58 protein-coding genes, 3 tRNA genes and 3 other annotated features (1 of these 64 running past the window's edge) are annotated in these 57,671 nt (G+C 29.0%); of the genes, 5 read left to right on the top strand and 56 right to left on the bottom strand.

Features of this window, described 5'->3' with window-relative positions; genetic code table 11:
* The 6 genes from BET03_RS06265 to BET03_RS06240 all read right to left on the bottom strand — a co-directional run.
* Nucleotides 1-788 carry the 5' portion of a tetratricopeptide repeat protein gene (locus tag BET03_RS06265; protein ID WP_120168435.1) on the bottom strand. 340 nt of this gene lie to the left of the window's left edge, so 788 of the gene's 1,128 nt are visible here — the first part of the coding sequence; it begins with the start codon at nt 786-788; its stop codon lies beyond the left edge, outside the window.
* 32 nt (nt 789-820) lie between these two features.
* On the bottom strand, nt 821-1,588 hold the full coding sequence (locus tag BET03_RS06260; RefSeq protein WP_120168433.1) for a hypothetical protein: 768 nt from the start codon (nt 1,586-1,588) through the stop codon (nt 821-823).
* Between the two features lie 4 nt (nt 1,589-1,592).
* Entirely contained in the window at nt 1,593-3,368 is a 1,776-nt protein-coding gene (locus BET03_RS06255; protein WP_120168469.1) for a B12-binding domain-containing radical SAM protein, read from the bottom strand.
* A gap of 32 nt (nt 3,369-3,400) precedes the next feature.
* A complete protein-coding gene (locus tag BET03_RS06250; RefSeq protein ID WP_120168431.1) occupies nt 3,401-4,132 on the bottom strand; it encodes a GNAT family N-acetyltransferase in 732 nt (243 codons plus the stop codon).
* 45 nt (nt 4,133-4,177) lie between these two features.
* Nucleotides 4,178-4,702: an amidase domain-containing protein gene (locus BET03_RS06245; RefSeq protein ID WP_120168429.1), complete on the bottom strand. Its 525-nt coding sequence runs from the start codon at nt 4,700-4,702 to the stop codon at nt 4,178-4,180.
* A 78-nt stretch (nt 4,703-4,780) separates the two neighbouring features.
* The gene (locus tag BET03_RS06240; RefSeq protein ID WP_120168427.1) at nt 4,781-6,133 is read right to left on the bottom strand and encodes an MATE family efflux transporter; all 1,353 of its coding nucleotides are present in this window, start codon (nt 6,131-6,133) and stop codon (nt 4,781-4,783) included.
* Nucleotides 6,134-6,274: 141 nt separating this feature from the next.
* Between BET03_RS06240 and BET03_RS06235 the strand changes: the two genes are divergently transcribed.
* Together BET03_RS06235 and BET03_RS06230 are read left to right on the top strand one after the other, a co-directional pair.
* Entirely contained in the window at nt 6,275-6,760 is a 486-nt protein-coding gene (locus tag BET03_RS06235) for a hypothetical protein (protein WP_120168425.1), read from the top strand.
* A 199-nt stretch (nt 6,761-6,959) separates the two neighbouring features.
* Entirely contained in the window at nt 6,960-7,178 is a 219-nt protein-coding gene (locus BET03_RS06230; RefSeq protein ID WP_120168423.1) for a hypothetical protein, read from the top strand.
* An 83-nt stretch (nt 7,179-7,261) separates the two neighbouring features.
* Here BET03_RS06230 and BET03_RS06225 read toward each other — a convergent pair whose 3' ends face one another.
* The 9 genes from BET03_RS06225 to argB form a co-directional block, all read right to left on the bottom strand.
* Nucleotides 7,262-8,308 carry a hypothetical protein gene (locus BET03_RS06225; RefSeq protein WP_120168421.1) on the bottom strand — a complete coding sequence of 349 codons (1,047 nt, stop codon included), beginning with the start codon at nt 8,306-8,308 and terminating at the stop codon, nt 7,262-7,264.
* 86 nt (nt 8,309-8,394) lie between these two features.
* Complete coding sequence (locus tag BET03_RS06220) at nt 8,395-8,943, bottom strand: hypothetical protein (protein WP_120168419.1); 549 nt, start codon at nt 8,941-8,943, stop codon at nt 8,395-8,397.
* Between the two features lie 16 nt (nt 8,944-8,959).
* Nucleotides 8,960-9,388: a zf-HC2 domain-containing protein gene (locus BET03_RS06215; RefSeq protein WP_120168417.1), complete on the bottom strand. Its 429-nt coding sequence runs from the start codon at nt 9,386-9,388 to the stop codon at nt 8,960-8,962.
* Nucleotides 9,370-9,975: an RNA polymerase sigma factor gene (locus tag BET03_RS06210; protein ID WP_243096874.1), complete on the bottom strand. Its 606-nt coding sequence runs from the start codon at nt 9,973-9,975 to the stop codon at nt 9,370-9,372. The genes BET03_RS06215 and BET03_RS06210 overlap by 19 nt, the downstream gene beginning before the upstream one ends.
* A gap of 15 nt (nt 9,976-9,990) precedes the next feature.
* Nucleotides 9,991-11,388, bottom strand: a complete 1,398-nt coding sequence (locus tag BET03_RS06205) for a DUF4097 family beta strand repeat protein (protein ID WP_120168413.1) — start codon at nt 11,386-11,388, stop codon at nt 9,991-9,993.
* A gap of 139 nt (nt 11,389-11,527) precedes the next feature.
* Nucleotides 11,528-12,205 carry a lytic transglycosylase domain-containing protein gene (locus BET03_RS06200; protein WP_120168411.1) on the bottom strand — a complete coding sequence of 226 codons (678 nt, stop codon included), beginning with the start codon at nt 12,203-12,205 and terminating at the stop codon, nt 11,528-11,530.
* Between the two features lie 333 nt (nt 12,206-12,538).
* A complete protein-coding gene (locus BET03_RS06195; RefSeq protein ID WP_120168409.1) occupies nt 12,539-13,033 on the bottom strand; it encodes a glutamine amidotransferase-related protein in 495 nt (164 codons plus the stop codon).
* Between the two features lie 17 nt (nt 13,034-13,050).
* Entirely contained in the window at nt 13,051-14,229 is a 1,179-nt protein-coding gene (locus BET03_RS06190; protein ID WP_120168407.1) for an aspartate aminotransferase family protein, read from the bottom strand.
* A complete protein-coding gene (gene argB / locus BET03_RS06185; protein ID WP_120168405.1) occupies nt 14,222-15,103 on the bottom strand; it encodes an acetylglutamate kinase in 882 nt (293 codons plus the stop codon). Before argB ends, BET03_RS06190 begins: the two co-directional genes overlap by 8 nt.
* 155 nt (nt 15,104-15,258) lie before the next feature.
* On the opposite strand from argB, the gene argC reads away from it, so the two are divergent.
* Nucleotides 15,259-16,296: an N-acetyl-gamma-glutamyl-phosphate reductase gene (argC, locus tag BET03_RS06180; protein ID WP_120168403.1), complete on the top strand. Its 1,038-nt coding sequence runs from the start codon at nt 15,259-15,261 to the stop codon at nt 16,294-16,296.
* Nucleotides 16,297-16,337: 41 nt separating this feature from the next.
* Nucleotides 16,338-17,561, top strand: a complete 1,224-nt coding sequence (gene argJ, locus BET03_RS06175; RefSeq protein ID WP_120168401.1) for a bifunctional ornithine acetyltransferase/N-acetylglutamate synthase — start codon at nt 16,338-16,340, stop codon at nt 17,559-17,561.
* A 53-nt stretch (nt 17,562-17,614) separates the two neighbouring features.
* Here the strand turns inward: argJ and argS are convergent, their stop codons facing one another.
* The 34 genes from argS to pepV form a co-directional block, all read right to left on the bottom strand.
* The gene (argS, locus tag BET03_RS06170; RefSeq protein WP_120168399.1) at nt 17,615-19,315 is read right to left on the bottom strand and encodes an arginine--tRNA ligase; all 1,701 of its coding nucleotides are present in this window, start codon (nt 19,313-19,315) and stop codon (nt 17,615-17,617) included.
* Between the two features lie 159 nt (nt 19,316-19,474).
* Nucleotides 19,475-19,688, bottom strand: a binding site (T-box leader).
* A gap of 59 nt (nt 19,689-19,747) precedes the next feature.
* Nucleotides 19,748-20,767: an alpha-hydroxy-acid oxidizing protein gene (locus BET03_RS06165; protein WP_120168397.1), complete on the bottom strand. Its 1,020-nt coding sequence runs from the start codon at nt 20,765-20,767 to the stop codon at nt 19,748-19,750.
* An 86-nt stretch (nt 20,768-20,853) separates the two neighbouring features.
* The gene (locus BET03_RS13930) at nt 20,854-22,230 is read right to left on the bottom strand and encodes a sigma-54 interaction domain-containing protein (protein WP_120168395.1); all 1,377 of its coding nucleotides are present in this window, start codon (nt 22,228-22,230) and stop codon (nt 20,854-20,856) included.
* 14 nt (nt 22,231-22,244) lie between these two features.
* Nucleotides 22,245-22,610 (bottom strand): DUF1667 domain-containing protein, encoded by a 366-nt coding sequence (locus tag BET03_RS06155; RefSeq protein ID WP_120168393.1) that lies wholly within the window; start codon nt 22,608-22,610, stop codon nt 22,245-22,247.
* A gap of 1 nt (nt 22,611) precedes the next feature.
* The gene (locus BET03_RS06150) at nt 22,612-23,874 is read right to left on the bottom strand and encodes an NAD(P)/FAD-dependent oxidoreductase (protein WP_120168391.1); all 1,263 of its coding nucleotides are present in this window, start codon (nt 23,872-23,874) and stop codon (nt 22,612-22,614) included.
* 16 nt (nt 23,875-23,890) lie between these two features.
* On the bottom strand, nt 23,891-25,381 hold the full coding sequence (locus tag BET03_RS06145; RefSeq protein ID WP_120168389.1) for an NAD(P)/FAD-dependent oxidoreductase: 1,491 nt from the start codon (nt 25,379-25,381) through the stop codon (nt 23,891-23,893).
* A 181-nt stretch (nt 25,382-25,562) separates the two neighbouring features.
* On the bottom strand, nt 25,563-27,110 hold the full coding sequence (gene glpK / locus BET03_RS06140) for a glycerol kinase GlpK (protein ID WP_120168388.1): 1,548 nt from the start codon (nt 27,108-27,110) through the stop codon (nt 25,563-25,565).
* A gap of 67 nt (nt 27,111-27,177) precedes the next feature.
* Nucleotides 27,178-27,513 carry a Lin0368 family putative glycerol transporter subunit gene (locus BET03_RS06135; protein ID WP_120168386.1) on the bottom strand — a complete coding sequence of 112 codons (336 nt, stop codon included), beginning with the start codon at nt 27,511-27,513 and terminating at the stop codon, nt 27,178-27,180.
* Between the two features lie 33 nt (nt 27,514-27,546).
* Entirely contained in the window at nt 27,547-27,927 is a 381-nt protein-coding gene (locus BET03_RS06130) for a Lin0368 family putative glycerol transporter subunit (protein WP_120168384.1), read from the bottom strand.
* A 188-nt stretch (nt 27,928-28,115) separates the two neighbouring features.
* Nucleotides 28,116-28,514, bottom strand: coding sequence for a dihydroxyacetone kinase phosphoryl donor subunit DhaM (gene dhaM / locus BET03_RS06125; protein ID WP_120168382.1), 399 nt, complete (start codon nt 28,512-28,514; stop codon nt 28,116-28,118).
* 1 nt (nt 28,515) lies between these two features.
* Entirely contained in the window at nt 28,516-29,046 is a 531-nt protein-coding gene (locus tag BET03_RS06120; RefSeq protein WP_120168380.1) for a type 1 glutamine amidotransferase domain-containing protein, read from the bottom strand.
* A gap of 2 nt (nt 29,047-29,048) precedes the next feature.
* The gene (gene dhaL, locus BET03_RS06115; protein WP_279230356.1) at nt 29,049-29,684 is read right to left on the bottom strand and encodes a dihydroxyacetone kinase subunit DhaL; all 636 of its coding nucleotides are present in this window, start codon (nt 29,682-29,684) and stop codon (nt 29,049-29,051) included.
* A gap of 49 nt (nt 29,685-29,733) precedes the next feature.
* Nucleotides 29,734-30,738: a dihydroxyacetone kinase subunit DhaK gene (gene dhaK, locus BET03_RS06110; protein ID WP_120168378.1), complete on the bottom strand. Its 1,005-nt coding sequence runs from the start codon at nt 30,736-30,738 to the stop codon at nt 29,734-29,736.
* A gap of 359 nt (nt 30,739-31,097) precedes the next feature.
* On the bottom strand, nt 31,098-31,499 hold the full coding sequence (locus BET03_RS06105) for an arsenate reductase ArsC (protein ID WP_120168376.1): 402 nt from the start codon (nt 31,497-31,499) through the stop codon (nt 31,098-31,100).
* 28 nt (nt 31,500-31,527) lie between these two features.
* Nucleotides 31,528-31,833, bottom strand: a complete 306-nt coding sequence (locus BET03_RS06100) for an ArsR/SmtB family transcription factor (protein WP_120168374.1) — start codon at nt 31,831-31,833, stop codon at nt 31,528-31,530.
* A gap of 93 nt (nt 31,834-31,926) precedes the next feature.
* Nucleotides 31,927-32,493 (bottom strand): glycerol-3-phosphate responsive antiterminator, encoded by a 567-nt coding sequence (locus BET03_RS06095; protein ID WP_243096870.1) that lies wholly within the window; start codon nt 32,491-32,493, stop codon nt 31,927-31,929.
* A 130-nt stretch (nt 32,494-32,623) separates the two neighbouring features.
* Nucleotides 32,624-32,809 carry a hypothetical protein gene (locus BET03_RS06090; protein ID WP_120168372.1) on the bottom strand — a complete coding sequence of 62 codons (186 nt, stop codon included), beginning with the start codon at nt 32,807-32,809 and terminating at the stop codon, nt 32,624-32,626.
* A gap of 26 nt (nt 32,810-32,835) precedes the next feature.
* Nucleotides 32,836-33,438 (bottom strand): GerMN domain-containing protein, encoded by a 603-nt coding sequence (locus BET03_RS06085; RefSeq protein ID WP_183108749.1) that lies wholly within the window; start codon nt 33,436-33,438, stop codon nt 32,836-32,838.
* Between the two features lies 1 nt (nt 33,439).
* Entirely contained in the window at nt 33,440-33,895 is a 456-nt protein-coding gene (locus tag BET03_RS06080; protein ID WP_120168368.1) for a 2-thiouracil desulfurase family protein, read from the bottom strand.
* A gap of 9 nt (nt 33,896-33,904) precedes the next feature.
* Nucleotides 33,905-36,283, bottom strand: a complete 2,379-nt coding sequence (locus BET03_RS06075; protein WP_120168366.1) for an endonuclease MutS2 — start codon at nt 36,281-36,283, stop codon at nt 33,905-33,907.
* A 38-nt stretch (nt 36,284-36,321) separates the two neighbouring features.
* Entirely contained in the window at nt 36,322-38,781 is a 2,460-nt protein-coding gene (locus tag BET03_RS06070; RefSeq protein WP_120168364.1) for a U32 family peptidase, read from the bottom strand.
* Between the two features lie 60 nt (nt 38,782-38,841).
* A complete protein-coding gene (locus tag BET03_RS06065) occupies nt 38,842-39,468 on the bottom strand; it encodes a DUF421 domain-containing protein (RefSeq protein ID WP_120168362.1) in 627 nt (208 codons plus the stop codon).
* Between the two features lie 66 nt (nt 39,469-39,534).
* Nucleotides 39,535-40,071 carry a cell division protein ZapA gene (locus BET03_RS06060; protein ID WP_120168360.1) on the bottom strand — a complete coding sequence of 179 codons (537 nt, stop codon included), beginning with the start codon at nt 40,069-40,071 and terminating at the stop codon, nt 39,535-39,537.
* Nucleotides 40,072-40,237: 166 nt separating this feature from the next.
* Nucleotides 40,238-42,631 carry a phenylalanine--tRNA ligase subunit beta gene (pheT, locus tag BET03_RS06055; RefSeq protein WP_120168358.1) on the bottom strand — a complete coding sequence of 798 codons (2,394 nt, stop codon included), beginning with the start codon at nt 42,629-42,631 and terminating at the stop codon, nt 40,238-40,240.
* A gap of 39 nt (nt 42,632-42,670) precedes the next feature.
* A complete protein-coding gene (gene pheS, locus BET03_RS06050; protein ID WP_120168356.1) occupies nt 42,671-43,693 on the bottom strand; it encodes a phenylalanine--tRNA ligase subunit alpha in 1,023 nt (340 codons plus the stop codon).
* A 19-nt stretch (nt 43,694-43,712) separates the two neighbouring features.
* Entirely contained in the window at nt 43,713-43,895 is a 183-nt protein-coding gene (locus tag BET03_RS06045; protein ID WP_120168354.1) for a hypothetical protein, read from the bottom strand.
* Nucleotides 43,896-43,931: 36 nt separating this feature from the next.
* Nucleotides 43,932-44,161 (bottom strand) — a binding site (T-box leader).
* Between the two features lie 3 nt (nt 44,162-44,164).
* Nucleotides 44,165-44,254 carry a YqzL family protein gene (locus BET03_RS14050; RefSeq protein WP_120168352.1) on the bottom strand — a complete coding sequence of 30 codons (90 nt, stop codon included), beginning with the start codon at nt 44,252-44,254 and terminating at the stop codon, nt 44,165-44,167.
* Between the two features lie 92 nt (nt 44,255-44,346).
* A complete protein-coding gene (locus BET03_RS06035) occupies nt 44,347-45,150 on the bottom strand; it encodes a TrmH family RNA methyltransferase (protein ID WP_120168350.1) in 804 nt (267 codons plus the stop codon).
* 10 nt (nt 45,151-45,160) lie between these two features.
* Nucleotides 45,161-45,814 carry a potassium channel family protein gene (locus tag BET03_RS06030; protein ID WP_120168348.1) on the bottom strand — a complete coding sequence of 218 codons (654 nt, stop codon included), beginning with the start codon at nt 45,812-45,814 and terminating at the stop codon, nt 45,161-45,163.
* Between the two features lie 12 nt (nt 45,815-45,826).
* Entirely contained in the window at nt 45,827-47,146 is a 1,320-nt protein-coding gene (locus BET03_RS06025) for a TrkH family potassium uptake protein (RefSeq protein ID WP_279230355.1), read from the bottom strand.
* 161 nt (nt 47,147-47,307) lie between these two features.
* Nucleotides 47,308-47,664 (bottom strand): 50S ribosomal protein L20, encoded by a 357-nt coding sequence (gene rplT / locus BET03_RS06020; RefSeq protein WP_120168344.1) that lies wholly within the window; start codon nt 47,662-47,664, stop codon nt 47,308-47,310.
* A 34-nt stretch (nt 47,665-47,698) separates the two neighbouring features.
* The gene (rpmI, locus tag BET03_RS06015; RefSeq protein ID WP_120168342.1) at nt 47,699-47,893 is read right to left on the bottom strand and encodes a 50S ribosomal protein L35; all 195 of its coding nucleotides are present in this window, start codon (nt 47,891-47,893) and stop codon (nt 47,699-47,701) included.
* 19 nt (nt 47,894-47,912) lie between these two features.
* Nucleotides 47,913-48,422: a translation initiation factor IF-3 gene (gene infC / locus BET03_RS06010; protein WP_120168340.1), complete on the bottom strand. Its 510-nt coding sequence runs from the start codon at nt 48,420-48,422 to the stop codon at nt 47,913-47,915.
* Nucleotides 48,423-48,662: 240 nt separating this feature from the next.
* Nucleotides 48,663-50,063: a dipeptidase PepV gene (gene pepV, locus BET03_RS06005; RefSeq protein WP_120168338.1), complete on the bottom strand. Its 1,401-nt coding sequence runs from the start codon at nt 50,061-50,063 to the stop codon at nt 48,663-48,665.
* A 165-nt stretch (nt 50,064-50,228) separates the two neighbouring features.
* Between pepV and ftsH the strand changes: the two genes are divergently transcribed.
* The gene (gene ftsH, locus BET03_RS06000) at nt 50,229-51,785 is read left to right on the top strand and encodes an ATP-dependent zinc metalloprotease FtsH (RefSeq protein WP_183108748.1); all 1,557 of its coding nucleotides are present in this window, start codon (nt 50,229-50,231) and stop codon (nt 51,783-51,785) included.
* 463 nt (nt 51,786-52,248) lie between these two features.
* Here ftsH and thrS read toward each other — a convergent pair whose 3' ends face one another.
* From thrS to BET03_RS05965, 7 genes are all read right to left on the bottom strand, one after another.
* Complete coding sequence (gene thrS / locus BET03_RS05995; RefSeq protein WP_120168336.1) at nt 52,249-54,159, bottom strand: threonine--tRNA ligase; 1,911 nt, start codon at nt 54,157-54,159, stop codon at nt 52,249-52,251.
* A gap of 88 nt (nt 54,160-54,247) precedes the next feature.
* Nucleotides 54,248-54,466: a binding site (T-box leader), on the bottom strand.
* Nucleotides 54,467-54,537: 71 nt separating this feature from the next.
* Nucleotides 54,538-55,140 carry a DUF445 domain-containing protein gene (locus BET03_RS05990; protein WP_120168334.1) on the bottom strand — a complete coding sequence of 201 codons (603 nt, stop codon included), beginning with the start codon at nt 55,138-55,140 and terminating at the stop codon, nt 54,538-54,540.
* A 199-nt stretch (nt 55,141-55,339) separates the two neighbouring features.
* Entirely contained in the window at nt 55,340-56,257 is a 918-nt protein-coding gene (gene ytxC / locus BET03_RS05985) for a putative sporulation protein YtxC (RefSeq protein WP_120168332.1), read from the bottom strand.
* 71 nt (nt 56,258-56,328) lie between these two features.
* The gene (locus BET03_RS05980) at nt 56,329-57,129 is read right to left on the bottom strand and encodes a DUF6873 family GME fold protein (protein ID WP_243096869.1); all 801 of its coding nucleotides are present in this window, start codon (nt 57,127-57,129) and stop codon (nt 56,329-56,331) included.
* 219 nt (nt 57,130-57,348) lie between these two features.
* Nucleotides 57,349-57,422 (bottom strand) — tRNA-Cys (locus tag BET03_RS05975).
* 6 nt (nt 57,423-57,428) lie between these two features.
* A tRNA-Gly gene (locus BET03_RS05970) sits at nt 57,429-57,503 on the bottom strand.
* Between the two features lie 4 nt (nt 57,504-57,507).
* Nucleotides 57,508-57,583 (bottom strand) — tRNA-Phe (locus BET03_RS05965).
* Nucleotides 57,584-57,671 lie beyond the last annotated feature (88 nt).

The following is a 57,671-nucleotide window of genomic DNA, read 5'->3' as shown; positions in this document are numbered from 1 at the left end:
AATAAGTTCCACCAATCAGAGTATTTATCTTTTAGAGGTAAAAGCTTTTTTATTCCAGCTTTAGGATTTCCCCTTAGTATTTCATTGTATCCTTCTTCATATATTACATCATCTTTAATATCTAATAGATTTGCCTCTATCTCTTCTTTTATATCTTCACTTATATCAAATTCTAAGGATTTTTCCCACATTATTTGTGATTTTTTAAACTGTTTCATATTTTTGTAATGAAATCCTAATTTATAATATGCCATTGGAAAGTTCGGATTAATATCTAAAATAGTTTCAAATGTTCTAATTGCTTCTATTAAAAACTCTTTTCCTTTTTTAGGTTGTTTTAGTTTATAAAAGCTCTCTGCTTTTTTTTCAATGGCTACTCCATAGTTATAAAGTCCATTGACATTTTCACTATTTAAAAATGTCAATGCCCTTAAAAAGATAATACCTTCATCAAAAGAGCCTTCTTTTATTAAATCAATTCCTCTATATAGTATGTAATGCTCTATTCTATTATCATATTTATAAAGTATTTTCTTATAGTCATCAAAATACTTAAATTTTGGGTCTACTCCTATAGTATATATCATCCCCCTTATCATCGAGGAAACCTTTAGCTCATCCTGTGCTCTTCTTTCTTTAATTTCAGTAATCAATTCATCAATCACTATTGGTAAAGGTATTTCATCTGTAATCTTGTATCCATTTATATCTATAAAAGAACCTGGTTTAAGTTCAATAAAAGATAAATTTTCTGTTTTTTCCTTAAAATACTCATTAACACTTTTCATATTGAATCACCTTTTTCTATTTTAGTTGTTTATTAATTATAGAAATCTCTCATAAACAACCTTTTTCTTCTAGTACTTGTACTTAAAGTCTCAAACAATTTACCTCTATAAATCATAGTAAATGAGAAAAGTATTTGTCCAAGTAAATATAATAATATACCTTTTAGTGAAAAGTCAAATCCCATAAAGACTTGAGTTGGAAATAAAGTTGTCATTGTTGTACCTGTAGTTAAATAAATAAGATATATTAATACAATATTTGGGATAAACCATTCAAGCCAGTTTTCTTTAATAAATTCAAATGAATAGACAATAGTTTCCCAAGGTGAATAAAATTTTTGATATATAGTCTCAGGCAATGGATTTAAAAATACAAAAACTAGTAAACTTATAATTAAACTTAAAATACCTGATGGTATTATTCTGTATAATATAGGTGCCAATGCCATTTGAAACAATAGTCCAGCTATCCATCCTATTACTAACACTCCATAAACCTTCCATAGGAAAGCTTTAAACCCTAGCTTAAAATCATGCAAAGTAAATTTATCATATTTAATTATATTTGATAATAAATATAAATAGTTTGAAACTAATGAACTAGTAGCTAATGCTATAACAATTCCTGCCAAAAGCCTTAGAACTCCCGTAAATAAAAAAGAAATTACACTAAAAAGTATTATATTTATGATTGTATATACAAAACCAGTAAAAATAATTGGCCAATTAGCTAAAAACAGTTTATATGTTTTCTTAGCTGTAAGTCTATTTGTATAATATAAATCTCTAAGTATTTCCATTTTATCACTCCTGCTTAATAAACTCTTTAGTTATATCATATGCTCTACATTTATCAAATACCTTTTTATTTTCGTCATATACAAATAATACTACCTTATCTTCCCTTTGAAGCTTTTTAAGATTATATCCACTATTAATAAAATCTATTATATTAATAGGGAATTTTTCAAAATGCACCTTATTAATTATTTTCTTTGCAGGTAATTCTTTAAATTCAGGTATATATTTTAATAGATTTTCTCTATTTTGTAAAAATACGTGCTTTTTATTTTTGGGAATATCTTTATATGTTTCAATAAAGGGTGGAATATTGGACTTATTATTATAAATAAAATCAAACTTTAAAATTTCATTAAATATATCTATATCATTTTTTACGTAATCTATATAAAACATTTTTAGTATTTTATACAGTCTTGTTTTACTGTGAGATATTCTATGAAACCCTTTATTTGTCCAATATTTAGCAAATTTCTCATAAAAATCAAATGGTGTTTCGAAATATTTTTTAATAATATATTCTAAACAATTTTTAAAACTTCTACTATTTGGATATTTTTCTACCAAATCTTCAATAATTTTCAATGTTAACATTTCACTATAATTTATATAGTCATTTTCTAAAACCTCATAAGGAGGTTTATCTAAGAATTTAAAGCCATACTTCTCTTTGTTTTGTCTTAATCCTGAGCCCTTAAGAAGCTTTAAAAATCCCAATTGTAACTTATCAGGCTCTAATTTATATACATCATTAAATGACTTTTTAAAACTTTTATAATTCTCATATGGTAGCCCAGCTATTAAATCTAGATGTTGATGTATATTTTTATAGCTTTTTACTGTTTTTACAACATAACTTAATCTTTCAAAATTAGTATTTCTATCTATGGCTTTAAGTGTTTTTGAATTAGTAGACTGTACACCTATCTCAAACTGAAATAAACCTTCAGGCACATCTTTTAAAAATTCTAAAATTTCTTCATCCAAAATATGTGCTGTTACTTCAAAATGAAAATTGATATTTTTTACATTTTGTTCCATTATGAATTTCATTATTTCTAATGCATACTCTTTTTTTGCATTAAAGGTTCTATCAACAAATTTTACCTGTTTTACCCCTGCATCAATTAAACATTTAAGATCTTTTTTTACTCTATCTAATGAAAAAAAGCGTAAGCCTGGTATGGTAGAAGATAAACAAAACTGACAATTAAAAGGGCATCCCCTTGAACTTTCAAAATACACAATTTTATTTTTAAAATCTTTTAAATCTCCTCTAAAGGGCGAAGGTATACTATCAAGATTTTTTATAAGTGGTCTTGGCTCTGTTCTAATTATTTCATTTTCTTTTCTATATACTAAACCCTTTACATCCTTAAAATTATTATCTTTATTGGAAAGTTTATAGAGCAACTGACGAAAGGTTACTTCCCCTTCTCCATAAACTATAAAATCTATAAAAGTATTTTTCTTTAATATTTCCTTTCCATTAAAGGATACTTCTGGACCACCGAGAATAATTTTTAGGTTGGGGTTTACTATTTTTAGTCTTTCAGCAATTTCTAATGTTTTTTCTATATTCCATATATAGCACGAAAAAGCTACTGCATCTGGTTCTTTTCTATAAATTTCTCCTGTTACATATTCGGTATTTTGATTAATAGTATATTCTTCAATTTCAATATTAGGTATTATATCTTCACAGTAACTTTTGATATATCTAATAGATAATGAAGAATGTATATACTTAGAATTAAGTGTTGTAAGCAGTACCTTCATAATCTTTGTATTCATCCTTTCCTTTCTTAATTTTAGTCTTTTACTCCAAACCAAACAACTTCACCATATTTTTTAAATCCTGCAGATTCTACCAAGGCTAAAGAAGGAGTATTATCCACAACTATATGTACGTAAGGAATGAAATTACTCTGAATTACTTTCTTTGCTAGATCCAATGTTATTGAAAGAGCTAATCCTTTTCCCCTGTGTTCTTTTTTAGTATACATTATTCCCATAGAACCATCTTCTCTTACTACAGCCCAAGAAATGGGATTACCGTTTTCATCGTATATAGCTGAAGTAGGTCTTTCTTCTATACATCTTTTTATATATTCAAGGGAATGTTCGCTTTTATATGTGTAATATTTATTTACTATTTCCGCATCTTCTAATTTTAATTCTTTTACATCATGCTTGATTCTAGAAGTATCAATATTTTTTTCATCTAGATAATAAAGAAAACAATGTTCTTCCCACTCTATATTCTTATATTTTTTTATAATTTGGTAATATTTTTTTAGTATACCAGAAAAGCCTTGTTCTCCTCTTAAGTTTTTCGCCATTTCAACTATTGTTTCTTTGTCATTTGAAAATAAAGTATTCCAATAATTATGTTTTATCAAAAATGAACTAGGCTTTTTCTTATCATCTACAAATAATTCCCAATCATTATTATATTTTAATCTTCCTAAAGAATTTAAGGTTGCTATCCTATTTTGTTTAAACAAATCATTCAATATTTTTTCATTATTAGTTTTAAACATTTAAAAATTCCCCCTTAAAGAATTTATCAACATTATAACATAGTTTTAATATTTATATCCTAATATGTGTATAAACCTAATATCACTATAAGTGTAATTACTTAAGGGATAATTAAATCTATCATAAGTATGTGTTGAGATAAAAATGTTGTCTAAACTTATAGGTTTATTAATTTTTACTACTACAAGAGAATGTTCAAAACTTCCATCACCATCAAAATCAAGTTGAATAATATCTCCTATTTGCAATTTATTTATATCACCTTTTTCTGCTATAGGACCTCTTTCACTATTATTAATTAGGAATTCATATAAAAAATTTACTCCTGTCCAGGATGGTGACCGTTCATTTAGATTTTTATAATACCATCCTGTCCATTTTTTATAATTCATTGGACAGCCACCTGCATGTAATACTTGGGAAATAAAATTAGTGCAATCTCCTCCTAAATGTTCAAAATCATAATACTTGGGGTTTCTGTCAAAGGACCACCTTTTAGCATAATTATAAGCTTTATTTCTGTCGTATGGATATAATTTAGTAAATGTTTTGTTAAATTGGCCTTTCATTTTATACCTCCTCTTTTAAATATAATATGTAATTTAAAATTATAAGTACTTATAATATTAGAGGAGGTATTTATATGTTTATACTTCCTTACATTTCCATTTACCTTTTTTGAACCAAACTGTAACAATTATAGCCTCAAATATTACGGATAAGCTTATAGCTAACCACACACCATTTGCACCAATCCCTAAAATCTCACTAAAAATATATGCAAAGGGAATTTTAAAAATCCAATTTGCTACTAATGAAGCAACCATAGGTGGAGCTGTATCTCCAGCCCCTACAAAAGCACCTCCATATACTATTGGAAAAATAACAAATACTATACCTACATAAGTTATTCTTAAGTAATTAACACCAATATTTATAACACTAATATCTGAAGTAAAAAACATCATAAGCTGTTTTGCAAATAAAAAATATGGTATTAAAAAGACTATCATATTAGCTAATGCAAGTTTTAATCCGTCTTTGACAACTTCTTCAACAGTATTTAAGTCCTTTTTCCCTAAATTTTGTCCAGTTAAAACTGATATTGACATATTTAATCCTGTTAAAAAAATAAATACTAAATTAAACATTTTTACTCCTATTGTAAAAGCTGCTACAGCATTTGTACCTGCATAATTAGCAATTTTGTACATGACTAATCCTGTAATAGGTCTTGATATTGCTTGAATGGCAGAATAAAAACCTATCTTTAAAATCCTAAACATTATATGTATATTTATTTGTAAATTCCTTATTATATTAGTTAATCCTATATTAAATACTTTTTTATTTATGACATATAGCATAAAAAAAGAAGCAATTATATTAGATGTTGCCGTAGCTATAGCAGCACCACTGTACCCTATTTTAGGAATTATTAAAAATCCATAAATTAAAGCAGGGTCTAAAATGATATTAAGTATATTCATCAAAGCAAATATTATCATTGGAGTTTTTGCATCACCTTGTGCCTGTAAAACTGCTCTTCCTGTAAGATTCAAAAAAATAAAAGGTATACTTAGCAGTACTATTTTTAAATATATAAGGGCATATTTTTCAACATTTTTATCAACTTTAAAAATATTGATTATATTTTGAGAATATATATAGATTAATACAGATAATATTAATCCTATTATAAAAGCTAAAATTAATGCTTGTTTAGATATATTTAAAACTCCATCTATATCATTTTCTCCCGTTTTTCTAGAAATCAATGCAATAGTCCCAGTGGCAATTAATTGTGAAAAAACTATTAAAACCCCTATTATTGAAGTACTAATTCCCGTTGCAGCCACAGCCTCTATAATTCCTATATTAGAAATGAAATACATATCAGCTATTTCAAAGAGAGTCTGTAAAATTTGACTTAACATTACAGGCCAAGCTAATTTCCAAATTAAATGTATTCTCTTTTTACTAATTACTTCATTTAACACAATAATCACCCTTAGTTTATAAGTAGAAAGTAAAATTAATATTGCTATAATGCTATAATATCATATTTTATTTGTAAACATTATAAAATTTTGTACATTTTATGATATAATTAAATCTAAATAGTATGTGGAGGTTATAATATGCCATATTTAACTATTAGACAGATTAGGCATGAAATGTGTATGAATAAGCTCAAAGAGCTTGGTTGTAAGGTTGTATCGGTTCATGATGTTATGTTTATCGTTCAATATTCACTAGATGATTACAAAATAGAATATTTATATCATATAACTCCTGATAATAAATATTATTTAGAAAGAATTAGACCTTATGTTGTTTCTGCTGGAGTTTTTGATTCTGAAGAGGAAGTTGTAAAAATTATTGAAATAGATATAAAACAATTTAGAAATGCCAAAAATAGTAGAAACTTTGAGTCATTTATTGAGGTTGATAAAGAAATTTCTAAGGCAGTTAGAGCTTTTGAAGATTTATTCCTTTATTATAATATATCATCAGAAGATACTAAATTAATTAAAAAGCAAATAGATAATTTCTTAAAGTTATTAAATGATGTAAAAAATAAGAGTAAGAGGGTATTTTTCGAAAAAGACCCTGAAAGTTTTTAAGACCTGCTATATTCAGGTCTTTTTTTATTGTATAGAAAAATATATTTATGGAGAACTAGGTTTCCCTAGTGAAACGGGCTTTGCTCGCTTTTTATTGAATAATTTTGTTGAAATTTATATTTTTTTGAAGGTATTTTTTAGGTTATGTAGAAAATATAATTTAAGAAATAATCGTACTATTTTAGAAAGGAGATGGACCATGCAAGAGTTTGATAAAATATCTATTGCTGAAATATCTAAAAAAGACATGTTGATGATAATAGAAGCCCTTGAATATACTGGGAAAAAGACTAATATAGATTCTTTCTTAGCACTTAAACAAAATATACTTAAAGAATTAAGTCAATTAGCAGATACAAGTGAGGAGGAATTTTTAAAATATCTTGAAGAAGAACATAGCCTTTGTTTAAATGACTAAAAAATATTCCTTTTAGCTTTATTAAAGAAGTTACAATTTGTTCATAGAATGATAAAGTATAAAACCCCCAGTTATCTGGGGATTTATTTTATCTTAATAAACCTATACATACCTGTTTTAGATGATATTAAACTTTTAATATATGTATTTGTTTTTTCCTTTTTTATAACTTTACATTTATTTAAAAGAGAGTGGAAAAAAAACTCTCCTTCATTAAACTTAAAAATATCAGGAAGATGATAATCTTTTATATAGAGATTTTCTGGAGGTATCCTACCATTTCTTAATTTACTTAAATATATTGCTAAATTTTCTATAAGTTTTATATTATCATAATCAATTTTTTTAGTCCTTGGCATAAATAAGCTCATTAATCCATATAAGAAGAAATCATATTCTATGTTATCAAAATAGATTATATTTCCTTGTAATATATCTAAGGAAATTTTTAGTCTTTTAAACCTCTTTTCTTTGATACCGTTAAGTAAATTTAATATTGATATTCTTAATTTTTCAAAGACAATTGTATAATTATTAGGATAAGTTTTAATATCAAATCTAAAATGTTTTCTATATTTTTCCACAATATCTTTTTGAGATAAATGTATTATTTCTTCCTTCAATAAGTCCTTTATGTTTCTATTATTTTCATTAATTAATAGATGTAATAATTTTGATAATACTATTCCTTCAAGGAGATTTTCAATATTACCTGTAGTGTATAGTATATTTTTAATAACTTCATCCTTTACTTCACTAAACTCCTTATTAGAAGCAGTTATTAGAAATATTCTACTGTAAACACTATCATCTTCATCAATCCAATAATTTCTTTTATGTAATTTTCCTTTTGCTGACTTTAATAATATTTCATTATAACCATGTCTATAGTAATACCACAAATTAAGTTCTTCCCTAAATCTATTATAATCTATTTGTGTTTTTACACTTTTAGTTGAAGGGATTAAAGATTTTAAAGTTAATATTAATAATTCAGTTATATAAGACCACTGCCATTTATTATATGATTTCCAAGGCTCTTTTTCTGTTGTTAATATATCATTTTTATATTTTAAAATATCTCCATACACACCATAAATCATAAATTTTTTTATTTTTTCTTTTGTCATATCAACACCCCTAATTTAAACTACATATAGTAGTATATCAAATTTCAAAAAATAATTTAAGGTTAAGCCAATTAATTGGCTTAACCTTAAATTTGTGATTCTTTTACCTTCTTTCCCTTCTTTAATAAGGTAATTCCTATAATTATCAACGCAAGTGGGAATAAAGAATCTCTTAAGAATCTCAACACATTAGAACCAATAACAAAATTATAAACGGAAGGTCCTAGTATTATTGATAGTTCCGATAAAATTTCTTCAAGTAAAATTAACCCTCCAAAACCTACAAGTCCTATACCTATATAAGAATAATTTAATTTTTTAGAACTAATATCTAATATTAATTCATCTTTAACATTTTCCTGTGCTTCAAGTCTTTTTCTTAGATGGTAACAATCAAAAAAGCTATAAACCCATACAATAATTGAAAAAAAGTTTAAAAATTCTGCTGAATGAAATATATTAGGTATACTTATTATAATAAAGAATGCTGTGATAAGCTGTAATCCTCTATTCATAAAACCTAAATACATATGCCCTGCACCAGGTATAAATGAAAATAATGTTGCCCAAAACTTACTTACGCGATATGTTTTGTTATAATCAGTATTTTTACTTTCAACATTTTTATTTTCCATATGATTTAACCTCCCTTTATTTAATAAACCCTTTCAAATTTTTTATACTATTACTTATCTCAATAACCGGTTGTGAAACTTTTTCAGTTATTGTAAGAGAACTCTTATAAGCATATAAGGATATTTCATCAACTATATTTCCTATTGAAGCAAAATTTAATAGGGCTAAAATTATTCCGGCTGCTATAAGACTTTTTCCCCATTTTTCTAAGCTTATTGATTGATTTTTCTTCTTTATTATATTTATAACTTTATCTGTAAAGTCTATAGGTGGATATACAGTTTCGTGATTTGAAAGAATATCAAATAGGATTTCCATTTCCTTAAATTCCAATCTACAATTTTCACATATTTTAATATGTTCCTTTACGTATTTAACATCCAATTCACTAAGCCTTTCCTCAAAGTACATACTAATTTTCCTTTTTATTTCTTCACATTCCATTCAAAATCACCTCCACCTACGTTCTTTACTAATTCCTCTTTTAGTTTCTTTCTTCCCCTGTATAGTCTTGTTTCAACAGTCTTTACTGAAACCTCTAAGGCTTTAGCTATCTCATTATATGACATATTGTAAAAGTGATACATAACTATAACTGTTTTATATATATTTGGTAAGTTAAAAATTGCTTGATGGATTTTGTATTGGTCATATTTACACATCACTTTTTCTTCTGTTAAAGGTTCTTTATCTTTTATATTTAATATAAGATTATTCTTTCTACTATCATTTAAACTATTATAGCCAACAAAATTCCTTTTTTTATGGCGTTTTTTCCAATCTATACACATATTAGTTGCTATTTTATATATCCAAGTAGAAAGTTTGCAATCATATCTAAATTTATCTATTTCATTATAGATTTTTAGGAAAATTTCTTGAGCTAAATCTTGGGTATCAGTATAATTGTTTGTAAATTTATATGCTACAGCAAAAATTCTATTTTTATAAATATCTACTAATTGTGAAAATACATTCATATTACCTTTTTTTAATTCTTCTACTATCTTTTCCTCATCCAAATAAATCACCATCCAATATAGTGACTAATCAATAGTCTCTATACTAATATCTCCTCTCTCATTATGAATATAAAATTCAGATTTATTATTTCCTATCTTATCATCTACTGACTCTTCATTAAAATCCTTTTTTATTGTAAAAGGTAGGTCTGTATCTACTTTTCCAGAATCAGTAAATATTTTAAAATATCCTCCTTGATTTTTGGAAAGTTCTAATTTAATATTGCCAAATTCATTTTCAATATCTACTTTACCCTCAATATTTTCATTATTACTTAGAGTTATTTCACCATTATTGTTTTTTATCTTTATGTTTTTGTTAACTCCTTCTACTTCTATGTCGCCAAATTTATTGAATACCATAACATTTTCCATTGCTTTACTAATAATTATATCTCTATGCTCCCCTTTTATGTCTAAATCTCCACCAACATTAGACACTTCAACCTCAGAAAACTTGCTATCGATTTCTGTTTTCCCCTTTACATTTTTTACATTAATTTTATCATGTGAATTAGTAATGTTAGCATTTCCTTCTACTTGATTAATTTCTATAGATCCAAATTGATTTTTTACAATTAAATCCTGACTAACTTTATCTACCTCTATATTCCCATGCTCATTTTCTACTTTTACATTGCCATTTATATTTTCAATTTTTATATCTCCATGTGCATTGATTATATTAACATTATTCTCTATTAACTTAGTTTTAATTTCTCCATGTTCATTTACTACATTGACTGGTCCTTTTATTCCTTCTACTATTACATTTCCATGCCTATTTTTAACATCTATTTCTAAATCTTTTGGAACTAAAATGGATAAATTCACTCTAATATTAGCAACTTTATCTCTTTTATCTAAATAATTTCTAGTTTTTGTTATTATTTTAATTTCATTTTTTAATTCTAAAATTTCTATAATTTCATTAGCTACCTTTTGAGCATATTCTTCATCATTATGATCCATTTCTACTGTAGTATTTATCTTTATATTTTCTATCTTACTTTTTTTTATGTCAATATTCCCCAAAGTATTATCTATAGATAATTTTGCTTTTTTGTCTATTTCATAATCCTTACTAAATTCTGAATTATATCTATAGTTGTAATTAATAAATTCTCCAATTTCTAAATTAGGAAAATAAATATAGATATTAGAAATAGCTGAAGTTATAAAGATAATTATGATGAGCAAAAGTATACTTAATCCATGAAATTTTATCCCATTTTCCCCATTTTTCAACATGAAGTACTTAATAATTAACTCCAATCCAAATAAAACAATTATTATTGGCCATAATATTGATAAACTTCTAATAACATCTATATCTATAAAATTATCCAATAATAAAATGACACCTATAGCTATAAGTGTAAAAGCCAAGGATAAAATACCAACTTTATTTTTCCTGTCCATCCATTTTCCTCCTTTTTATTTTCTATTATTATAGACTGTAAAAATAAGATAAACACTTCAAATAAAATATTACATTTTTATAACATCTTTTTCATTTGAAGCATAATAAAAAAGCACCCATAATAAATACGGATGCTTTTTACTTCCATTTTTTAAATTCATTTTGATACTTAACTGCATATTCTAAAACCTTATCTGAGTATACACTTTTTGCAGGATTTTTTCTATCACTTCTTGATGCCATATATCTTTTTAGACCATATTGTCCTCTATTATAGGCTGTTAAAACTTTATGCATATCGTTATCAAACAACTTTTTTAGGTATTTCAGTTGGGTAGTAAATAAGAGTATGTTATATTTAGGCTCAAATAATTTATCAGGATCATACTCTATCCCCAAATTATAAGCTAAAGGCTTTGCTGTATTTTCCATTAATTGACCTAATCCTCTTTCTCCAAGGGACCCTACACAATACTTATTAAAGTTACTTTCAACCTTCATCAATCCTAGGACTACAAAAATGTTTAAGTCCTTTTTTTTACACTGTCCTAAAAGATATAGAACCTCTTCATGGGTTAATCCAGTTATATTTTTAGTATAATCTATCATCTTTTCATCAAAATTATTTTTAGATTTAATAGTCATTTTTTCTTCATTTTCAGTTATTTTTTTTAACTTGCTCACTACTTTTTTATCACTAATTGTATGTAAATTTAAAGTCTTTTCTTCCCTTTCATTTACTGATACTCCATACACTATACTGCTAATTAAAACTATCCCTACTATTATTAGCTTCATGAGTGACTTTTTCTGCATATCTATACCTCCTTCCTTTCACCTACCATTTTGACAACAAGAAGTATTATATAAATAATTCCTTTGTAAGTCAATATTAGTATTATAACTTTTATAATCCTAACAAGGTAATTGTATGAAAAAAACTATCATATTATTATTACACATTTGAATAAATTTTAAACATATTAATAACAGAATAAATATTTTTTACTCTTAAATTAAAAAAGTTATTTTAAAAGAATGTAAAAAAACATAAAAAAAGAACTTCCTTATTTTAATAAAAATTTTCAAAAAGGAAGTTCTTTTAGTTTCTTAAAATTATTAATATATAATTAAAATGTAAATACTTAATCATGCTATTTTGCTTAACTTTAATAGTTTTTTCAAGCTATCATCTGAATTATTATCAGAACAGTATATACCATATCTTTCATTCTTTAATATTCCATTATTTTGGTCCCATTGATTATCACCTTGTTTTTTGCAAATTGCCATCTCTATTACATCTTTTCCTAATCCAACCCCTAAAATAGTTTTTACACCAATATATTTCTTTATTTTTTCTACTAAAACTTCTAATTCCTCAAAGTGAAGTTTACCATCAGAAATAAAAATTGCATCAAAAGATAGATTTTTTAATTGATTTAAACTGAAATTTTTACCAAATACATATATATTACATTTATTGTTTATAAAATGAGTTAATTCCTTTTTACTCATTCCAAGATTTACTACTAAGATGTTTTTTATATTTGGGGTAATGTTAATATATCCATTCTTACAATTATTTAATATTTCATCTATATCTATTAAATTCAATATCTCAGGAATAAATACATATTGCATAATAAATCATCCCCTCTTTAATTTTTAGTTGATATTTCTTTAAAAGTTTTATCAATAATATCTACCGCTATATCTATATCTCCTTTATTAATATTTAAAGGAGGTAAAATTCTTACTGTGTTTTTTCCTGCTGATACTAAAAGTAATCCATTTTTAAAACACTTTTGTATAAATTTTTTAGCATCACACGTAATACTAACCCCTAGCATTAAGCCTTTTCCTCTGATTTCATTAATATATTCATATTTTTTAGATAAATACTTTAGTTTATTAATTATATATTCACTTTTATCTTTTACTTTTTTTATAACTCCTCCATCAATAAGTTCTTTTAAAATAACCATAGAAACCCTACAAGCCAAAGAGTTACCGCCAAAGGTACATCCATGGTCACCAGGTACTAAAACATTAGCTGCCTTCTCTACTGCTAAAACAGCACCAATAGGAAATCCACCACCTAGCCCCTTAGCCATACATACTACATCAGGTACTATTTCATAGTTTTGGTAAGCAAAAAATTTACCTGTTCTCCCTACTCCACATTGTACTTCATCAAATATTAAAAGTGCATCATACATATCACATAGTTTTCTAGCTTCTTTTAAAAAATTTTTATTAGCAACATGTATTCCACCTTCCCCCTGAATAGGTTCTATAATTACTCCGCAAGTATTTTCACCTATTTTATCCTTTAAATCCTTTATATTATTAAACTGTGCTGACTTTATACCTTCCATAAGGGGAGTAAAATCTTTTTTGTATTTTTCTTGTCCAGTTACAGTAAGAGCACCTAGAGTTCTTCCATGGAAGGAATTTGTCATATATATAATTTCTTTTTTTGCATTTCCTCCTCTTTTCTTTCCATATTTTCTGGCTATCTTTAAGGCTGTCTCTACAGACTCTGTTCCACTATTACAGAAAAATATCTTATTATGATTACTGATTTTTATCAACATTTCTGCTAACTTGTTTTGTTCTCTTGTCCAATACAAATTTGACACATTCATAAGTTTTTTACTTTGTTCTGCAATAGCTTTTACAATAGATGGATGACTATGCCCTAAACAATTTACTGCTATACCTGAAACAAAATCTATATACTCTTTTCCATTAATATCATAAAGTTTTGACCCAATTCCTTTTTCAAAGGTTACATTAAATCTATTATAAGTATTCATAATATAATTTTTACCCATTATTTACTCCTCCTTTTATCATTGTTCCAATGCCCTTATCTGTAAATATTTCTAATAACAGGCTATGTTCTAATCTACCATCAATAAGATGAACATCTTTTGTTCCACCTTTTATGGCTTTTATACAACACTCCATCTTAGGAAGCATCCCCCCATTGATTACACCTGTTCTTATATATTCATTAATTTCATCTATAGTTATGGAAGAAATAAAGCTATTAGAATCCTCTATATCTTTATATAATCCCTTTACATCAGTTAAATAAATCAATTTTTCACACTTTAGAGATGAACTTATTGCTGCCGCTGCATAATCTGCATTTACGTTATATACATTACCTTCATTATCATATCCAATTGGAGATATAACTGGCAGATAACCTTTATCTATTAGATCATTTAAAAGATTCTGATTTACATTTACTATTTCTCCTACATTACCTATATTAATTTTTTCTTTTCCTTCTTTTAAATATTTCTTTGTAGCTATAATTAAGTTTCCATCTGCCCCACTAATTCCAATAGCATTTACACCATTTTTACATAAATCAGCAGCTATTTTTTTGTTTATTTTTCCAGATAAAACCATTTCCACTACTTCCATTGTTTCCTCATCTGTTACTCTTAAACCTTTAATAAATTCTGTTTTAATTCCTAGCTTATCAAGCATCTGAGAAATATTTGGACCACCTCCATGAACAATTATGATATTAATACCTACAAATGTAAGTAATACAATATCCTTTATAAAAGCCTTTTTCGATTTTTCCATTTTGAAAATACTGCCACCATACTTTATTACAAAGGTTTTACCTCTAAATTTTTTTATATAAGGTAAAGCCTCAACAATTGTCTTAATCTTGTGGGTTTCCATTAAGATCATCTCACCTTTCAAAAATCAGTTTTTATGATTATACATTATTTTATATAATTATTCAAGCATTTTTGAGATTTTTTAGATTTTTTCTTGTATTTTTATCCTTGTTTTTGTATAATTTATCTAAATACTTTTAAGGAGTGAATCAAATAATGATTAAGGTAGGTATAGTAGGTGCCACAGGTTATGCTGGTCAACAGTTGCTGTGGCTTCTATTCAACCATAGTAAAATTGATGTATGTTTTCTATCATCTTATAATTATGCAAATTCAGCCTATAGCCAGGTTTATCCACAGTACAATACATTTATAAATAAATACTGTATTGATATGCAAACAGCAGAAAAAAAATTACCTATGATAGATGTGCTATTTTCCGCTCTACCCCATGGGAAATTTTTTCCCATAATAGAAAAGGCTTTAAACCAAGGAGTTAAAGTTATAGATTTAAGTGCTGATTTTCGTATTAAAGACTCAAATGTATTTAAAAAATGGTATCAAATAGAACATCCAAAAAAATATTTGTTAAAAAATTCAGTATATGGTTTACCAGAACTATACAAAGAGAAAATAAGGAAAGCTAAATTAGTTGCTAATCCTGGATGTTATCCAACGGCTAGTATATTAGCATTAGCACCTTTAGTAAATTCTCAACTAGTTGATTTATCTTCTATAATTATTGATGCAAAATCTGGAATATCAGGGGCTGGCAGGAAACCTAAATTATCAAACGTCTTTTCAGAATGTAATGAATCTATAAGAGCATACAGTGTTACATGCCATAGGCATACTGCTGAAATTGAACAGGAAATCTCTAATTTATATGGAGACAAAATTAATTTATCTTTTATACCTCATCTTATTCCAATGAATAGAGGTATACTTGCAACCTGTTATGTAACTTTAAAAAAGAATATCTCTGAAGAAAGTTTATATAGTTTATATGAGGATTTTTATAGAGATGAATATTTCGTAAGAATTACAAGTAAACTTCCAGAAACAAAATGGGTAAAAAGATCTAATCTATGTGATATTGGAATAAGGGTAGACAAAAGGACTTCAAAGGTGTTAATTATATCTGCCATAGATAATTTAATAAAAGGAGCTGCTGGTCAAGCAGTTCAAAATATGAATATTATGTTTGGTTTTGAAGAAACTGAGGGATTAAAGCTTATATCAATAACTCCTTAATAAATTTAAATAAGCAAATATTAGAGAGGATGTGTGAAAAAATGAAAATACTAAAGAACAAAACTATTTCAGATGTTCCCTACTATAAGGCAATCGGAATACACTGTGGTATAAAGAAAAATGAAAAAAAGGATTTATGTATTATTTACAGTGAAAAACCTGCTGTTGCTGTTGGAACATTTACTCAAAATAAAGTTAAAGCTGCTCCTGTCCTTATAACTATGAAAAATATAAATAGTATCAACCCTCAAGCTATTGTAATTAATAGTGGTAATGCCAATGCATGTACAGGTAAAAAAGGACTAGAGGACGCACTTACTATGGCTAAAGTAACAGCTGAATCATTAGATTTATTACCTGAAAAAGTTCTTGTTAGCTCAACAGGTATTATAGGAGTTCCTTTACCAATAAGTAAGATTGTTTCTGGCATTGAAAGTGCTTGTAATCTTTTAACTAATTCTAAAGGAGATGGATATTCTGCTGCTGAGGCAATTATGACAACTGATTCTCATCCTAAAAAAATAACTGTAGAAATTATAATAGATAATAAACCAATACTTATTAGCGCTATTGCTAAAGGTTCAGGTATGATACATCCTAATATGGCAACAATGTTAAGCTTCATTACCACAAATGCAAATATTAGCAAAAACATGTTATCAAAAGCATTAAGGGAAAGTGTTGATGATAGCTATAATATGATATCAGTAGATGGAGATACTAGCACTAATGATATGGTACTTATTTTAGCAAATGCTTCTGCCGAAAACCAAATTATTGATAAAGTTGATGATAATTATTTTAAATTTAAAGAAGCATTAGATTATGTAAATAAGGAGCTTGCTAAAATGATTGCTCAGGATGGAGAAGGAGCAACTAAGCTTATAGAAGTATCTGTATATAACGCTAGGACTTTAAAGGATGCAAAACTCTGTGCAAAATCAGTAATATCCTCTAATCTATTAAAATCTGCCATTTTTGGTAGTGATGCAAATTGGGGAAGAATTATGTGTTCATTAGGATATTCTGGGGGGAATTTTAATCCAGAAAAGGTTGACATAACTATAAAAAATTCAAAAAATACTATACAGCTTGTAGAAAATGGAGTAGGAGTTTCATTTAATGAAAATTTAGCAAAAAATATTTTGGAAGAAAAGTCTGTAAATATAATTATTGATTTACATGATGGAGAATATGATGCAACAGCCTGGGGCTGTGATTTAAGCTATGAATATGTAAAAATTAATGGATGTTATAGAACTTAATAGAACTAAAAAAAATGCCCGCAATATGCGGGCATTTACATTTTTTTAATTTATTACATTTTTTCAGGTGCTTCAACTCCTAATAGACCTAATCCTGTTTTTATTACTGTTTTTACGGCATATACAAGTAATAATCTTGCCTTTTGGACTTTTTCATCTTCTACTATAATTGGACAATCATGATAGAATCTATTAAACTCTTGTGCGATATCTACAATATGTCTCGTAATTATCGAAGGTTCATTTTTCTCCATTGCATTAACAATTACTTTAGGGAACTGCTGTAAAAGTCTTAAAACATTTACTGCTTGTTCATTAGTTAGTATTGAATAGTCTACATTTTCAGTTATTTTAAAATCTGCTTTTTCTAATAGACTAGATGCTCTTGCATGAGTATATTGTACATATGGTCCAGTTTCACCATCAAAACTTAATGTTCTATCCCACGAAAACACATAGTCCTTAATTCTATTGTTTGATAATTCTTGGAATACTACTGCACCTATACCTACTTGCTCTGCAACCTTTCTTTTGTCTTTTAGATTTGGGTTTTTCTTAGATATAATATCTTCTGTCTTTTCAATAGCTTTCTTTAGTACATCTTCTAAGAAAACTACTTTACCTTTTCTAGTAGACATTGTACCTTCTTCAAGACTAACCATTCCAAATGGAACATGTATACAGTCTTTAGCCCAATCAAAGCCCATTAACTCAATAATTTTTCTCCATTGGTCAAAGTGTAATTTCTGCTCAGCCCCAACTACATACACATTTTTATAAAAATCATAATGTTCTTTTCTATAAATTGCTGCTGCTATATCCCTTGTTATATATAATGTAGATCCATCACTTTTTCTAATTAGTGCAGGAGGCATTCCATATGGCTCAAGATCTACTATTTCTGCCCCTCTAGACTCCGTTAAAATTCCCTTTTCTTTCATCATTTCTATAACTTTTGGCATCTTATCTGAATAGAAACTCTCCCCTGCATAGGAATCAAATTTTATATTTAACATTTCATAAACTCTATTAAATTCTTTTAAACTAACATCTCTAAACCATTGCCATATTGATTTAGCCTCTTCATTACCATTTTCAAGTTTATTAAACCACATTCTAGCCTCATCTTCTAGCTCTGGATTTTCTTCAGCTTCTTCATGGAATTTAACGTAAAGTTTTAATAACTCAGGAATTGGATTTGATTCTATAACTTCTCTATCTCCCCATTTTTTGTATGCTACAATTAATTTACCGAACTGTGTCCCATAATCTCCAAGATGATTTATAGCAATAGTATTAAATCCTAAAAATTTATAAATTTTATATAGTGCATTTCCAATTACTGTTGTTCTTATATGACCAATATGGAAAGGCTTAGCAATATTAGGTGATGAAAATTCTACAATAACATTTTTTCCTTTTCCAATATCCTGTGAACCAAATCTTTCTTTTTTCTCAAATATCTCTTCTAACACAGATTTTGCTAAAATTTCTTTGTTAACAAAGAAATTTACATATGGGCCAACATTTTGTACTTTTTCAAAATATTCATTTTCATCAAGTAATTCTACAAGTTCTTCTGCAATTAAGTTAGGTGCTTTTCTAAAAATTTTAGCCATTTTAAAACATGGTAAAGCATAATCTCCTAAATCATAATTTGGTGGTATCTCTATAAGTTCTTCCACTTCTTTTTTACTTAACTCATCTATTTTTTCACTAACAGCCTTAGAAATAACCTCTTTAAAATCTATCATACTTTTAACCTCCTTATGTAAATTAGAATTTCTATAATTTTATCTGAATTAACCAACCAAAGCTATCAAAATTAAATAGACTGTATTATTTCAAATATAAATTTTACATATTATTTTATAATTTTGCAATTTAATGTAATAAAAAAACTCTCATCTCTATTAAGAGACGAGAGTTATTCCCGTGTTACCACTCTTCTTGGTATGTAATATATACCCACTCATTACCCTTTAACGCTGGGAGCGACTTACCCTACTATATTTCGGGTAAGCTTCTCTGAGGTGCGCTTCAGATATTCGCATGTACCAGGCTTCCACCATCCCTGGCTCGCTTTAACATAGTAGAATATCCTACTCTCCTCGTCATAGAATTTACTAAATTCTCTTTTTTATTATCTTACTATATCATATAATTATATCCAAATCAAGAACATTTTATTCAATAACTATCTTTGTTTTATCTATTGATGATATATCTTTACATCCTGTCAAAATCATTGCTTTTATAAGCTCATTCTTCATATTTGTAAGCACTGTTTCAACACCCTTAGAATATCCACCATAAGCTCCTATTATTACAGGTCTACCTATTAGTACAGCATCAGCGCCAAGGGCTAACATTTTGAATACGTCTATACCTGACCTTATTCCTCCATCTGCTAAAATTGTTATTTTTCCTTTAACTTTATCAGCTATTTGCGGTAATACTTTGGCAACTCCTTGAGTATGGTCTAAAATTCTTCCTCCATGATTTGAAACAACAATAGCCTTAGCACCAACTTCTACAGCTATTTCAGCCTCTTCTACTGTCATTATTCCTTTAAAGATAAAAGGTAATTTTGTTGACTTAACTAACTCCTTTAATTCATCAACAGTTTTAGGTCCAACGGGCTGACCTTTTAAAGCCATTGTTACAAGACCAGCACCATCTATATCAACTCCAACTGCCATTGGATTAATTTCCTCTGCTAATCTTATTTTCTCAATAATTTTGCTGTTTTCTCTTGGTTTAATAATAGGAATACCTTTACCATTAACTTTCTTTATTCCTTCAATTCCAGTTATATACATGGAAGGATCTGCAGTATCGCCAGTCATAGCAACAGTTCCAGCTTCTAAACTTCCTTCCATAACAGCATCAACATATTCTTTTTCTGATAAAGCTCCTCCCATATTAAAACTGCTTCCTGTTATAGGTGCAGAAATAATAGGCATATCTAATTTCTCTCCAAATAGTTCGAAGGAGGAGTCAGGGTTTTTGCAGTTATGTATTGTTCTTAAAACTAGCTTAACTTTTTTTAACTCCTCTACATTACTTTTAAAAGAAGCTCCAGTACCAGCTCCTCCCATACCAGGAACTTCACCTGCACATGCTATTCCATTACATTCTGGACAGACTCTACAATAGCCTTTCATCTTCTCTCTAGCATTGCTATAAATTTCCTTTAGTTCCATATTAGTCCCCCCTTAATTTAACTCTAATAACTATATTTAATTATACTATAACTAATGCCCTTTTGACCAATTAAAAGGGGAATCTTTTAATCAACTATATTATATTTTCTTGCCTTATTAGCCACGGTCCTATGGGTTATACCTAAAGCTTTTCCTGCAGCATTAAAACTTTTGTACTTTTTTAAAGCTAATTTTATTATTTCTTTTTCATACTCTTCAAATTTTGCAAGCTCACCATTACTTTTAAAATTAACTAAGCCTGTATAACCTTTCTCTTTCTCACAAACTATTTCATATATATTGGTTATTTGGGTAGGCAAGTCAGTTACTTCTACAACATCTTTTTCACTTAAAACAATTAATCTTTCAATAATATTTTCAAGTTCTCTAACATTTCCAGGCCAATCATAATAATAAAGACACTTAATTGCTTCTTCACTTAATTTTATAGGTTCTTTATTTAACTTCTTTGAAATTTTTTTAATGAAATGGTCAATAAGTAAAGGAATATCTTCTCTTCTTTCTTGCAATGAAGGCAAGTATATCGGTATAACATTTAATCTATAGTATAAATCCTCTCGAAATTGCCCATTTTCTACCATTTCCTCTAAATTTCTATTAGTAGCTGCTATAATTCTTACATCTGTTTTTATAGTTTCTATTCCTCCAACCCTTTCAAACTCTTTTTCCTGTAAAACCCTTAGAAGTTTTACTTGCATATTAAGTGGTAAGTCACCAATCTCATCCAAAAAGATTGTACCGCCATTTGCTTGCTCAAACTTCCCAATTTTTCTCCTTACTGCTCCTGTAAAAGCACCTTCTTCATAACCAAAAAGCTCCGATTCTATTAAATTTGCAGGAATTGCTCCACAATTTATCTTAACAAAGGGTCCCTTTGATCTGCTACTATTATAATGTATAGCTTTTGATATAAGTTCCTTTCCTGTACCACTTTTACCTCTTATTAATACTGTTGATATACTCTTAGATGCTTTTTGTGCCATTAAAAGTACTTTCTTTATTCTTTCACTTTTCCCAACTATTTTGGTAAAATATCTTTCAAGCTTAATAGTTTCTTCAGACTCATTTGTTTCTCTGCTATCTATTAATTTATTTTTAGAATTTCTAAATAAAACAATAATACCTTTAAATTTATTTTCTAAAAATATTGGCCATGTAGTTACTTCTACACAGCCATGACTATTAGAATATACTAAAGTACCTTTAATACACTTTTTCCTAGTTAACGACTTTTTTATTAAATCATCGATCTTTGTTTTAAATATGTTCGCCCCTAATTCAATTTTTTTATCAAACCTAAATTTATTTGTAAAGGAAGTATTCATATATTCAATAAAGCCTGCTTCATTTATAATACAAATACCATCTTCTGAATGTTCAAACAGATAATAATCATCTTCACTGTATACTTTTTTTCCATTCTTTATTTTTATTATTTTCATAAATTTCCCCCACTTTAACACATATCTCTAGTAGCTACTACATCAACTCCTGTTCCTAGTACATTCCTTATAATCACTTCTCCTACCTCTACTGGTGCATTTACTTCAACTTTATTAATTTCCTTCATACATTCAGAAATTTTCTCTTTTGGTATAGGGTTATTCGTTTTAACGGGCAATCTACACAGATGTGCATTATTGACTTTAACTGTGGAAGTTACAATCCTAGTAGGATTTGTTACTTCTTTAATACCATATTCTTTACCCCTTTTACATTTGTTACCCTTTACTATATAACCTGATGGATCATTTTTATCTTCGATTACTTCAATATGGCAGCCAACTGGACAAACTATACAGATCATTTCTCTTTTTTCCATATTATGCCCCCTCCTTTACAATCTCAACTGTAATATCATCTAATTTCCCTTCTATTTTCTTTAGGTTAAGTTTAACTTTTTCCATTTCTCCGGGAGCTAAATGTCTTTTCTTCATTTCCTTTATAATATTTTCTCCAGATTTTACCCTCATCTTAACATTTGTATAAACATCCTTTACTCTCATGAACAATTCTAATGAATCTTCAACATTTTTAACTCTAACCATATGGGGAACTATATATCTAATTCCTTCACCTGGATTAGTTTTTATTGTATCTTTTTCTTCATACAATTCTCCTTTAACAAATTTAGAAGCATTATACCCAGCTCTTCTACTTTCTGCTGTAACATAATCAACTAAGTCATGAACATGAACAACATTACCACAAGCAAAAATACCTTTTACTGAAGTTTCCATAGATTCATTTACTATTGGTCCTCCAGTTACAGGGTCAATTTTCACATTAGCACTTCTTGATAATTCATTTTCTGGAATTAATCCAACAGATAATAATAAAGTATCACACTCATAGTACTTTTCCGTTCCAGAAATTGGTTTTCTATTTTCATCAACTTTTGCTATTGTAACACCTTTTAATCTATCTTTTCCTTCTATATCAATAACTGTATGATTTAAAAGTAAAGGAATATTGAAATCATCAAGACATTGTACTATATTTCTTGTTAATCCTGATGAATATGGCATAAGCTCTACTACAGCTTTTACTTCTGCACCTTCTAATGTAAGTCTTCTAGCCATAATTAGTCCTATGTCACCTGAACCTAAGATAACAGCTTTTTTACCAACCATATAACCTTCCATATTAATATACCTTTGTGCTGTCCCTGCAGTAAATATTCCTGCTGGTCTAGCACCTGGTATTTTTATTGCACCTCTTGTTCTTTCTCTACATCCCATTGCTAATACGATAGCTTTAGCTTTTATTGTCATAAATCCATCTTCTGTATTGATAGCACTTATATATCTATTTTCAGATATATCTAATACCATTGTATTTAGTTTATATTCAATATTTAATTCTTTTAACTCCTTAATAAATCTATCTGCATATTCAGGTCCTGTAAGCTCCTCTCCAAACTCATGAAGTCCAAAACCATTATGAATACATTGTTGTAATATACCACCTAATTCTCTATCCCTTTCAATTAAAAGTACACTATCTACACCATTTTTCTTTGCCGCTATTGCTGCAGCTAAACCTGCTGGTCCTCCACCTATAACAACAATATCATACTGAAGCAATACCTTCACCTCCAATTTATTCTTCAACAGAAGTTGCTATTAATTCTTTAGCACTTTTATTATCATAACCTTTATTAGTTTTGCCTGTTAAAATATAGGATCCTCTATTATCTTTTAATATTTCTTCCATGTCTTTACCTAATTCTCTAGCTAGAATTTCCATAACCCTTGGTTGACAGAATCCACCTTGACATCTACCTGAACCTGGTCTTACTCGCTTTTTAACTCCATCAACTGTAGTTGCTCCAACCTTTCTATGGATTGCATCAACTATTTCACCTTCAGTAATATGCTCACATCTACATATTATGCGTCCATATCTTGGATCTTTTTTAATAAGCTCATTTTTCTCTTCATCACTAAGTTCATTAAATCTTATAACCTTTTTTCTAGTTGGATTAAAATCTTCTTTTTCTTCAAATCCATCGTTTAAATCCTCTATAATCTCTACAACATGCTTAGCAATAGCAGGTGATGCTGATAATCCAGGTGATTTTATTCCTGCTACATTTATAAAACCTTTAGCAGTTTCTGATTCTCCTATTATAAAGTCACCCGTATCAGGTTCTGCCCTCAAGCCCGCAAAAGTCCTAATAACTTCATTAAATGGAATTTTATCTGATATTCTTCTTGCAGATTCTTGTACGAAGTTTAAGCCATCTGAAGTTGTTTCTGTACTATCTTTACTATTTAAGTCTAAATCTTCGGCATTTGGACCTATTAATGCGTTACCATGAACTGTAGGTGCAACAAGTACACCTTTCCCCATTTTTGTTGGACATTGAAAGATTACTTTATTAACAAAATCTCCAGCAGTCTTATCTAGTAAATAATATTCTCCTCTTCTTGGAATTATCTTAAAGCTTGGTTCTGCAACCATATTATTGATTTTGTCTGCATAAACCCCTGCACAGTTAACAACATATTTACTTTCTATTACCCCTTCTGTTATAAAAATCTTATAGCCATCATCTAGTTTTTCAATATTTAAAACCTCATTATTTAATTTTAATTCTACTCCATTCTCAACTGCATTTTCTGCAAGTGCTATTGCTAACTCCCAAGGACCTACAATACCTGCAGTCTTAGCATACAAAGCACCAACAACATTGTCACTTAAATTTGGCTCTAGTTTTTTTACCTGCTCTTTATTAATAATCTCCATTTTAGGTATACCATTTTTAATTCCTCTTTCGTATAGCTGTTTAACCGTTTTCATGTCTTCATCATCAAAGGCTACAACGAAAGAACCTATTCTTTTAAAAGGAACATCTAGTTCTTCACATACTTTATCAAACATTGGATTACCCATAGCATTAAATTTTGCCATGTTAGTTCCAGGTTTTGCATCATAACCAGCATGTACAATTGCGCTGTTGGCTTTAGTTGAACCGTTTGCAACATCATTGTCCTTTTCTATTAAGACTACTTTAAGTTTATATCTAGATAGTTCTCTAGCAATAAAAGTACCTGTAATTCCTGCACCTATAATAGCTACATCATACATTTATAGACCCCCTTTGTTATAAAAAAACCTTTTCATAGATTTAAAAAAGCCGCACTTAGCCATTACCTATCATTCCATAGGTTAGCTAGTGCGGCTCTCCATCTCTCAAGCCTTAAATATTTGATTTTATGAAAATTATATCATTTTTGTATTAATTTGTAAAGGTTTTCTTGGAGTGTATTTATTCGTCTTCAGATGCTGCTGCTTCTTCTGCAGCAAGTTCTTCTTTTTCTGTTAATTCCCATTTGCGAGCTCTATCAACTGCCCTCTTCCAGCCTTTATATAATTTTTCTTTTACTTTCTCATCCATTTCAGCTTCAAATGTTCTATCTACCTTCCATTTATTAGCAATCTCATTTTTATCTTTCCAGAAGCCTACAGCTAATCCAGCTAAGTAAGCTGCTCCTAAAGCAGTAGTTTCTGTTACCTCAGGTCTGTGTACTGGTACTCCTAGTATATCAGACTGGAATTGCATTAGGAAATTGTTTGCAACAGCTCCACCATCAACCTTTAATGCTTGTAAATCTATTCCTGAATCTTCTTGCATAGCTTCTAAAACATCTCTAGTTTGATATGCTATAGATTCTAATGCAGCTCTTATAATATGGTTTTTATTTGCTCCTCTTGTTAGACCTACAATTGTACCTCTTGCATACATATCCCAATATGGAGCTCCTAGTCCTACAAATGCAGGTACTACATATACTCCATTAGAATCTTCTACCTTTGTAGCAAAGTACTCACTGTCTTTTGCATCATGAATTATTTTTAATTCGTCTCTTAGCCATTGAACAACTGCACCTGCTATAAATATACTACCTTCTAATGCATATTCAACTTTACCATCTACACCCCAAGCAATTGTTGTAAGTAAGCCATTTTTAGACGGTACCATTTCTTCTCCTGTATTCATTAGCATAAAGCACCCAGTTCCATAAGTATTTTTAGCCATGCCAGGCTCATAACATGCTTGACCAAATAGTGCTGCCTGTTGGTCACCAGCTGCTCCTGCTATAGGAATTTTGGCTCCACCAAATGTTTTTTCATCTGTATATCCATAAACTTCACTTGAAGGTCTAACTTCTGGAAGCATTGAAGCTGGAATTCCAAGTTCCTCTAAAATCTTTTCGTCCCATTTTAATTCCTTAATATTATATAACATAGTCCTTGAAGCATTTGAATAATCTGTTACATGTACTTTACCTCTTGTTAAGTTCCAAATTAACCATGTATCAATATTACCAAATAATAATTCTCCCTTTTCAGCTTTTTCTCTTGCACCTTCTACATTATCTAATATCCATTTAATTTTAGTACCTGAGAAATAAGCATCTACAACAAGACCAGTATTTTCTTTTATATATTCCTCTAGACCTCTTTCTCTTAATTCATCACATATATCAGCAGTTCTTCTACATTGCCAAACTATAGCATTATATATTGGTTTTCCTGTATTTTTGTCCCAAACTACTGTTGTCTCTCTCTGATTTGTTATACCTATAGCTGCTACTTCATCAGGTCTAACACCAGCATACTCTAGGACTTCTCTAGCAACCCCACTTTGGGTTCCCCATATTTCCATAGGATCATGTTCTACCCAACCTGCTTTTGGATATATTTGAGTAAACTCTTTTTGGGCAACTTTTACAATTTTACCTTCACGATCAAACAATATTGCTCTTGAACTAGTAGTACCTTGGTCTAAGGCTAAAACATATTTTTTCTCCATAATTCTCCCCCCCTGTTTTTACTTATATTTCTATTATAAATAATTTGTCAAGTAAATTTCTAGAATATTATAAGAAAGTTGATAAAATGAAGCCACCTAATGTTCCTCCAATTATAGCAGAGATTATATTAGGTACTGCTTTACCAAAACTATCGCCTGATACCACAGAAGCTGCTAATAGACCAGAAGCTGCTCCAAAAGCTTGATCAACCCAAGCTCCTCCTGATTGATAAATCAAACCTACACCATGGGTTAAAGTCCATGTAGTACCAACTATGAAACCGGCTGCCATCCAGCCACCTATAGGACCCCAGTTTTCTACCATTTTATCCCATAATAATCTTATTAAAAATGGGAAAATAAATCCACCTGCAAAAGTTGATATCATTAAAGGAAATGACATAATTTAACCTCCTTCCATTATTCTATTAATAGATTATGCAGTTTCAGTTGATTCTTCTTCTTCCGCATTTTTTTGTGCTAGATACTGCTGTAATTTTGCAGCTGCAACTCCTCCAACTACACCACCTAATAATACAACTATTAAAGTTGGCATTGATTCAGCTGCTGCACTTCCACCTTTCATAAAAACGTCTCTCATAAAACCAGCTACTCCTATACCTAATGCCATGTCTACCCAAGCACCATCATTATTATGAATACCTACATAGTGATTTAAGTACCACATAGTTCCTATAATGATTAATCCTGCAAACCAGCCTCCTCCAATGCCATGGGCTTCAACAAAAGCTCCCCAAACACTCATAACAAACATACCTGCAATTGCTGTCCCTAAAATAGTACCTAGATGTTTCATAAAATTACACCTCCTTAATATTTAAATTAACTTTAATAATATAAATTTGTAAATATTAATATGCAAAATTGATGCCAATAATCTTTTTTGAATTTACTGAATATTTTATTATTTATCTTTTATAGTTGTTGATATTTTTTTATAACATTGTCCTAATTTATAAACTAAGTTGATAAAAATTATCAAGATTAACTATTAATTTTTATTAACCTCTTACTTTCTTCAGCTGATTCTTTTATTTTTTCTAAATCACTTCCAAGTGAAGCTTCTACTGCTGCAGCAACACTGCCTTCAACTACAGGAGCATCAGCAATTATAACTTTATTTTTAATATCTTCATCTAGAAGGTCAATGGCCATTTCTGTACTTAAAATGGCACTTCCTAAATCAGCAAGTACTATTACACCATCACCATCATTTGCTTTTTTTATAGCCTCTAATATTTTGGTTGCATCTGTTCCAATCCTTCCGTCACTTGTTCCTCCAGCAGGGATAATCTTGACATTACTTTGAACCATTTGCCTTGAAAGTTCAACAATGCCTTCTGCAATTTTACTACTGTGAGAAACAATAACTATTCCTACCATTTTAGACCTCCTGTGTTTCTAAAAACTTAATTATCTCTCTCATATATGCCGGTAAATCCTTGGGTGTTCTAGATGTTATAAGATTCCTATCGACAACTACTTCTCTATCAATATATTCTGCCCCTGCATTCTTAATATCATCTATTATTGCATTTACACATGTCATCTTATATCCATCTAATACTTTAGCTGAAATAAATACCCAGCCTCCATGACAAATTGTAGCAAGGAGCTTATTTTTTTCCCAGAAGTTCCTAACTAATTTAGTAACACTTTTATATCTTCTCAATTTATCAGGAGCCCAACCTCCAGGTACTAGGATACCATCAAAGTCATCTTCTGATATTTCTTCTACAGTTTTATCAACAGTAACACTTAATCCATATTTTCCTTTATAAGTACTCTTACTACCACTTCCTGCAATAATCACTTCACAGCCTTCTTCCCGTAACCTTATAACAGGATACCATAGCTCTAAGTCTTCAAATCCTTCTTCAGCCAACATAACAACCCTTTTTCCTTTTAGTTTCATAATTATTTAGCCTCCTTTAGTGTATCGTAAATAGCTTTTAACATAAGATAACTAGATGTAGCCCCTGGGTCTTGATGCCCTATACTTCTTTCACCTAAATAGCTTGCTCTGCCTTTTTTAGCTGCAATTTTTTTTGTATATTCTACACCCTCATATGCTGCTTTCTGTCCTTTATCAAAGGCTTCAATTATTGTTTCATTATTTTCTATTGATTTTTTTAATTCTTCATAGGCAGGTATCAATGCATCTAGCATTGTTTTGTCTCCTTTGTTTGCTTTTCCCCTCATCTTAATCCCCATAATTGCTTCCTCAAACATCTTCACAATATCATCTTTATTTATTTCTTTTTTATCTGAAACTACTGATGCGGCCTTTAAAAAGGCTGTACCATATAGGGGACCTGAGGCACCGCCTACAGTTGAAACAAGGGTCATTGCTACTGTTTTTAAAATTGTTCCGCAATCCTTGTCTTTAACTGCATGAAGTTTTTCCTGTACCATCTTAAAGCCTTTATCCATGTTTATACCATGGTCAGAATCACCTATTTTAGCATCTAATTCAGTTAGATATTCTTTATTCTCATGAATTGTGGTTGCAATATTATCTATAATTTTTATCATTAATTCTGTGCTTTTCAATCTAATTCTCCTTTCACTCTGTACTCACAGAATAGAGTATTAATCTACTCTATTCCTCAAACTGCTTAAAAGCTATAGTATCAGCTTTGGCACTAAGTAGTTCTTTTAATTCATCATCTAGTTTAAGTATTGAAACTGAACATCCTGCCATTTCAAGAGAAGTCATGAAATTTCCAACAAAAGTCTTATAAACTTTAATTCCTTTTTCTTGTAAAATATCCTTAACCTTTCTATTAACAATGTAAAGTTCCATTAAAGGTGTTCCACCTAAACCATTTACCATTACTGCTACTTCATCCTTTTCATTTACTTCAATATCATTAAATATTTTTTCTAGTAGATGTTCAGTAATTTCATCTGCTGTTTTAATCTTATCTCTATGTGTTCCAGGTTCTCCGTGAATTCCTAACCCAACTTCCATCTCATCTTCAGCTAATTCAAAGCTTGGCTTTCCAGCAGCTGGAACAGTACAGGGTGTTAGAGACATTCCCATTGTTCTAACATTATTTATTACTTTTTCAGCAATTCTCTTTACTTCTTTAAGCTCTAACCCCTTATCTGCTGCAGCACCTGCTATTTTGTGTACAAATACAGTTCCTGCTATTCCCCTTCTACCTGTTGTATATGTACTGTTTTCTACAGCAACGTCATCATTTACAATAACACTATCAACTTTTATTCCCTCCATTTCTGCCATTTCTGCTGCCATTTCAAAGTTCATTACATCTCCAGTATAGTTTTTTATAACTAGTAAAACTCCACTTCCCCCATCTACAGCCTTAATTGCTTCAAAAACTTGATCTGGTGTTGGTGATGTAAATACTTCTCCAGCAACTGCAGCATCAAGCATACCTTTACCTACATATCCTCCGTGTGATGGTTCATGACCACTACCTCCACCACTTACCAAGGCTACTTTTCCTTTAACAGGTGCATCAGCCCTTACTAAAACATTAAATCCTTCTAACCTTTTTACATACTCTGGATGAGCATTAACTATACCCTCAAGCATCTCTTCAACAACACTTTCCGGGTTGTTAATAATTTTTTTCATTAATTCCCTCTCCCCTCTTTTTTAATTATTTAATCTTACAAAAGATAAAATTTAGATTAGCTTATATGAATTGAAATTTTAGATATGAAACTTATAATTTGAAAAGCCTGTCTATAGGTATATATATGAAACCTTTTATAAAGTTAGTACTAATAAATATTTTAAAATAAAAAACTATCTAAATTTACTTAATTAATACATGCAAAATTCATACCATTATATTTTCTGGTGAATTGTACGAATTTTCTGATCATTATACTTTCCCTATGATATTTTTTATCAATAAAAAAAATATTTAATTTTTTATTGATAAAAAATATCAACAAAAAATTGATGGATTACAATCCATCAATTTTTATCTATAATTCTCTCCTTTTAACCCTTTCTATAAGGTGTTCTACTTTTTTCTTAATTATATCCCTTGTTTTTCTAAAATCCTCTATTGGTCCACCAGAAGGGTCTTCAAGTCCCCAATCTTCTTTATGATTACATGGCATATAAGGACAGCTGACACCACATCCCATAGTTACTAGAATATCAATGTCCTGTGGTATTTCTGTTAAAAGTTTAGGATAGTGATCACTCATATCTATGCCAGCTTCTTCCATAACTTGGACAGCTTTTGGTTTTACTTCTGGATACTCTTCAGTGCCTGCTGAATATACTTCTAAAACATCTTTGCCTAAATGTTTAGCCCATGCTTCAGCCATTTGTGAACGACAGGAATTATGGACACATACAAAAGCTACTTTCTTTTTCATCTTTATCCTCCTTGGTTGATAGTATTTTTTATACATCTCTTTTCACTTTATTACAAATACAGTCTTCTTTATGATTTGATATTTTATTTATATAATTTGATAGGTCAATAAATGAACTTTTATTTAAAGAATAAATAGTCCATTTTCCATTTTTTCTACTCTTGACTAATCCAGCTTGTTCTAAAATTTTCATATGATGAGATATTGTAGGCTGAGTAAGCTTTAAGCCTTCAAGTATATCATATGCACATAGCTCACCACATGAAAGCATATCTATTATAAGTAATCTATTTTTATCAGACAGTGCCTTAAAAATTTGTATCTTATCTTCCATTTTTACACTCCCTATTAATTACATATAGATATATATAAATGTGTCTATATATATAATAATTTTATTTATTTTATTTGTCAACTTTTTTATCAATTATACATACCAAACTTTCTCTGTACTGGTTGATATACCTATAGCTCCTGCATTTAAGCTATTAATTACATCTTCCTTTTCTTTTATTAGACCACCAGTAATAATAGGAATTCTCGTTTTTTCATGTACTAAACTAGTTATTTTAGGCATTATTCCTGGCAATATCTCTATTGCATCAGGCTTAGTAGAAATAATAGACTCAACTCCAGTTTCCAGTGATAATGAATCTAATATAAAAAGCCTTTGTATTGTGAAAATACCTTGTTCTTTAGCATATTTTACAAGATTAGACTTAGTAGTAATTATACCGTCTGGTTTAATATTACTTCCTATGTATTTTATAGCTGAAACATCCTTTGAAAGGCCTCCCATTAAGTCTAGATGTACATATATACTCATATCTGAATTTTTTACCTTCTCTACAATGCCTTTAAGATTCATTATGTTACCTGTTAATAAAAATATTATTTCACAGGGTGATTTAATAGCCTTATCAAGCTTATCTAAGCTATTTACTGCTGCTATTATAGGATTATTCTGAACCATAGAATAAAAATTTTTATTCAAAGTTAATCCCCCTTTAAATTTATAAAATATTATAATACTCTCCTTTTACTATAACAATAGTAATACCTCTTATTAATATACTTATTATTTATTAACAAATAAAAACCCCCATTTTAATAGGGGGTTAATTTTATTCATCAATTAATTTCTTAATATGTTTTTTTACTATATCTTTAGGTATAATATCTAGAATAGTCCATGTTAGACAATTTTCACAATAACCTACTATATATACGCCTTTCTCTCCAACCTTAACCTTTCTTTTATCTTCCCTATTTTCTATATTATATCCACAGGTTTTACAATACCACTCCATTATAGACCTTCCCTTATATTGTTATGTTACTTGCTTGGAAAAAATTCTTTATTAAAGATAAATTCCTTGTTCATATTAACTCCATTTAAATTATCTATTTTTTCACCTTCTACTTTAAAAACAACATTTTCATTTCCTTCTAAGATAGTTAAAGTATTTGTTATTGCAGCTAAAGATATTTTAGTAGATTCTTTATTATTATCCATATTTTCTATAAATTCTTTTGAAAAGTCAACAAAAACTGTGCCATCTTCTTTCTCAACATTTAAAATCTTAGTTCCTTCAGGTATAGGACTAACTAAGTCTTGAAACTCACCATAAGAAATTAATTGATCTAAAACAAATTCTTCAAAACTCTTTTCATTTAATATAGGGTCATTTGATTTAACAGTAAATTTCTCAGCAAAAATAAATGGTACTGATTTATTTTTTAAGTATAAAACATATTCTATATCTTCCACTTCTTGACTTTCTTTATCCTTATCTTCTTTATTTTCCGTTTCTTGAATATCTTCTTCATTAGTTATTTCCTCATTTTTGAAATCTCCGTTTTCATTATTTTTTGAACAACCTACACCTACTGATAAAAACATAACTAATATCAATAATATAGAAATTATTCTTTTCATTTTATTCATCCCCTTTTTTGTTTACCATATTAAAATTTTCCTCAGTAAATACTTTTATACCATTTTTAATAAGCAAATCAGCAGTAATACCATTTCCCTTCTTTAGTTTACCTGAAAAGGTTCCATCATATATAAATCCACAACCACAAGAAGGACTTCTAGCTTTAAGTATTGCAGTTTTTGCATCAACAGCTTTTGCTATTTTTAATGTTTCCTTAGCTCCCCTAATGAAATTAGAGGTAACATCCCTCCCCTCTTTATTTATAACCTTAAGTTCACCTTCTTTGTTTTCAATGATTTCACTAGGCAGCCTTGGAGTAGTAAGTCCCCCTAATTGTTCTGGACAGACTAAGATAGCTTTGCCTTCTTTTACTAATTCATATACTTTTTTATCTAAATTGGCTTTACCATCATATCTACAATTTACTCCAGCCAAACATGAACTTACTATATACATTTATACACCTCACTTTAATTCAACTACAGTAACACCTGATCCACCTTCACCATATTTACCTAATCTATGTTTTTTAACATGTTTGTGTTTCTTTAGTAATTGTCTTATTCCTTCCCTTAAAACCCCTGTTCCTTTACCATGTATAATTGTCACTTGATTTAACCCAGCAATATATGCATCATCTAAGTATTTATCAACTTCTAACATTGCTTCCTCTAAAGCTTTTCCTCTTATATCAAGTTCTTGCTTAATTGATTTAGTTTTGTGTCTAATAATCTTTTTAGTTCCAATTTCAACTTTCTTTTCCTCACTATTTGACTTTTCTAGATTAGATATGTGAACATTTATTTTCATTATACCTACTTGTACCGTTAAATTGCCATCTTCATCCGGTTCTGTCATAACAGAACCTGTTTGATTTAAATTTAATACCTTAACTGTATCTCCAGGTTTAAGATTTTTCGGTGGTTTTTTACTTTTCCTATGAAGAATGTTTTCGGCTAATTCTCCCTCAATATTATCAAGCTTTGATTTTAATTTGTTTTTAGCCTCTTCAATTTTTCTATTCTTATCCTTCTCTATGCTAGTTGATATCTTTCTTAAATTTTTTATTATTTTATCCGATTCTTCCTTAGCCTCTTTTAATATTTTCTTTGCCTCTTCTTTTGCTTCCCTAATTATTCTCTCCCTTTGTTTATCTATTTTCGATTTCTTCTTAGCTAATTCCTCTTTTAATCTTTTTATTTCTGATTTTAATTTTTCAGTTTCTTCTCTATTTTGCTCTACTTTTCTTCTATCCTTTTCAATACTAGCTAATACATCTTCAAATTGTATATTTTCTCTAGATATAAATTCTTTTGATTTCTCAATTATAAAATCCTGCAATCCAAGTCTTTTAGATATCTCAAATGCATTAGACTTCCCAGGAACACCTATTAGTAATCTATATGTTGGACTTAAAGTTTCAACATCAAATTCAACAGATGCATTTTCTATCTCTTCATTAGTTAAAGCATAAAGTTTAAGTTCACTGTAATGGGTCGTAGCTATAGTTCTTACTTCTTTTTCGTGAAGATAATCTAATATTGCCATTGCTAAAGCTGCCCCTTCTGTAGGGTCTGTTCCAGCTCCTAGTTCATCAAATAAAACGAGACTATTGTCATCAATTGATTTTAATATATCTATTATATTAGTCATATGAGAAGAAAATGTACTTAGACTCTGTTCAATACTCTGTTCATCACCAATATCTGCAAATATATTATTAAATACAGCTATCTCTGAACCACTATTAACTGGTAGCTGTAACCCAGATTGTGCCATTAATGTTAATAGTCCTACAGTCTTTAAAGTAACAGTTTTCCCACCAGTGTTAGGTCCAGTTATAACAAGGGTCTTAAATTTTTTACCTAAATAAATGTCAATAGGCACTACTACCTCTGGATCTAATAAAGGATGTCTAGCCTTTTTTATATTAATATATCCTTTATTATTTAATACAGGCTTTGTCCCATTCATACTCAAGGAAAGCTTTGCTTTAGCAAAAATAAAGTCTAACTTCCCTAATATCTTTTGATTTTCCCTTAAGCTTTCTTCTACTTCAGCTACCATTTCTGTAAGTTCTGAAAGTATTCTTTCGATTTCTTTTTGTTCTTTTATTTTTAGCTCTTTTAATTGATTATTTAATTCAACTACTGCCATAGGTTCTATAAAAAGTGTAGCTCCACTAGCTGATTGGTCATGAACAAGTCCCGGGAAATTACCTTTAAATTCTTGCTTTACAGGTACAACATATCTTCCTTCTCTTATTGTAATAATTGATTCTTGTAAATATTTTCTATATTTAGATGAATTAACTATAGAATTGAGTTTATCTCTAACTTCTTGATTCTTATTACCTATTTGTCTTCTTATATTTCTTAAAGTAGAACTTGCATTATCTGATATTTCTTCATCACTTATTATTGAATTAAAAATTCTATCTTCAATTTCTCTATATACTTTTAATTGGGAAATCAAACCTTTAATGTTTGGATAGCTTTCATCTTCGTTTTTATCTTTATCCTTTTTCATAAAATTTCTTAAGTTTCTAGCGGCTCTTAAAGTATCAGCTACCTTTAGTAATTCTCCTGGACTTAAAGCTGAACCAATTGCAGCTTTTTTAAGTTCAAATGAAATGTCATGTATTCCCCCAAGTGGTGGTCTACCTCTTCTGATAATTAATTTAACTGCTTCGTCAGTTTCTTGTTGCTCCACTTGTACTTTATTAATATTAGATATAGGCCTAAGATTTGTTGCTAGGTCTTTACCTAAAGAAGATTCTGCCTTTTGAACTAACATATTTATTATTTTCCCAAATTCCAATACGTTTAATGTTTTATCATTCAAAATATCACCTGCTTTATCTTAGTTTCTAATATTTTTAATTATAAAACTCCTCTAAAATAATGTCCTTTTGTTATATTGTTTTCCTTTTTAAATGACTTAATAAAATTATTTACTTCATCAAAAGTAGTCTTTCCTTTAGCATATTCAAAATAAATTTTTTGAATATCTCCTATTTTTTCTTTTTCTGATGTAAAGTCTAATCTAATGAAATCTACTCCTTTATCAAATATTTCATATAAATGTTCTAAAACCATTAATGGATAACTGTTATAAATAATAGTATAATTTTCTCTCCTTGTTATTTCAAATATTTTTCCCTTTCTGTCTACAATGCCATAACCAGTTTTGAATTTACAATCTACGCAATTATTATCAGACTTACATTTCTTTAAAAGGGTTAAAGGACAGTATTTAGTTATCATTACTGGTAGATATCCATATCCAATGACCTCAGATTCTAATTTAATTGTATCACAAATCCCTTTTATTTGATTTAATTTCAATTCAGGTGATAGTGTTAAACTATTTACACCATATTTTTTAAGTGCATTTGCTGTATAACTATTAAATATATTCATTCCAAAATCACAATGTATATTAAGATTAAATCTATCTTTTATGAATTTAAGCGCTCCTCCATTTGAAACACTAATTCCATTTAAGCTTGAAAAGTCGATTTTTTTAAGCTTTTTCTCTAATTTTGAAAAGTCACTATTATACATGATCTTTTCTGTATTTAAATATATTTCCTTTCCATGTTTCTTAGCCTCTTTAATATGGTCAGCTACACCTTCAAAGTAACTAAAATATAATCTATCTAATTTATTTAGGTCTATTAATTTAAATTGTTCTGGTTTGTCAATTTTTACACTTATTTTATTACTTTTTTTTCTTTTATTATTTTTTTCTAGCTTCAAATAGTTCCTTAAATTATCATTTTTTATTTGAATTCTTTTATGTTTATTACATCGTTTTTCATTTAATTCTTTAATTCCCCTTCTTCGTAATTTATTAAGAATACTTAATGATATCATGGAGCCTTCTTCAAGTTGAATTTCTATATCATTAGGGTAATATGGAGTATTACCAAGCTTACATAACTGTCTTTTTACTTTATCTTCATTCAAAGTAACATTTCTTCCTATTTCAACTAATTTTTCACTCTCTAAGTTAACATAGTTTCCATCATTATCCCATATATACAACTGGATTGGTTGATTAATAGATAATTTAACAGCCATATTTATTGGAATTTTTATTTTGTTTTCTTCATTTACGTATGAATCTTTAGCTTTTTTTAATAAGTCTACATCAGAAGTTTTAAATACTTTTGAGTCGCATTTTATATTTTTAGGTTTCTTTATTTTTATTTTTTGCCCTTTCTTTCCATAGTCTACTTTTTTACCTTTATAATAGATAATATCTACTATTGTTCCAGTTTCTGAACCATCTTCATTAATAAAAACAATTCCATCACCTTTATTAAGTGGTTCTTTAAGATATATATCTACTAAATTTTTATCTATATTTGTTACATCCCCTATATACACTCCCTTATTACTTGGTTTATTAAGTGATATTATAGAATCTCCATAATGACCTAAAATATATCCCTTAGTAAAGTCTCTATTAAAAATTTGTAGTATTTCTTTTCTATCTTTTTCAGTAATGTTACTTCTTGAATTATAAAATAAATAGTCTAATGCCTTTCTGTACTTATTTGTAATAACAGCTACATATTCTGGTCTTTTCATTCTCCCTTCTATTTTCAGTGAACTAATCCCTGCTTTAACTATTTCATCTAAATAGTCAATTGTATTTAAATCTTTAGGACTTAAAAGATATTTTTCTTTAAGATTATTAATAATTTTATTGTCTTTTAGATCTACAAGTGAATAAGGCATCCTACAGGGCTGAGCACATCTGCCCCTATTACCACTTCTACCTCCAATTATACTACTTAATAAACACTGACCAGAGAAACTTACACATAAAGCACCATGAATAAATCCCTCTAGTTCCATTTCTGTATTATTTTTTATAAAATTTATTTCATTAGTTGAAAGTTCTCTAGCTAATACAACCCTATTAAAACCAAAATCTTCAAGAAACTTAACTCCCATATAATTTACTGTTGTCATTTGAGTACTACCATGAACCTCTAGGTCAGGAAATAAATCCTTAACCGCAACAGCTAAACCTAAATCTTGTACTATAATGCCATCAACATCTATATTGTAAAGATAACTTATATAATCTAAGGCTTCTTCCATTTCAGAATTATCTAATAAAATGTTTACTGTAACATAAACTTTTACGTTTTTTATATGAGCATACTCAAGTGCTTCTTTTAACTCTTTATAATCAAAGTTAGACGCATATTTCCTCGCATTAAATAACTTTCCACCTAAATATATAGCGTCTGCACCATTCTCTACTGCTGCATAAAATGCTTCAGTACTTCCAGCAGGTGCTAATAACTCTATATTTCTATTCATAATATTTCAGCTCCTTATAATTACTTGAAATTTAAAACACAAAAATAAAAGAGTAGCCACCTACTCTTTTTTCTTTAGATCTCTAACTTCTTTTATGAGATTGTTAAGTGTAATATTTAGTCTATCTATTTCACTTTTTAGGTCAGAAAATTTTTTATCTAAATATTGGGGTTGGTCTCCATCCTTATAGATACCTAAGTCTTTCCTTTTTATTGGTTCTTCTGAATCTTTAAGTATTACACTAAATTTTCCACAAGCCTCTATAACTGCTTTTTCAATATCATTATGGTCATCAATCCCTTGTTTCCTAAGCTCTTGCCTTAGATCATACAGATTAAATTTTTCCTTCTCTAAATTTTTTTTGAGAACTTTTCCATCCTTTATCAAATAAGTAGGTTTTCCCTGTATTACTTTTCCTATTTTTCTATTTTTAATTGAAATATAAGAAAGGATTAATTCAAGTGCTGCTAATACAAATAAAATTAAAACTCCATCATGAAAAGGTACTTTTTTTTCCAATGCTACAGAACTCATAATATGACCTATTCCAGTCATTAAAACAAAATCAAAGGCTCCAAGTTCTCCTATAGATCTTTTCCCCATTAATCTAACAACTAGTAATGCAATAAAATATCCACCAATTGCTCTTAATGCATAAATAGGATCTTCTATTAAATGATTATGCATTTTAACCTTCCTTCCATAAAGTCATTTATATATATTGTGTGTAAGGAAGGTAGTTTTATACTGAAGTTAAGAGTTAGTGTCATCAAATGTTTTTAAAAATTCATCTAATTCTTTTTTAGTCTGAACTAATTCAAGTTGGTTTTCAAATAACTTGTTTTGTAATTGATTAATAATTTCTTGTGCTTTTTCTAGTTCTTCTTCTTTAATTTCGGCTATCTGCTTATATTTTTCAACTTCCTCCGTAAGTTTTTCATTTTCTTTTTTAAATTGAGTCGCTTCTTCTTTTAGCATATCATATTCTGCTTTTAATATTTCTATCTCTTCTTCATCATTTTCTATCTTCCTTTTTACATTTTCTAGTTCTTTTATTTCCTTATGTAACGTATCTAGTTCTATATAAGTTCTATGGTACTGGTCTGCTATATTAAAAGCAGTTAAAATTGCTGCCATAGATTCACTAAGTTTTTCATTTTTTTCTAAAACTTCGTTCATTTTATTATCTACGTATTTAGCTATTTCCTTTATATACTCTTCAGATTCCTCTCCTACTACTGTATATTCTTTGCCATTTATGTTAACTACAACTTTTTTTCTTTGAGCCATAGTTATATCCTCTCCTTCAACAAGTAACTTATATTACATATTCTTTTTTATAATTATTTTTTCCTGCAAAAAAAAGAAAAGAATCTACTATAAAATATCACAGGCTAAACCCAGATATATTATAGCAGATTCTTTTGTACATTTTAATTTTAATACTAATTTTCTATTATCTCAAGGATGCACCTAGGTTATCTTCCAATTTTTTAATTATTTTTTCATGAATTTCATTTACTTCTTTATCTCTTAAAGTCTTTTCATGTGACCTATAAGTTATAGAATATGCTACACTCTTCTTACCCTCTGGAATTTGCTCTCCAGTATAAATATCAAATAACTTAGCATCCTCAACTAATCCTTTTCCATTTTCCCATATAATCTGTTCGATTTCCTTAACCATTAATTCCTTGTCAACAACAACAGCTATATCCCTTGTTATAGCCGGGTACTTTGGTAATGGTTTGTATTCCCTCTTTAGATTAGCTAAGTATGCAACTATTTCTAAGTCAATTTCTGCTACATAAATTCTCTCATCAATTCCATAGTTTTCTAATACATCTGGATGAATTTCACCAACGACACCTAGTACGTTATTGCCATAGACTATACTTGCAGTTCTTCCTGGATGGAAAGTATTATAGTTTTCTTCTCTTATATATTCATGGTTATTTATTCCTAATTTATTTAATACTGATTCTAATACACCTTTTATATCAAAAAAATCTGATGAACCATACATTCCTATACATAAAGTTTTTATTTCATAGGGTAAACTCTTTACAGGAACACTCTTAGGAATAAAAATATTTCCTATTTCATAAGCCCAAGCTTTAGATATACCATAGTTATAGTTTCTACTTAAAACATCTAGCATGTTTGGTATTAAAGTTGTTCTCATCACACTGTAATCTTCACCTAGTGGATTCATTATTTCCACACAGTTTCTCTTAATACTATGTTCTGGTAAATTAATTTTATCATATGCCTTTGGACTTATAAATGAATAAGTAGTGATTTCATTTAATCCCATACCAGTTAAAGTAGTCTTTATTAAATCTTCAATTTTTCTTTCTCTAGATTTTTCCCCTCTTGTTAATGTACCTGTCAATGGTTTTTTTTCAATTATGTGGAACCCATAGATTCTACCAACTTCTTCAATTAAGTCAGCTTCAATCTCAACATCTTGTCTAAATGTAGGTACCTTAACATGAATTTTATTTTCTATTTTTTCAGCCTTAAGTTCTAAGTTATTGAGTATTTCTATCATTTTTTCTGTATCAATTTCTACTCCTAAAAGTTTATTAACCCTTTTAGGTCTTAAAGTTACTTCATGGACTTTTTTAGGTTCGTTGTTTATATCAATATATCCCTTTACAACTTTTCCTGCTCCTATCTCTTCAATTAACTGACATACTCTATTACATGCCTTATCTGCTAGATTAGGGTCTAAATCTTTTTCAAATCTTGAAGATGCTTCTGTTCTTAAACCAACTTTTCTAGACGTTAACCTTACATTTCTTCCATTAAAATTAGCCGATTCAATCAATATTGTTTTTGTTTCTCTTGTTACTTCACTATTTGCTCCTCCCATTACTCCAGCAATAGCTACAGGCTTTTTACCATCAGCAATTACTAACATTGTTTCATCTAACTTTCTTTCTTCATCATCTAACGTTATTATCTTTTCTCCATCTTTTGCTCTTCTTACAATAATTTTATTTTCTTCAATTTTATCTAAATCAAATGCATGTAAAGGCTGACCTAATTCAAGCATTACATAATTTGTAATATCTACTATATTATTAATTGGTCTTAGTCCTGCTTCTATAAGCTTCATTTGAAGCCATAACGGAGATGGCCCTACTTTAATGTCCTTAATTACTCTTCCATAATATCTTCTGCACAATTTATCATCTTCAACTTCAATTCCATATAGATAATCTTTTATATCATCAGTTTCATCCTTTATTGTTATTTCTGGATAACTTAATTTTTTCCCTAAAGTAGCAGCTGTTTCTCTGGCCATTCCAATAATACTTAGACAGTCCGGTCTATTAGGAGTAATTTCAAATTCTATTATTTCTCCTTTAAGCCCTAGAACTTCTTTGATATCTTTTCCCAATTGGTATTCTTTATCTAATATATATATACCATCTTTAAATTCCTTAGGTATTAAATCTTCATCAATACCTAGTTCTTGTAAAGAACATAACATTCCATATGACTCTATACCTCTAAGTTTTGTTTTCTTTATTTTTAATCCTATAGGTAATTTAGCTCCAACTAATGCTACTGGTACATAATCACCTTCTTTTATATTTTTTGCACCAGTTACTATTTGAAGTTGTTCATTTCCAACATCAACTGTTGTAACTACTAATTTATCTGCATTAGGATGTTCTTCAATTTTAACTATTTTTCCTACAACAACCTTCTCAACACCTTCATCAACATATTTTATTGATTCAACATGAGAACCAGACATAGTTAATCTATCGGCCAATTCTTTAGTATCTATATCAATATTTACATAATCTTTTAACCATTTTACTGGTACTAACATATCTTACCCTCCCGTTTATTTTTTCTAGTATTTAATTATTTAAAATTGCTCTAAGAATCTCATGTCATTTTCAAATAACAGTCTTATGTTATCTATTCCATATTTAACCATTGCAATTCTATCTACTCCTAATCCAAAAGCAAATCCGCTATAAACCTCTGGGTCAATTCCACAGTTTTTAAGTACTTTAGGATGAACCATACCACACCCTAATATTTCCATACTCCATCCAGTACCATTACAAACTTCACAGCCTTTTCCTCTACACTCTAAGCAAGATACATCCACCTCAGCACTAGGTTCTGTAAAAGGAAAATAATGAGGTCTAAATCTAGTTTTGATGTCATCTCCAAATATTTCTTTAACAAACTTATCGATAGTGTCCTTTAAATTAGCCATTGTAACATTTTTATCAACAACTAAACCTTCTAACTGGTGAAACATTGGTGAATGAGTATCATCTACATCATCAAATCTAAAGGTTCTACCTGCAGAAACAATCTTTAGAGGTGGTTTTAATTTTTTCATTGCCCTTATTTGTACAGGTGAAGTATGAGTTCTAAGAAGTATATTATCTGTTATATAAAATGTATCTGATGGGTCTCTAGAAGGATGATTCTCAGGCGAATTTAAAGCATCAAAATTATTATGGACAGTTTCTACTTCTGGACCTTCAACTACACTAAATCCCATATTCATAAATATACCTTCTAATTCTTCAATCATTTTTAGTAATGGATGCCTGTGTCCTACTCTTTTTTCCTTAGCTGGCATAGAAATATCTATTCTTTCAGAAACTAATCTCTCTCTTTTTATTTTTTCCTTTATTTCTTCTTTGACTTCTGTCAGTTTATTTTCAATCGTCTCCCTTATTTCATTTGCCATTTTCCCGACAATGGGTCTTTCCTCTTTAGATAAATCTTTCATTCCTCTTAATATTTGAGTTAGTTCACCTTTTTTTCCTAAAATACTAATCCTTATTTCTTCTAATTCATCCAATGTTGAACTATTCTCAATTTTTTCTATAGCTTTTTTTCTAATAGCTTCTAGCTTTTCTTTCATTAGAAACTCTCCTTTCTTTTTATGATGAAATCCATTTTGATATAAGTATTACTAGTATGTAAATAATACTTGCAAATAATGAATTTTTTGCAATTGTTTTAGTACTTTGCATTGTTTTAGCGTTTTTCCTTAAAAGATTTAAAATATAGCTCATAGCAAAAAATACTAAATAAAAACTAATGAAACTAATTATATACTCCACATTTCACCCTCCTAAAAACAAAACAAACCTCCATCCCAAAGGGACGGAGGTTCCCGCGGTACCACCCTTAATAGTTTGGTATAGATTATGTAATATACCAAACCTCTTGATTAGAATAACGGCAAAGCCGGCATAAGTCTACTACTATTTCGACTTAGCAGTTCAGGAGCGAACTTCAGCATCTTCTGACCTAGAAGTGCTTCCAGCCCATGGCACTTCCTCTCTTTAGGTCTCCAATACCTACTCCTCTCCATCATCACTTTTATATATTATTCAGTTAACAGGCTTTTATACACCAAATATGCATTTATTGACCCTGTTAATTCAAATAATTTCCAAAACAACGCAGCATTTAACATTTATATAATACACCCCTCTAAGGTCATCTTATTTAAAATTATAGCATGGCGAAGGATGTATTACAAGAAATATACAAAAAATTTTAAATATTTCAAATTTCCATTCTTTGTCTTCTAGCTTCATACATTGTAATCCCAAAGGCCATTGCTGCATTTAATGATTCTGCCTTTCCTACCATGGGTATTTTAATAATTTCAGTTGAAGCTCTTAAAATCTCATCACTAACACCTGATGCTTCATTTCCAACTACAAGAATAAAGTCATTTTTAAAGTCTACCTCATGACAAAATTTGTTTGTATCCAGTGAAGTAGCAATTATTTGTATTCCTTTAGATTTTAAATATTTAATCTTCTCTTTAGTATCATCTAAAAATACAATAGGTACTCTAAAAATTGAACCCATAGTAGCCCTAACTACTTTAGGATTATATATATCTACACAACCTTCTGTAACTAATATTCCCGTAGCCCCTAAGGCTTCTGCAGTTCTTATTATTGTTCCCATATTTCCAGGGTCTTGAATCCTATCAAGTAAAATTAATATATTATTAGTTGTAAGAATATCTTCTAATACAATAGAATTAATCTTTACAACTGCAATTATACCCTGAGGATTCATTGTATCAGATATTTTTTTTAAAATATTGTCAGTAATATTATACAAAGTGTAACCTTTACTTTTAAGCTTTTCTAAAATACTATCTCCATCTTTTACATTTAATAATGAGTCACTATATAGTATATATTCAATCTCTGCATTTGAATTTAAACAATCTTCTACTAATCTTACACCTTCTATAATATAACTTTTATGCTCCCATCTTTTCTTTTTCCTATGTAAAGATTTAACATATTTAATTAAAGGATTTGAAGGACTAGTTATCCTTTTAATCATAAGCGCACCTCTATTGACTCTTTTTCTCAAGTTTTCTTAAATCTTGATTATGACCTATAACTATTAATATATCTCCACCTTTTATTTCATCATCTGCATAGGGAGAAATATTAATTTCTTTACCACGCTTTATTGCCATTACATTAATACCATACCTATGTGGTAACTGAAGTTCTTTAAGGGTTTTATCACTCCACTCATCTAATGCTGCAATTTCAACAATACTATAATCTGGTGCAAGTTCTATATAATCAAGTATATTATTTGACACTAAATTATGTGCAACTCTAACTCCCATATCTCTTTCAGGGAAAACAACCCTGTCTACACCTATTTTATATAAAACTTTTGCATGTAATTCACTTTTTGCTTTAGCTATAACAGTTGTAACCCCTAAGTCTTTGGCTATTAAAGCAGCCATAATAGATGCCTGAACATCTGAACCTATAGTTACTACAGCTACATCAAAGTTCCTAATTCCTAAAGTTTTTAGTGCATTCTCGTCTACAGCATCAGCTTGTACTGCATGAGTTACAGAATCTGATATTTCCTGAATAGTTTCTTCATCTTTATCTATTGCCAATACATCATAGCCCAAACTATAAAGGGTTTTAGCTACACTTGCACCAAATCTTCCACAACCTATAACTACAAATTGTCTCATATTTTCACCTGCCTAACCAACAATAATCCTCTCTTCTGGAAATCTGTAGGTTCCTTTATTCTTCCTTTGCTTTTTAGCAATAGCAAATGCTATTGTCAAAGGTCCAACTCTTCCAGCAAACATTGTTACTGTAATTAAAAGTCTTCCAATGGTTGATAGGTTAGGAGTTAAACCTCTACTTAATCCTACCGTACCAAAGGCTGATATGGTTTCAAATAATATATCTAAAAAGGAAGCTTTTTCAGTAATTGACAATATCATAGTAACAAAAACTATTAGAAACATTCCTATTCCTACTACTGCTAAAGCTCTAAAAATCATACTATGAGGTAATCTTCTATTGTAAGTTTCAACATCATCTTTACCTTTAATTACTGCAAATACAGCTAAAAATATGGCGCCTACTGTTGTTGTCTTAACACCACCTGCAGTTGAAGCAGGTGAACCACCTATAAACATAAATATCATTGTTAAGAATGCTGCTGATATTGTGAGTGAACCAGTATCTACAGTATTAAATCCTGCAGTTCTAGGAGTCATAGAATGAAAAAGGGATGCTAATATTTTTCCCTTGAATGATAATTTACCTAAAGTTTCAGGATTATTATATTCTGTTATTAATATCACAATAAATCCTAAAACTAATAAAACAGCAGTAATAACCAAAACTAATTTAGTATGTAATGAAAATTTTTTAAAACTTCTATTTTTAGTTATATCTATATAAACAGTATATCCTAAACCACCTATTATAACTAAGCTTACTATAGTTAAGTTAACAATAACATCCTCAGCAAAAGGCACCATACTATTTCCTGTCAAATCAAAACCCGCATTACAAAATGCAGATATTGCATGGAATATGGAAAACCATATTCCTTTAACTACACCATATCTAGGTATAAACCGTGATGATAAAAGTATTGCTCCGATTCCTTCTATTGTAAATGTTGATATAATAACATATTTTGTAAGCTTAACTAATCCTGCCAGTGAAAACTGGTTTAGTTCCTCTTGCATTATTAATCTTTCTTTTAGAGTTATCTTCTTTCCTATAAGAATAGATACTAAAGTAGCCATTGTCATTATACCTAATCCACCAACTTGGATTAGAATTAATATTACTATTTCGCCAAAAAGACTCCAATGTGTTGGAGTACTTACAACTATAAGACCAGTAACACAAACAGCTGATGCTGAAGTAAATAAAGCATCAACAAAACCTATGCTTTTTCCATTTTCAGAAGCAATAGGCAAATTTAGTAGAGTTGCCCCTATAAGAATAAGGGCAATAAAGCCCACTACTAAAAACTGTGCTGGATCTATTCTCAACAAATTTATTCTTTCTCTTATTCTTATGGGTATCATCTCCTAAATATTGTTTAATTTTCATACATTATTATTTTATAACTCCTGTTTCATTATACCATTGTAATTAGTATATTTGACAAATTACTTAAAAAATAAAAGCCCGGGAAACCGGAACTTTTATTTTAGTTTAAATTTTCTTTTGCAATTTCAACTAGCTTTTTAAATCCTTCTGGGTCATGAATAGCCATTTCAGATAACATTTTTCTATTTATCTCTATGTTGGCTTTCTTTAATCCATTTATAAATCTACTATATGATAATCCATGCATTCTTGAAGCAGCGTTAATTCTTGCTATCCATAATTTTCTAAAGTCTCTTTTTCTTAATTTACGTCCTACGTATGCATATCTTAAAGCTCTCATTACAGCTTCATTAGCTGGTCTGAAAAGCTTACTTTTAGCACCAAAATAACCTTTAGCTAATTTTAAAACCTTTTTATGTTTCTTTCTAGCGTTTAAAGCTTTTTTTACTCTAGGCATTTTTGCTACCTCCTTTAACTATCTCTCTTCTATTTTAGTATGGTAAAATTTTTGAAATTCTCTTTTCATCAGCTGAACTTACAGTTGATGATTTTCTTAAGTTTCTCTTTCTTTTAGCAGTTTTTTTAGTTAATATATGGCTTTTGTAAGCTTTATATCTTTTAATTTTGCCTGATCCAGTTTTCTTAAATCTTTTTGCAGCTCCTCTATGAGTTTTCATTTTTGGCATAATAGTTCCTCCTCTCAAATTATGAGTTTTTAGGTTTTAAAATCATAATCATGTTTCTACCTTCAAGCTTAGGCTTTTTATCTATAACACCAACCTCTTCTACTAGACCAGCAAATTTGTCTAGTACTTCTCTACCAAGGTCAGTGTGACCCATTTCTCTTCCTCTAAATCTTAATGATATCTTTACCTTGTCACCATTCTTTAAAAACTTAGTTGCTTTTTTTGCTTTAACCTTTAAGTCATGGTCTTCTATCTTTGATGTAAGTCTTAATTCTTTAACAGTTATTGTTTTTTGCTTCTTTCTAGCTTCTTTTTCCTTTTTTGACTGCTCATATTTATACTTTCCATAATCCATTATCCTACATACAGGTGGTTTTGCATTTGGGGCCACCTTAACTAAATCCAGCTTCTTTTCATAAGCTATTTTTTGGGCTTTCTTCACATTAACTATTCCTATTTGGCTTCCATCAACATCAATTAATCTAACCTCTCTATCCCTTATTTGCTCATTAACTTGAAGTTCTTTAATATTAAGACACCTCCTGAAATTTACTTAAAATAATAAAAAAGGATAGTATATAAATACTATCCGCTCCAAAAATAATTATAATTAGCCTACGGGTACACTAATTCCTTCGTAATACCTATAGCTAATATTAACCCTATTAGCTATGCCATAGGGTGAGAAGCGGATAGCTTCTACTTTATTGTCCTAATACATTATATGCTAATAAGTGTAGTTTGTCAATAGATTTTTTAAAACTAAATTTTATTTGGATAGTTCATATAGTGCCATTGCATATATTTTTGTTATCTTTATTAAATCATCTATTGAAATAAATTCATCCTTCTGATGTGCAAGTTCTTCCTGTCCTGGAAATAATGGTCCAAATGCTACTGCATTAGCCATTGCCCTTGCATATGTACCCCCACCTATAGTTATTGGTTTGCTATTATTATCTCCTGTCATCCTTCTATATACATCCATAAGTTTTTGTACTAATTCATGGTCTTTAGGTACATATATTGAAGGTAAATAGTCTTTTTCAATAACTTCTACTCCTGTTCCTTCTAATGTTCTTTCAATACCATTGAATACTTCTTTTTTATTATATTTTATAGGACATCTAATGTTTACAGTAATCTCTGCACCTTTCTCGTCAATATCTATAACACCTACATTAAAGGTTAATTTTCCTGATATATCATCTTCAAAGCCACATCCAATTGACTGTCCATTATATTCTATTCCAATTTTTTCATTATATAACTTTATAAAATTACAAATATCACATTCACATAAATCTAACTCATTTAGGATTACCATTAGTTGGGATATAGCATTTTTCCCTAATTCTGGAGTACTTCCATGGGCTGAAATTCCCCTTGATTTTATTATTAATCTATTTTCTTTTTCTTCAATACTAATCTCATAATTAGTTTTACTAATAAATTCATTTAATTTATTAATAACATTAGACTTAACTTTATTATTTACTTCAAGTTCTGCTATTGCTAAGTCTGGAACCATATTTGGTCTTTTTCCACCCTTTATTTTTTTAATAACTATATCTCCTATACAATTACTTTCTAAAGCTTTTTTTAGCTTTAAATCAATAATTCCTTTTTCACCATGTATAACTGGAAACTCTGCATCAGGAGTAAAGGCCAAATCAGGTGCTTTAACTTTATTTAAATAATATTCTATTCCACCCCATCCAGTTTCTTCATTTGTTCCAAAAATTATTCTAATTTTTTTGTTAATAGGAAGTTTAGATTCTTTAATTGCCTTCATTGCATAAAGTGCTGCTACTGCAGGTCCTTTATCATCTATAGTACCTCTACCATATATTTTTCCATCATGTATTTCACCTTCATATGGTGGATATGTCCATCCATCACCTTCTGGAACAACATCAAGATGAACTAAAATACCTACCGTTTCTTCACCTTCTCCAATTTCGGCGTGTCCTGCATAGCCATCAACATTTTTAGTTCTAAATCCCATTTCCTCTGCAATATGCAATGCAGTATCTAAAGCTTTTCTTGGACCTTCTCCAAAAGGCATATCTTCTTTAGGTTCTCCTTCTACACTTTTAATTTTTACTAAATTCTGAACGGATTTAATTATATCGTCTTTATATGTATCAATTAACTTTTCAAGTTTCATTTATATCCTCCTTTGGATTATTATTTATTTTTTAGACTTTAATTATCTATATTCTATAGTTTTTTATTTTTTCCTTTTAAAATAACATCTTTGTCCATCTAATATTAGTCTTTAGTTTGGTTAAACTAATTATTAAAGAAATTTAATACAAGGGTGGTATCTATCTTGAAGAAAAAAATAGTATTTGTTTTGCTAACAATAAGCTTAATATTATCTTCTTTTTTAATCTGTAATAAATATTTCTATTTTATCCCATTTAAATCTTTTACATCAGGGGATATCTTCTTTGTTTGTACTATAACTTTAGGATTATTAATTTATTACATTAAACTAGATCGCAATCCACAGCTGGTTCCAGCAGCAATAAATAGTGAAAAAAACAAAGATGATAATTTGAAAAATAATAAACCAGATGTTTCCTTTGATGATGTAGCCGGTCTAGAAGAAATTAAAGAAGAATTACATGAGATTATTGATTTTATCAATAATTCTCAAAAGTATAAAAAAATGGGGGCTACAATCCCAAAAGGTATCCTTTTTTACGGACCTCCTGGCACAGGTAAAACCCTTTTAGCAAAGGCAGTAGCAGGTGAAACTAATTCATCTTTTTATTATGCAAGTGGTTCAGAATTTGTTGAAAAGTACGTTGGAGTTGGGGCAAAACGTATTCGTTCTCTATTTGAAAAAGCTAAAAAAAATGCACCTAGTATAATTTTTATTGATGAAATAGATGCAATAGGATCTAAAAGAAATGCTGAAAGTAATAATGAAAAAGATCAAACATTAAACCAACTACTAGTTGAAATGGATGGTTTTAATAAAAATAGTACAATTGTAGTAATAGGAGCTACTAACCGACTAGACCTTTTAGATGAAGCACTTTTAAGACCTGGAAGATTTGACAGACATATGTTTGTGGGAAATCCTAATGTAAAAGCAAGAGAAGATATCTTAAGAGTCCATACAAAAAACAAGCCATTAGATGCCAGTGTAAAAATAGAAGAAATTGCTAAAAAAACCCATGGTTTTTCAGGGGCACAGTTGGCAAACATAGCAAATGAAGCGGCAATTATAGCAGTAAGGAATAATAAAGAAAAAATAGATATTAATGATTTTGATGCAGCTGTAGAAAGGGTTGTTGCTGGATTAGAAGTAAAGAATCCTACTGTACTATTAAAGGAAAAGAAAATGGTAGCATATCATGAAGCTGGTCATGCATTAATAGGTAAATTGTTGAAAGTAGATATGATTCAAAAAATATCTATTGTTCCTAGAGGCCATGCATTAGGGTATGTAATTAAATTTCCCGATGAAGACAGATATCTTCATACAAAAGAAGAGCTTCTTCATAAAATAATGGTATTATTAGGTGGAAGAGTTGCTGAAGAGATTATATTTAATGAAATCACTACAGGGGCAAAGGATGATTTGAAAAAGGCAACAGAGATAGCTGAACAAATGATATGTGATTTTGGTATGAGTTCGTTAGGCAATATATCAATTAAAGAACAATATGTTAAATATAATATAGATAAAATAGAAAATGAGATTAAAAAAATAATCGATGAATGTTATAAAGAAACATCAAATTTAATGGAAAATAATAAGGAAATATTAGTAGATGTAGCTAGTTTCCTATTAGAAAAAGAAATAATTACTGGTGAAGAATTAGATGAAATATTCAATAAGCATAATAATCCAATTAAAACTGCTACTGTTTAGTCTTTAAGATTCTATTTTATATATAATTATGTCTAATATATATGTTTCTAAAATATATAAAACTTATTTCATAACGACATATATTACTTTAATATTAAATTCTTTTTTTATTTTCATTTTTAACTAACTTTTTATTAAGTTCTGTTTCGTCTTTGTAATATATCTTAAAGTGTAATCTAAGTGTGTCTTCTAATATAATTTAATGGATTAAGTATCGAAAAGCATCGAAAACTATACAAAACTTCTAATTTTATCTAAGTCTTATGTTGTTTTTTAAGAATATTAATTATTTTCCAATTAATCTATGTAAAATACTGTTTCTCCGTTTATTAATTAAATATTTCCATAGGCTTTAATCTTCCAAACAGCTTTTACATTTTACATGTATATATTTAAGTATGTTAATTACCTATTTATTGTTAAATAGCTGCAAGGGATAAATCCCTTGCAGCTATTTAATTTTCTATCTTTTATTTTCTATTTCATTCAACACATTATCTTTAAATTCTTCTATTTTAACTGAACCTTTATCCCCTTCATCCCTTGATCTTACAGAAACTGTTTCATCATTAACTTCCTTTTCACCTACAATAAGCATATAAGGGATTTTTTGAAGTTGTGCTTCTCTTATTTTGTATCCTATTTTTTCAGATCTAGTATCTATCTCTACTCTAATATCATTTTCTTCTAGCTCTTTTTTAACTTTATGTGCATATCCATTAAATTTATCTGATATTGGTAAAACAATCACTTGAATTGGTGCCAGCCATGTTGGGAATTTTCCAGCATAGTGTTCGATCAGAATTCCTAAAAATCTCTCAATACTTCCAAAAATAGTTCTATGAACCATTATAGGTCTATGTTTTTCACCATCGTCACCAATATATGTTAGGTCAAATCTTTGAGGCATCTGGAAATCTAGCTGTATTGTCCCACATTGCCAAGTTCTTCCTATAGCATCTTCTAGATGGAAGTCTATTTTAGGACCGTAAAAAGCTCCGTCACCTTCATTTACTATATATTCTATTTCTTTTTCTTCTAAAGCTTCCCTTAATGCATTAGTAGCCATTTGCCACTCTTCATCAGTCCCCATTGACTTTTCTGGTCTTGTAGATAATTCAACATGGTATTTAAATCCAAAGATACTATAGAAATAATCAGCTAATTCTATAACGCCTTTAATTTCATCTTTAACTTGGCTTGGTAGCATAAATATATGAGCATCATCCTGTGTAAAGGATCTAACTCTCATTAAACCATGTAGAGTTCCTGATAATTCATGTCTATGAACTAATCCCAATTCACCCATTCTCATTGGAAAGTCTCTATAACTATGCATTTTACTCTTATAAATTAATATTGACCCAGGACAGTTCATAGGCTTAATTGCATAATTCTGTTCGTCTATATCTGTAAAATACATATTTTCTTGGTAATGATCCCAGTGTCCAGACCTTTTCCATAATTCTTGATTAAGAATTATAGGTGTTTTTACTTCACCATAACCCCTCTTTTTATGTTCTTTTCTCCAAAATTCCTCTAATGTATTTCTTAAAACCATTCCTTTAGGATGGAAGAACGGAAAACCAGGTCCTTCATCTTGTATACTAAATAGGTCTAGTTCTTTTCCTAATTTTCTATGATCTCTCTTTTTAGCTTCCTCAAGTCTTTGTAAGTATTCATCTAGTTTTTTCTTTTTATCAAATGAAGTACCATATATTCTTTGAAGCATTTTATTGTTTTCGTCTCCACGCCAGTAAGCCCCAGCAACACTTAAAAGTTTTATTGATTTAACTTTTTTAGTGTTTGGAAGATGTGGCCCAGCACATAAATCTACAAATTCTCCCTGTTTATAGAATGATATAACTGCATCTTCTGGTAATTCTTCAACTAATTCAACCTTATAATCTTCTCCTCTTTCTTTAAGGTATTTTACAGCTTCTTCCCTTGGGAGTTCAAATCTTTCAATATCTAAATTTTCTTTAATAATTTTTTTCATTTCCTTTTCAATTTTTTCTAAATCTTCAGGTGTAAATTTATGCTCTGAATCAAAGTCATAATAAAATCCATTTTCAATTGAAGGTCCTATTGCCAACTTAGTATTAGGGTAAAGTCTTTTTACTGCTTGTGCTAAAATATGAGCACTTGTATGTCTATAAATGTCTGATCCATCTTTATCGTCAAACTTTAATATTTCTATTGATGCGTTCTCTTCAAGCTTATATTTTAGTCCTACTACTCTACTACCTACCTTTGCTCCAACAGCTACTCTAGCTAATCCACTACTTATATCTTTGGCAACATCTAAAACCATAACACCTTTTTCATACTCTCTTACCGAACCATCTGGAAGTGTAACTTTTATATTTTCCATTTTTGGCCCTCCTTTTATTAATATTTGTTTTAGTTGCGGTCTTTAGTTAAATGTAAAATAAAAAAAACTCTCACACCTAGACACCATGTCTAGGGGCGAAAGTTTAACTCACGCGGTTCCACCCTACTTTAGGACTTAAATGATTGTAACGTAATCAACGGTTATCTTTACCCTTATTAAGAAATAAGGTTTCAGATACGACTCAAGGGTAGTTTTCGATTAGTCATATCTAGGGATGCTTCCAGCCTATGGCAATCCCCTCTCTGTAAGACTGTTTCTAATCTACTCGCCCTGTCATAGCCTTTACCTTCTTTAATTTTTACTCTATTATAGTTTTATTTTCTATAATTGTCAAGGATATTATACATTTTTTTCTATCTAAAATAAAATTACCAGTATTCCTTGGATAGTTCCTATTAAAAATCCTAATATTCCTCCTAATACTTCAATATGTTTTAGTTCTTTTTTAGCAACAGAAAGTACTATTTTTTCTATTCTTTCTAATTCAAAAGAATTTATTTTTTCCTCTACTAAATTAGAGAGTCTTACTTTAGTTGTAGCTTTATGTACCATTTTTTCTGCTAAATCTTTTAATATTTTTTCTCCTTCTTTATCAACCAAGTCATCTACATAACTATATATAATATTTTTAAAAGTAGTAGGAATTATAGCTGGAAGTCTATCCTTAAGAACCTCATTTATTTTCCTTTTTATAACAAAAACTATATCTGACAGGTTCTCTTTTTCAATTACCTTATCTATAATTTCTTCAATAGAAATAAGTTCTTCTTCTATTACTTCTCCTATACTTTTAGCTATTTCTTCTCTTCTTTTTGGAATTAACCCCTGTACTTTTAGGTTTAAAATCGGAATAACTATAGGTTCTATAGGTCTAAAAATTAGTTTGATTGCTATAATATTTGTAAACCATCCTATAAGTGCTCCTATTATTGCTAACATTAGTATCTTAATTACTATCAAAATATCACCCCGTTTCTCTTTCAACTCTAATATTATAACACATTTCACATACTTTAGAACAATATTTGACAAAATACCTTATATATAAGTATAAGCCTTTTTATACCCTCTTATAATAAAAAAAGCGACGAATGACAAGTATACTTCCCTAGACAATAAAAAAACTCCCAAGTTTTACTATACCTTGGAAGTTTAATCTTTATTTTTTCTTTTCTATATTGTTAATTTCTTTTGAAGATAAGCAAAAGTTACATCCTTTGCATACATTAACCCTTTCTTCAAAAACCGCTTCTATAATATCAACTATTTCCTTTTTTCTTTTTTGATTTTCAAAGTGTATTACAATATTTTTAGGAGCAATAGTTATTAAGGCACTTATTAACAAGTCATCTTCATTCATATCATTTTCTGAAATTTCTTCAGCTATTTCTTCGAAAAAATTGTTATTTATTATTTTATAATCTTTATCATATAACTGATATGTGTCATCATTTTTAATGAATACGTTCACAAGGGAAATTTTTGAATCTTGTAGATCAACAAAATACTTTAGAATTCTAATAAATTCTTCATATTCCTTTTCTAAAATAAAATCTTCTAAATTCCTCTCAATAGCGTCTTCAATAAATTTTTTTATAAATTTTAATCTAAAGTCAACAAATCCTTGAATACTAATTTCATTGTTTACTTCAAGATAATCTAATAATATTTTTAAAATTTGGGCTTTTTTACTAATATTATATAAAGCCCCTTCAGAATTAATATATGGACTTTTTCTAAGGAAATCTAAAGTTTTCCTTTTAATATTTTCCCTTTCTTCTTTATCAAAATAACAACACTTTTCTTCTATTAGTTTATCTACCATTTTTTCCTGATAAATGTCTAGTATTATTTCAGTAATGGTATCGGCCATATAATAGTTAAAAATATTTTTTATATTTCCATACATTTTACTTTTTTTATCATCTAATTTATATATAAAAAAAGTCGTATTCCCTAACTTTTTCTTTTCTTTCTTAATATTAATTTTTTCCCTCTTAAAAATTTCTAATTGTTTGTTTAATCTTTTATCTATCTCTTCAATCTTATCTTTTACAGCAATTGAGAGTAACTTCACATATGTCACTCCTTTCTTTGTAGTAGTAGTATATGTTTAAATCTTTGCCATATTCGTTATTACCTGATGTATTAATTGTATTCTAATGGAATAATTGACCCAATATCTATAATTTTTTTATTACTAATAATAATTGCTTTTTTGCCATATTTATTTAAAAATATATTTATATCTTTTGAATTAGGATGATTATCATATTTCCCGGTAAATAAAATTTCATTATTTGATATTGCTCCAGTTGCACCACCAATAAATCCATAATCAAACCCAGGCAACTTAATAAAACCTGATTCTATATACAATATGTCAATATCCAACTCTAAACAAGTTCTGTATATAGATGGATCAGAAGTTATTATAGCGTTATCATCTATTATAGCTGTAGAACATTTAGAATAACCCTGATTAGCATTTATAAATTGAACACCTTCTTTCTGCAAATAATATTTTAATTTTTCATCCATATATTCTAAATTATGTATTGCATATCTTGCTGTTCTTGCTACATTATATGCAATATCATCAGGATAGTTTCTATTCAGTTTTTTCTCACCTTTTATTAATTTTATAGGCTTATTTTTAAATATTTCTTCATAATATTCATATACATTTGGAGCAACTACTAAAGTGTGTCTATTAATTGGATGTATAACAACATCTGGATGAAATGCTATTTCATCATATACATCACTACACTTTACAGTAGGAATTATTTCTATATTAAATTTTTTTAAATTGTTAATAATTTCTTCATCCGCATTTCCAGCTATAATAAGTGCATCTGCTTTTGCATTTGGAATAAATGGACTTTCTTTTAACATCATATCACCCCTTTTTCTATCTTTAGTATAACAAGATTTTTCTGTTTTCATATTAAAAAAGCTGATGGATTAAAATCCATCAGCTTTTTTAATATGAAATATAGTCATCAATAAAAATTTTATAAAAAAGTCTTTTATTAAAAATAAAAGATTCCCAAGGTTGACTTTTTTTGAAACACATAACGGAATTTATATTTTATCCACAGTTTTTATTTGATTATAATTTCCTATTTTTTATAAAAAAATAAAAGCCTCATAATTAAGGCTTTTTGGAGGCGGCACCCAGATTCGAACTGGGGATCGGGGATTTGCAGTCCCCTGCCTTACCACTTGGCTATACCGCCACATATTGGAGCGGGAGACGGGATTCGAACCCGCGACTCCCACCTTGGCAAGGTGGTGCTCTACCCCTGAGCTACTCCCGCATTTTGGTGCCCAGAGACGGAATCGAACCGCCGACACGGGGATTTTCAGTCCCCTGCTCTACCGACTGAGCTATCTGGGCTTACCTTATTTTTAGCTGTCAGATTTCCAGCGACAGAGACTATTATACATCATATAAATAATCTTGTCAACACTTTTTTATATTTTAT

This window comes from Thermohalobacter berrensis, from assembly GCF_003609645.1.
Lineage (GTDB): Bacteria > Bacillota > Clostridia > Tissierellales > Thermohalobacteraceae > Thermohalobacter > Thermohalobacter berrensis.
This window is presented reverse-complemented; position numbering and strand designations above follow the sequence as displayed.

What these genes read in the sequence shown, in the direction of transcription:
- BET03_RS06260 (WP_120168433.1), bottom strand. Translation starts at nt 1,588, where the DNA reads ATGGAAATACTTAGAGATTTATATTATACAAATAGACTTACAGCTAAG.
- BET03_RS06255 (WP_120168469.1), bottom strand. Translation starts at nt 3,368, where the DNA reads ATGAAGGTACTGCTTACAACACTTAATTCTAAGTATATACATTCTTCA.
- BET03_RS06250 (WP_120168431.1), bottom strand. Translation starts at nt 4,132, where the DNA reads ATGTTTAAAACTAATAATGAAAAAATATTGAATGATTTGTTTAAACAA.
- BET03_RS06245 (WP_120168429.1), bottom strand. Translation starts at nt 4,702, where the DNA reads ATGAAAGGCCAATTTAACAAAACATTTACTAAATTATATCCATACGAC.
- BET03_RS06235 (WP_120168425.1), top strand. Translation starts at nt 6,275, where the DNA reads ATGCCATATTTAACTATTAGACAGATTAGGCATGAAATGTGTATGAAT.
- BET03_RS06230 (WP_120168423.1), top strand. Translation starts at nt 6,960, where the DNA reads ATGCAAGAGTTTGATAAAATATCTATTGCTGAAATATCTAAAAAAGAC.
- BET03_RS06225 (WP_120168421.1), bottom strand. Translation starts at nt 8,308, where the DNA reads ATGACAAAAGAAAAAATAAAAAAATTTATGATTTATGGTGTGTATGGA.
- BET03_RS06220 (WP_120168419.1), bottom strand. Translation starts at nt 8,943, where the DNA reads ATGGAAAATAAAAATGTTGAAAGTAAAAATACTGATTATAACAAAACA.
- BET03_RS06215 (WP_120168417.1), bottom strand. Translation starts at nt 9,388, where the DNA reads ATGGAATGTGAAGAAATAAAAAGGAAAATTAGTATGTACTTTGAGGAA.
- BET03_RS06205 (WP_120168413.1), bottom strand. Translation starts at nt 11,388, where the DNA reads ATGGACAGGAAAAATAAAGTTGGTATTTTATCCTTGGCTTTTACACTT.
- BET03_RS06200 (WP_120168411.1), bottom strand. Translation starts at nt 12,205, where the DNA reads ATGCAGAAAAAGTCACTCATGAAGCTAATAATAGTAGGGATAGTTTTA.
- BET03_RS06195 (WP_120168409.1), bottom strand. Translation starts at nt 13,033, where the DNA reads ATGCAATATGTATTTATTCCTGAGATATTGAATTTAATAGATATAGAT.
- BET03_RS06190 (WP_120168407.1), bottom strand. Translation starts at nt 14,229, where the DNA reads ATGGGTAAAAATTATATTATGAATACTTATAATAGATTTAATGTAACC.
- argB (WP_120168405.1), bottom strand. Translation starts at nt 15,103, where the DNA reads ATGGAAACCCACAAGATTAAGACAATTGTTGAGGCTTTACCTTATATA.
- argC (WP_120168403.1), top strand. Translation starts at nt 15,259, where the DNA reads ATGATTAAGGTAGGTATAGTAGGTGCCACAGGTTATGCTGGTCAACAG.
- argJ (WP_120168401.1), top strand. Translation starts at nt 16,338, where the DNA reads ATGAAAATACTAAAGAACAAAACTATTTCAGATGTTCCCTACTATAAG.
- argS (WP_120168399.1), bottom strand. Translation starts at nt 19,315, where the DNA reads ATGATAGATTTTAAAGAGGTTATTTCTAAGGCTGTTAGTGAAAAAATA.
- BET03_RS06165 (WP_120168397.1), bottom strand. Translation starts at nt 20,767, where the DNA reads ATGGAACTAAAGGAAATTTATAGCAATGCTAGAGAGAAGATGAAAGGC.
- BET03_RS13930 (WP_120168395.1), bottom strand. Translation starts at nt 22,230, where the DNA reads ATGAAAATAATAAAAATAAAGAATGGAAAAAAAGTATACAGTGAAGAT.
- BET03_RS06155 (WP_120168393.1), bottom strand. Translation starts at nt 22,610, where the DNA reads ATGGAAAAAAGAGAAATGATCTGTATAGTTTGTCCAGTTGGCTGCCAT.
- BET03_RS06145 (WP_120168389.1), bottom strand. Translation starts at nt 25,381, where the DNA reads ATGTATGATGTAGCTATTATAGGTGCAGGAATTACAGGTACTTTTATT.
- glpK (WP_120168388.1), bottom strand. Translation starts at nt 27,110, where the DNA reads ATGGAGAAAAAATATGTTTTAGCCTTAGACCAAGGTACTACTAGTTCA.
- BET03_RS06135 (WP_120168386.1), bottom strand. Translation starts at nt 27,513, where the DNA reads ATGTCATTTCCTTTAATGATATCAACTTTTGCAGGTGGATTTATTTTC.
- BET03_RS06130 (WP_120168384.1), bottom strand. Translation starts at nt 27,927, where the DNA reads ATGAAACATCTAGGTACTATTTTAGGGACAGCAATTGCAGGTATGTTT.
- dhaM (WP_120168382.1), bottom strand. Translation starts at nt 28,514, where the DNA reads ATGGTAGGAATAGTTATTGTTTCTCACAGTAGTAAAATTGCAGAAGGC.
- BET03_RS06120 (WP_120168380.1), bottom strand. Translation starts at nt 29,046, where the DNA reads ATGAAACTAAAAGGAAAAAGGGTTGTTATGTTGGCTGAAGAAGGATTT.
- dhaK (WP_120168378.1), bottom strand. Translation starts at nt 30,738, where the DNA reads ATGAAAAAAATTATTAACAACCCGGAAAGTGTTGTTGAAGAGATGCTT.
- BET03_RS06105 (WP_120168376.1), bottom strand. Translation starts at nt 31,499, where the DNA reads ATGAAAAAGAAAGTAGCTTTTGTATGTGTCCATAATTCCTGTCGTTCA.
- BET03_RS06100 (WP_120168374.1), bottom strand. Translation starts at nt 31,833, where the DNA reads ATGGAAGATAAGATACAAATTTTTAAGGCACTGTCTGATAAAAATAGA.
- BET03_RS06090 (WP_120168372.1), bottom strand. Translation starts at nt 32,809, where the DNA reads ATGGAGTGGTATTGTAAAACCTGTGGATATAATATAGAAAATAGGGAA.
- BET03_RS06085 (WP_183108749.1), bottom strand. Translation starts at nt 33,438, where the DNA reads ATGAAAAGAATAATTTCTATATTATTGATATTAGTTATGTTTTTATCA.
- BET03_RS06080 (WP_120168368.1), bottom strand. Translation starts at nt 33,895, where the DNA reads ATGTATATAGTAAGTTCATGTTTGGCTGGAGTAAATTGTAGATATGAT.
- BET03_RS06070 (WP_120168364.1), bottom strand. Translation starts at nt 38,781, where the DNA reads ATGAATAGAAATATAGAGTTATTAGCACCTGCTGGAAGTACTGAAGCA.
- BET03_RS06065 (WP_120168362.1), bottom strand. Translation starts at nt 39,468, where the DNA reads ATGCATAATCATTTAATAGAAGATCCTATTTATGCATTAAGAGCAATT.
- BET03_RS06060 (WP_120168360.1), bottom strand. Translation starts at nt 40,071, where the DNA reads ATGGCTCAAAGAAAAAAAGTTGTAGTTAACATAAATGGCAAAGAATAT.
- pheT (WP_120168358.1), bottom strand. Translation starts at nt 42,631, where the DNA reads ATGTTAGTACCAGTAAAATGGTTAAAAGATTATGTAAATATTGATATA.
- pheS (WP_120168356.1), bottom strand. Translation starts at nt 43,693, where the DNA reads ATGAAAGAAAAGCTAGAAGCTATTAGAAAAAAAGCTATAGAAAAAATT.
- BET03_RS14050 (WP_120168352.1), bottom strand. Translation starts at nt 44,254, where the DNA reads ATGTTAAATGCTGCGTTGTTTTGGAAATTATTTGAATTAACAGGGTCA.
- BET03_RS06035 (WP_120168350.1), bottom strand. Translation starts at nt 45,150, where the DNA reads ATGATTAAAAGGATAACTAGTCCTTCAAATCCTTTAATTAAATATGTT.
- BET03_RS06030 (WP_120168348.1), bottom strand. Translation starts at nt 45,814, where the DNA reads ATGAGACAATTTGTAGTTATAGGTTGTGGAAGATTTGGTGCAAGTGTA.
- rplT (WP_120168344.1), bottom strand. Translation starts at nt 47,664, where the DNA reads ATGCCTAGAGTAAAAAAAGCTTTAAACGCTAGAAAGAAACATAAAAAG.
- rpmI (WP_120168342.1), bottom strand. Translation starts at nt 47,893, where the DNA reads ATGCCAAAAATGAAAACTCATAGAGGAGCTGCAAAAAGATTTAAGAAA.
- pepV (WP_120168338.1), bottom strand. Translation starts at nt 50,063, where the DNA reads ATGAAACTTGAAAAGTTAATTGATACATATAAAGACGATATAATTAAA.
- thrS (WP_120168336.1), bottom strand. Translation starts at nt 54,159, where the DNA reads ATGGAAAATATAAAAGTTACACTTCCAGATGGTTCGGTAAGAGAGTAT.
- BET03_RS05980 (WP_243096869.1), bottom strand. Translation starts at nt 57,129, where the DNA reads ATGAAAACAGAAAAATCTTGTTATACTAAAGATAGAAAAAGGGGTGAT.